Origin of the sequence: Pseudomonas sp. ME-P-057 (assembly GCF_030208975.1) — a bacterium.
Taxonomy (GTDB): domain Bacteria; phylum Pseudomonadota; class Gammaproteobacteria; order Pseudomonadales; family Pseudomonadaceae; genus Aquipseudomonas; species Aquipseudomonas lutea.
This window is the reverse complement of record NZ_JARVSX010000021.1, coordinates 229,457-287,127: the sequence shown is the minus strand read 5'-3', so window position 1 is coordinate 287,127 and position 57,671 is coordinate 229,457. Positions and strand designations below refer to the sequence as shown.

Below are 57,671 nucleotides of genomic sequence, written 5' to 3'. Positions count from 1 at the left end.
TCGGCGGCCATGGCTACCGGTTGGCAGAGTCTGGCGTTCCTGCGCAGCTTACTGGGCATCACTGAAGCGGCAGGGTTTCCGGCGGCTATCAAGGCGACCACCGAGTGGTTCCCGGCCAAAGAGCGTTCGGTCGCCATTGGCTGGTTCAACATCGGCTCATCGATTGGGGCGTTGCTGGCCCCTCCTCTTGTGGTCTGGGCCATCCTGCACAGCGGCTGGCAGATCGCATTCATCATTGTTGGCGGCTTGGGGCTGCTGTGGAGCGCCGGTTGGCTGTTCTTCTACAAGCACCCGCGCAATCAGCGTCTGCTGGGCGATGAAGAGCGCGACTACATCCTTGCCGGTCAGGAATCGCACCTCAAGGACGCGCCGACCAAAAAAGCCAGTTGGAAGAAGATCGTAGGTACTCGCAATTTTTATGCGATCGCTTCGGCCCGCATGCTTTCCGAGCCGGCCTGGCAGACGTTCAATGCCTGGATTCCGCTTTACCTGATGACCGAACGCCACATGAACATCAAGGAAATCGCGATGTTTGCCTGGCTGCCCTTCCTCGCTGCCGACATCGGCTGCGTGCTGGGCGGATACCTGAGCCCGTTCTTCTACAAGCACTTCAATGTGTCGCTGCTGACGTCGCGCAAAATGGTGATGGTGCTGGGCTCGCTGTGCATGATCGGCCCCGGCTGCATCGGTCTGGTCGACAGCCCCTATGTCGCCATTGCGCTGCTGTGCGCCGGCGGTTTCGCGCATCAGACCCTGTCGGGCGCCCTGTATGCGATCACCTCGGACTCCTTCGGCAAGAACGAAGTAGGCACCGCGACCGGTCTGGGCGGCATGTTCGGGTTTCTCGGCGCGGCCTTGTTTACGCTGGTGCTGGGCATCATGGTCACCAAGGTCGGCTACAGCCCGCTGTTTGTGGCACTTGCAGCATTCGACCTGATCGCGGCCGTGATCATCTGGTTCGTGGCCAAGCCGTTGCTGACCGGCACGCCGACCGAGCAATCCGGCGACGCGCCAACAGCGTCGGCTGAGGTCGTTCCGGCCGCCTGACCATTGGATGTCGGGCCGGTGAAAGTCGGCCCGACATGACATCGGCATGTTGCACAGCGTACTGGCCCTGACTAGTCTGGAGGGCCAGGCCGATTAGAGGAATGTCCATGTCTGCGCCCAGCATGACTTTGTACTACAACGCCGCTTCGCCCTTCGCACGCAAAGTGCTGGTTCTGCTCCGCGAGACAAGCCAGGTAGACCGAATCACGCTCAAGGCCGTTGCGCTCACGCCTGTCAGCCCCGATGCCGAAGTTTGCGCCAACAACCCGAGCGGGAAGATTCCGGCGCTGCGTCTGGCTGACGACAACGTGATCCATGACAGCCGCGTGATCCTGGAATACCTCGATCAACAGCATGTCGGTAACCCGCTCATCCCCAAAGAAGGCTCGGCCCGCTGGCGCCGGCTGACGCTTGCATCACTGGCCGATGCGGTGACTGACGCCGCGCTGCTGATTCGGTATGAGACGTTTCTGCGCCCTGCGGAGAAGCACTGGACTGAATGGCTGGATGGGCAACGGGAGAAGATAGCTCGCTCCCTCGCCTATTTTGAGAATGAGGCCGTGACAGAGCTGAGCTCGTACTTTGACGTGGCGGCCATTAGCGTGGCCTGTGCTTTGGGTTACCTGGACTTCCGCCAACCCGACCTGGGCTGGCGCAGCACCTACCCGCGGCTGGCGAGTTGGTATTACGAGGTGAGCCAGCGGCCTTCCATGGTGACGACTCAGCCTACCGTGTAGCAACGCTGGGCGGTGGCTTTCCCGAACGCGGAGGTCAGCCCGCACAGGCAGCGCTGATCCATCATGTTCGCCACCAAGCCGGCTCCTACGGATTCATTGCAGCCGTGGCATCTACGGATGGCCGGTTCCTGCGGATTCATTGCAGCCGTGGCATCTGCGGAGGGCCGGCTCCTGCGGATTCATTGCGGCCGTGGCATCTACGGATGGCCGGCTCCTGCGGATTCATCGCAGCCGTGGCATCTGCGCAGGGCCGGCTCCTGCGGATTCATTGCAGCCGTGGTATCTGCACACAACGAAGGATAATCGCAGGAGGGAGCTCGCTCATTCAGCGCTTATCAGCAGTCTGGCTTGTCTGCGGTGTAGCGGCGTGCCGGGTTCACCGCAGCGCCGAATTCGCGCAGGGCCTTGGCGCCAATCAACAACGGATAATTGAAGTGGCTGCGGTCGACGAGATTGACCTCGACCGTGCGCTTCACGTTGCCCAGACACAGCTCAAGATCAACGACCGGGCGTTTGGTGGGATCGGCGGGTTCTTCGTCATCGTCGCCTTCAGAACGGCCCTTGATCCGGCTGATGCGCGAAACCTTGTGCTCGTACACCTTGCCATCGGCGTCTTTGGTCGCCAGACGGAAGCGCACCCAGTCGTCGCCATCGCGCTTGAACAGTTCGATGTCTTTGGCCGACAGCGAAGCGGTCAACGCGCCGGTGTCCATTTTGGCCTTGAACGTCTCGCCGATTTCCGAGACCTCGATGTATTCGTAACGGCCGTACAGCGTCGGTTCGGCAGCCATGACAGGCAATGCCAACACAGACAGAAGCGCCAGAAGGGATTTCACGTCACAGATTCCTCTTAATGGATAGGCACGGGCGTATGCCCGGTTTAGACCGCAACTCTGCCGTTGGTTCGCGCCAGGGCAGCGGTACCGAATGCCTGTCGGTCAGTTGCAAGGCTAGCGTGCATGACGTGAAACATTCGTCAGTGTTGCCTGGGTTTTGCGCCGCCGGCCCAGCCTGCTTATCATTGCGCGCCACCCTGTCCACCGCGAGTGCCTTATGCGTCACCTGCTCACCGGAACCGCCGTCACGCTGCTGCTTTTGCTCAATACGTTGGTGCTGATCGGACCGCTGACGGTGTTTGCGCTGCTCAAACTGGTGTTTCAGAGCGAGATGCGCGACCGCTGCTCGGCGGCAGTGATGTGGATCGCCGAAACATGGTGTGAGATCAACAAACTGATTTTCCAGCGCTGCCTGCCGACCCAGTGGGAAATCCGCGGCGACGAGGGACTGCGCGGAGACACTTCTTATCTGGTCATCGGCAACCACCAATCGTGGGTCGACATTCCGGCGCTGGTGCAGGCGCTGAATCGCCGCACGCCCTTTTTCAAATTCTTCCTCAAAAAAGAGCTGGTCTGGGTGCCCTTCCTGGGACTGGCATGGTGGGCGCTGGACTACCCCTTCATGAAGCGCTACAGCAAAGCGTTTCTGGCGAAGCATCCCGAGCTCAAGGGCAAGGATCTGGACATCACCCGGGAGGCGTGCGAGCTGTTCAAGCGCCAGCCGGTGACGGTGGTGAATTATCTGGAGGGCACCCGTTTTACCCCAGCCAAGAAAACCGGGCAGGCCTCGCCCTACCAGTACTTACTCAAGCCCAAGGCAGGCGGCGTTGCGTTTGTGCTGGCGGCGATGGGTGAGCAACTGGATGCGGTGCTTGATGTCACGGTTGTCTATCCGAGCGCACGTATTCCTGGATTTTGGGACTTGATCTCGGGGCAGGTCCCGCGCGTGATCGTCGATATCAAGACCCGTGAACTGGACCCTGAGCTGTGGCAGGGGGATTACGAAAATGATCCGATTTTCCGTATTTACGTGCAGGAATGGGTCAACCGGCTGTGGCTGGAGAAAGACGCACGGATCGCCGAGTTACGGCGCGAGCGCCTCACTGCAGACACAGAGCAAGCACGCGGCGACTAGATCACTTGGCACCCCAAACGCCACTCAGTGCCTGCAGCGCTGACCCGCCCGCGCCCTGCTGACCAAGGTATTGCAGGATCACCGGCACAAACTGACTCACCATGCTGCTGTTCATGCCCAGCGCGCTGAAGGCCTTGTTGACGTCACCCATGCTCTGCACGTTGCCAAGGGCGCTGTCGAGGGCGGAGTTGCTGCTGCCAGATTTACCCAATAACCCGCCCAAATTGCCAAGGCTGCCCAGCGCCGAGTTGCCGGCCAACTGGTCAAGGCCCGGTACCGACTTGCTCAACTGGGAATAGTCATTGCCGGCCAGTTTGTTCTTCGCCAGCCCCAACAAGGCACCTGTACCGCCAACAGCCTGCTCAGGCGTCACGTTCAGCTGCGTGCCCAGCGTATTCAGCAGCCCGGCGGCCTCAGGGGCTGCGGTTGCCTTTTGTTGACCGCCGGTGGCGTTGGCCACCGCATTGGCCGCCTCATTCAGATTGAAAGCGAAGACGGGTGTTGCTGCCAATGCCATCAGGCTCGCCAGCGCGACACCGCGTACGTGTTTAAGTGAAACATTCATCGCAACAACCTCATGTGTCAGGAGACCGGCCATGGCCGGGTGAACACGCGTTGGACCGCCTCTCCAAGGGAAGTTCCACCTGGACGGGTACCACCGGGCGCTCGGGCGCTGCGGTTTGTAACCGGTCGCAGCGAGCCGCGCCTGCAACCATTCGAGCCTTTCCTGGGGCCTCATGGCTGGCTGACGTAAAACAATCGCTGCGGCTCGAAGGTCCGCGCCAGGCGCTGATTGGCAGCTGTCGAGCCCGCCTGCAAGAGCCGATGGCGCATGAACGCCTTATCAAAATGCTCACCGTTGTGAAGCTTCTCGCGCAGGCTGATCAGCCGAGTGGCGCCTTGACGGTCATCGGTACGATAAAGCGGTTCGTTGAAGAGGCGCACGCTAGAAACCGGGTGGCCGTTCTCAGTCAGCAGATTAACCTGAGTAATGATCGCGAAACCGGAAAGCCACGGTGACCAGAGCCGGGAGACGTCCCCCGCAAAACATTCACCCAGAGTGAAGTCAGCCTCACAATCGGCAAGCTCACGATAGGTTGGCGCAATCCGCACGTGTTGCCGGTATGCGGCACGATAGGCGGCTTGGCATAGCGGCGGCGCAACCCCGGCCCACGCACACGCGTCAGGGTTTTCGTAAAACACTTCCGTCAATGCCCACCCCGGCGAAACGGGCTCGAGCTGAGCGCTGGAGAGGATCGTTGGCAGCATGATCAGCGGTGCGCCGACAAACAAATGGAGGGACGTTCTGAGCAACCGGATACGCATGCATGACCCACGGCCTGAAAAAACGGGCCGGACAAATAGCACGGGTAAGAGGTGGCTGAAACAAGCAGGAACCGATTTCAAAGGGTACTCGGGCAGTTTCAGAAACGCCCTACATCTGTCGGATCAGAGCCCTACGCCGGGCATAAAAAAGCGACCCGAAGGTCGCCTTTTGTCAGCATCAGAAGATCAAGCCGCGCTGAACAACTTGTGCGGGTCGATGACGAATTTCTTCGGCACGCCGGCATCGAACTCGCCGTAACCACGAGGCGCGTCGTCGAGGCTGATGACCTCCACGCCCACCACATCGGCGATGTTGATGCGGTCCCACATGATCGCCTGCATCAATTGGCGGTTGTACTTCATGACTGGCGTCTGGCCAGTGTGGAAGCTGTGGGATTTCGCCCAGCCCAGACCGAAACGAATGCTCAGCGCGCCGACTTTGGCAGCGGCATCGACCGCGCCCGGGTCTTCGGTCACGTAAAGCCCAGGGATGCCGATCTTGCCGGCCACACGAACCACGCCCATCAGCGAATTAAGTACTGTGGCCGGTGCCTCGGCCTTGGCGCCCGCATGGCCATGGCCGCGCGCTTCAAACCCCACCGCATCGACGGCGCAGTCCACTTCAGGCTCGCCCAACAGGTCGGCGATCTGCTCGTGCAGCGGCGTGTCCCTGGACAGGTCGGCAATCTCGAAACCTTGTGCCTTGGCATGGGCCAGGCGCACCGGATTAACGTCGCCGACGATGACCACTGCGGCGCCGAGCAAGCGTGCCGATGCAGCAGCGGCAAGGCCCACCGGACCGGCGCCAGCGATGTACACCGAGCTGCCCGGACCCACACCGGCAGTGACTGCACCGTGATACCCCGTCGGGAGGATGTCCGACAGGCAAGTCAGGTCGCGGATCTTCGACATCGCCTTGTCGCGATCAGGCAGCTTGAGCAGGTTGAAGTCGGCGTAAGGCACCAACACGTACTCGGCCTGGCCGCCGGTCCAGTCGCCCATGTCGACGTAACCGTAAGCACCGCCGGCACGGGCCGGGTTGACCGTCAGGCAGACGCCGGTGTGTTGCTCTTTGCACGAGCGGCAACGGCCGCAGGCAACGTTGAACGGCACGGACACCAGGTCGCCGATCTGCAGGTTTTCGACGTCACTGCCGCGCTCAATCACTTCACCGGTGATTTCGTGTCCTAGAACCAGGCCGACCTGAGCCGTCGTCCGGCCACGCACCATGTGCTGATCGGAACCACAAATGTTGGTGGAAACCACGCGCAAGATCACCCCGTGCTCGATCTTCTTGCCGCGCGGGTCCTGCATCTTCGGATAGTCGATCTTCTGTACTTCGACCTTGCCTGAGCCGAGATACACCACACCACGATTACCAGACATACATGTCACCTCTTTATTTGTTGTTGTAGAAGAGAGTGGATCGGGTTTCGAGCGGCAAGCTACAAGCCGCAAGAAGTGTGCACGCCGCCTTTTCTTGCGGCTTGAAGCTTGAAGCTTGCAACTACCCCCTACAGTACGACCGTCCTGTTGGCATTGAGAAACACGCGTCGCTCGATGTGATATCCCACCGCACGCGCCAGGGTCAGGCCTTCAATGTCGCGGCCCTTGGCGATCAGGTCTTCGGGATAGTGACTGTGGTCCACGGCTTCGACGCCCTGGGCGATGATCGGGCCTTCGTCTAGGTCGTTGTTGATGTAATGCGCTGTCGCGCCGACCAGTTTCACGCCCTTGTTGTAGGCCTGATGGTAAGGCTTGGCACCTTTGAAGCCCGGGAGCAGCGAGTGGTGGATGTTGATTGCCTTGCCATCCAGCTTGCGGCACAACTCCGGCGACAGCACCTGCATGTAGCGGGCGAGCACCACCAGCTCGGCGCCGGTGTCTTCAATGACCTTCATCACCCTGGCTTCCTGCGCCGGTTTGTCGTTGGGGTCCAGAGGGAAATGGTAGTAGGGAATGTCGTGCCAGCGCGCCAGCGGTTCGAGGTCCGGATGATTGGAGATGACCGCGACGACGTCCATGGACAGCTGATTGATGCGCTGGCGGTAGAGCAGGTCATTGAGGCAGTGATCGGCCTTGGAGACCATGATCACCACTTTGGGGCGATAGTTGGGGGGAGTGAGTTCGAAGATCATGCCAAACGACTCGCCACGCTCGGCCAGGCCTGCACGGAATGACGCTTCGTCGAACCCGTCTGGCTGACGAAACTCGACCCGTATGAAGAAACGGCTGGACAGCCGGTCATCGAACGAATGGTGCTCGGTGACGTAGCAGCCCTGCTCGAACAGATAACGCGTCACCGCATCCACCGTGCCTAGCACGCTGGGGCAGTCGGCAGTCAAAATCCATGTGTCGGGGGCGCGGCTCATAGGTATTCCTTTGATCGTTCCCACGCTCGGCGTGGGAATGCAGTTCAGGACGCTCCGCGTCTCTCACCAAGTGACGCGGAGCGTCAGGGGTGGCGTTCCCACGCCGAGCGTGGGAACGATCAGTACTTAGCGAGCAAGCTCGCTCCCACAGGTCGTGGGGAAACCCGGAGTCAGGCAGCGATGCTCAAACCGTATTCGGCGCTCGCGTCCTGCAGCCACATCCACCAGTAATCGGCGAAGCTGCGGCGGATAACGAGTTCCCAGGTTTCCTCGCCGGTTCGGCGAATCACCAGTTGCGATTTGGCAAACACGGTGCCGATGGCTTTGCCCACCGGGAAGTTGTTCGGGTGCACGTCGTAGCTGGTGGATTTCATCAGCACTTCACGAACGTTGGGCCCGGTCAGCTCAAGCAACGATTGACCGCCGCTGACGTTCACAACGGCGATGTGCAAACCGGCGAGCGCGTCACGCAGCTTCTGCTCCGCGGCAAGCTCTTCGCCGGTCGGTACGATCAGCAGCCACTCATCAGGGCCCAGCCATTGAATCGAGCTGTCGCCACTGGTTACCAGCGCGAGCGCACCCGGCAGCTCCATGCCCAATGCTTTGTGCACGCCCGCAGCGAACGCCGGATCATGGCCATTGCCACGCAGGGTGAGGTGGCCGAGCAGTTTTTTCTCGCGCAGCACCACGCCCGGATTGCTGCGACCTTTGCCAATCAAGCTCTGAAGGTCAGCATGAAACAGAGGCGATTCGGCTTTGACATCGGTCGCTGGACGCTGCTGGTAAACGTTGGCTGTGGTCATAGAGCACCTGTGTTGAATTCTGTTGTTTCAGTCATCGCGGACCGCGTTCCGGGTCGGGCATGAAGCGCAGCCTGTAGGAACCGGCTTGCTGGCGAACCGATCAGACGGCGGGGGTGTTCAGCAATACCCCGCTCGCCCGTCCCGTTATTCAACGTTCTGCTGCTCGCCCTTCGGATCGAAGAACACCGAGGACACGATTTCGGCCTCGATCACCGAGCCATCCGCCAACGGTGCGAACACCCGCTCACCCATGCGCTTGAGCCCGCCCTTCACCACACCCATGGCGAACGAATAACCCAGCGAGTTCGCTGCATAGCTGGATGTCACGTGCCCCACCATCTTCATCGGAATCGACTGCTTGGGGTCGAACACCAACTGCGCGCCTTCCGGCAGCCATTTATTCGGGTCAACCGGCTTGAGTCCGACCAGCTGCTTGCGATCTTCACGCACACAGTCCTCACGGTTCATGCCACGCTGGCCGATCCATGAAAACGGTTTGGTACGGCCGACGCACCAGCCCATGTTCAAGTCATCCGGCGTCATCGAGCCGTCAGTGTCCTGGCCGACGATGATGAAACCCTTCTCGGCACGCAGTACGTGCATGGTCTCGGTGCCGTAAGGCGTGAGGTTGTACGCTTTGCCCGCTTCCGCGATTTTCTCGAGAACACCCATGGCGTAGTCAGCCTGGATGTTTACTTCGTAGGAAAGCTCACCGGTAAAGGAAATCCGGAACACCCGAGCCGGCACGCCGCCCACCAGACCTTCTTTCCAGGTCATGAACGGGAACGCTTCACGGCCCAGGTCGATGTCGGTCACTTCGCTGAGCAGCTTGCGGCTGTTGGGACCCGACAGCGTCAGGGTCGCGTAGTGATCGGTGACGGAGGTGAAGTACACCTTCAGGTCCGGCCATTCGGTCTGCTGGTAAATCTCCAGCCACTGCAGCACGCGAGCAGCGCCGCCGGTTGTGGTGGTCATGATGAAATGGTTGTCGGCGATGCACGCGGTCACGCCATCGTCGAAGACCATGCCGTCTTCCTTGCACATCAGGCCGTAACGCGCTTTGCCCACGTCCAGCTTGGTCCAGGCGTTGGTGTAGATGCGGTTCAAAAATTCCCGCGCATCCGGACCTTGAATGTCGATCTTGCCCAGCGTCGAGGCATCCAGCAGGCCCACGCTGTCGCGGACGGCTTTGCACTCGCGGCGCACGGCAGCGTGGATATCTTCGCCAGCTTTGGGGAAGTACCAGGGACGCTTCCACTGACCGACGTCTTCGAACTCAGCGCCGTTTTTCACGTGCCAGGCATGCAGCGCGGTGAAGCGCACCGGCTCGAAAATGTGCCCGCAATGCCGTCCGGCAATGGCGCCAAACGTGACCGGCGTGTAATTCGGGCGGAACATGGTGGTGCCCATTTCCGGTATTGAAACGTTCAGCGAGCGGGCTGCAATCGCCAGGCCGTTGACGTTGCCCAGCTTGCCCTGATCGGTACCAAAGCCCAGCGCGGTGTAGCGTTTGACGTGCTCGACCGATTCGAAACCTTCGCGCGTTGCCAATTCGATGGCTGCGGCGGTGACGTCGTTCTGCAGGTCGACAAACTGTTTCGGCGCACGCGCGGTGCCCTTCTCGTGCGGCACTTGAAACAACGCCAGGGTCGGTTCCTCAACGCGGCTCAGCGCCTTTGGCAACACGCCTTCAACGGGTTGGAAACCGGCCTCGCTGGCCGCGCGAACGCCGCCCTCGAAACCGTCGGCCAACGAATCGCCCAGTGCATAGACGCCGTTTACACCTCCCACGCACACCCGTTTTTGCGGCGCCTCCCCCGGTACGAAACCGAGAATGTCTTCGCGCCAGACCGGCTTGCCGCCCAAATGCGAGGCCAGGTGGACGATCGGGCTGTAGCCTCCAGAGCTTGCGACAAGATCGCAATCCAGCCATTCGCCAGGACTGGCAACCTTGTGGGCTTTGATGTCGATTGCCGCCACGCGGGCGCCGCTGACGCGTTTGTTGCCGCGGGCTTCGACCACAGCGCTGCCGGTAAGAATACGGATGCCTTTGGCGCGGGCCTCCTCAACCAGCGCGCCACGCGGGTTATGACGCGCGTCGGCGACAGCTACCACCTGAAGGCCGGCGTCGAGCCAGTCCAGCGCCACGCGGTAGGCGTAATCATTGTTGGTCGACAGGACCAGTTTCTTCCCGGGCGCCACGCCATAGCGGCGCACATAGGTGGAGACGGCCCCCGCCAGCATGTTGCCCGGCACGTCGTTGTTGCCATAAACCAAAGGACGCTCATGGGTGCCGGTCGCAAGGACCACACGCTTGGCGCGAACACGGTGCATGCGCTGACGCACCTGGCCAATCGGGGCGCGGTCGCCGAGATGATCGGTCAGCCGCTCGTGAATGGTCAGGAAATTATGGTCGTGGTAACCGTTGACGGTCGCACGCGGCAGCAAGGTGACATTGGCCAGCCCTTCCAACTCGGCAACCACCGTCGCCACCCATTCCGCCGCCGGTTTGCCGTCCAGACTTTCACGGCTGTCCAAAAGACTGCCGCCGAACTCTTCCTGCTCATCCGCCACGATGACACGCGCGCCACTGCGCCCTGCCGCCAGTGCAGCCGCGAGGCCAGCAGGGCCCGCGCCGACCACCAGGACGTCGCAGTGCTGGTTGAAGTTGTCGTAGGTGTCCGGATCCAGCTCAGTCGGCGAGCGCCCGAGGCCCGCCGCTTTACGAATGTACTTCTCGTAGGTCATCCAGAACGACTGGGGGTACATGAAGGTTTTGTAGTAGAAACCCGGCGGCATCAGCTTGCCGCCGACCTTGCCGAGAATGCCCATCATGTCGGTGTTGACGCTCGGCCAGCCATTGGTGCTGGTGGCGACAAGGCCCGCGTACAACGCCTGTTGCGTGGCGCGCACGTTGGGGATCTGAGTGGCTTCGGTTGCGCCGATTTGCAGCACGGCATTCGGTTCTTCGGAACCTGCCGCGAAGATGCCCCGAGGGCGAGAGTATTTGAAGCTGCGGCCAATGATGTCGACGCCGTTGGCGAGCAAGGCCGCCGCCAGCGTGTCACCTTCGAAACCCTGGTAGCTCTGACCGTTGAAATTAAAATTCAGGGCCTTGCTGCGATCAATGCGGCCACCATTGGGCAGGCGATTGGACTGGCTCATGCCTGATCCCCCTTTCTGATCGCAGGAGATGGGTTAACGAACTGCGGCTGCACGCCGATTCGGTAGGTTTCGAGAATCTCGTAGGTCACGGTGTCTCGCGTGGTGTTGAAGTACTGCCGGCAGCCCGCCGCGTGAATCCACAACTCATGGTGCAGACCGCGTGGGTTGTCGCGAAAGAACATGTAGTCACCCCACTCCTCGTCAGTGCAGGCAGCCGGGTCCAGCGGACGCGCGATGTGAGCCTGACCGGAGACGTGGAATTCCTCTTCGGAGCGCAGTTCGCCACAGTGAGGACAGAAGATATGCAGCATGGGAAAAGTCCTCTGTTAGTGGGCTACGGCCGCAGCGCCGTGTTCATCGATCAATGCGCCGTTGTGGAACCGGTCGATTGAGAAAGGTTTGGCCAGCGGGTGCATTTCGCCCTTGGCCAGGCTTGCCGCAAACACGTTGCCTGAGCCCGGCGTCGCCTTGAAGCCACCGGTGCCCCAGCCGCAGTTGAAGAACATGTTTGCCACAGGCGTTTTGGAGATGATCGGGCAGGCGTCCGGCGTGGTGTCGACGATGCCGCCCCATTGACGGTTCATGCGCACCCGCGACAGCACCGGAAACATTTCGACGATGGCCTGAATGGTGTGCTCAATCACGGGATAGGAACCGCGCTGACCGTAGCCGAGCCAGCTGTCGATACCCGCACCGATCACCAGGTCGCCCTTGTCGGACTGGCTGATGTAGCCGTGTACGGCGTTGGACATGATCACGCTGTCGATAATGGGCTTGATCGGCTCGGACACCAGTGCTTGCAGCGGGTGGGATTCCACCGGCAGGCGGAAGCCGGCGAGCTTGGCCATGTGGCCGGAGTTGCCGGCAGTGACTACACCCACGCGCTTAGCGCCGATGAAGCCCTTGTTGGTTTCAACGCCAATGCACACGCCGTTTTCCTTGCGGAAGCCGGTCACTTCGGTCTGCTGAATCAAATCCACGCCCAACGCATCGGCGGCGCGAGCAAAGCCCCAGGCCACGGCGTCGTGACGCGCGACACCGCCACGGCGTTGAACCGTGGCGCCAATGATCGGGTAACGGGTGTTTTTCGAGCAGTCGAGGTACGGAATCTCGTCGGCCACCTGCTGGCTGTTGAGCAACTCGCCATCTACGCCGTTGAGGCGGTTGGCGCTGACGCGGCGCTCGGAGTCACGCATGTCCTGCAGGGTGTGGCACAGGTTGTAAACGCCGCGCTGGGAAAACATGACGTTGTAGTTGAGGTCCTGAGACAGGCCTTCCCACAACTTCATCGCGTGCTCGTAAAGATGCGCGGACTCGTCCCACAAGTAGTTGGACCGCACGATGGTCGTGTTACGTGCCGTGTTGCCACCGCCCAGCCAGCCTTTTTCGACCACGGCCACGTTGGTGATGCCGTGTTCTTTGGCCAGGTAATAGGCCGTCGCCAGACCGTGGCCGCCGCCGCCCACAATGACCACGTCATAAACTTTTTTGGGGGTCGGCGTGCGCCACATGCGCTGCCAGTTTTCGTGATGGCTGAGGGAGTGTTTGAAGAGGCCGAAGCCCGAGTAATGCTGCATGGTGCGACTCCTGACTCAGCGGTAAACCGGGAAATCGGCGCACAGCGCGGCGACTTGGTCGGCAACGTTGGCCTCGACATCGGCGTCACCGAGGTTGTCGAGGATGTCGCAGATCCAGCCTGCCAGCGTGATGCATTGAGTAACTTTGAAGCCGCGGGTGGTCACCGCCGGAGTGCCGATGCGCAGCCCCGAGGTCACGAACGGCGATTGCGGATCGTTTGGTACGGCATTTTTGTTGACGGTAATGTGCGCGCGGCCCAGCGCTGCGTCCGCATCCTTGCCAGTCAGGCCCTGACGAATCAGGCTGACCAAAAACAGGTGGTTATCCGTCCCGCCCGAGACCACGTCGTAGCCGCGATCAATAAATACCTGCGCCATCGCCTGAGCGTTGTCGATGACCTGCTGTTGATAAGCTTTGAAACCGGGCTCCATGGCTTCTTTGAAGCACACCGCCTTGCCGGCGATCACGTGCATCAGCGGGCCACCCTGAGCGCCCGGGAACACGGCGGAATTGAGCTTCTTCTCGATCTCTTCGTTGGCCTTGGCCAGGATCAGGCCGCCACGTGGGCCACGCAGGGTTTTGTGAGTGGTGGTGGTCACTACGTCGGCGTATGGCAGCGGGTTCGGGTACAAGCCCGCGGCGACCAGACCGGCCACGTGGGCCATATCGACGAACAGCAGCGCGCCCACTTTGTCGGCGATCTGACGAAAGCGTGGAAAGTCCAGAGTCTTGGAGTAGGCCGAGAACCCGGCGACGATCATCTTCGGTTTGTGCTCAACGGCGAGTCGCTCGACTTCGTCATAGTCGATCAGCCCGGTGGCGACGTCGATGCCGTACTGCACGGCGTTGTACAGCTTGCCCGACGAAGACACCTTGGCACCGTGGGTCAAGTGGCCGCCATGGGCCAGGCTCATGCCGAGCAAGGTATCGCCGGCCTGCAGCAGCGCCAGATAAACCGCGCTGTTGGCCGACGACCCGGAGTGCGGTTGAACGTTGGCATAATCGGCGCCGAACAGCAGCTTGGCGCGATCGATCGCCAGCTGTTCAACCTTGTCGACATGCTCGCAGCCGCCGTAGTAACGCTTGCCGGGATAGCCCTCGGCATACTTGTTGGTCAGGCCGCTGCCTTGCGCCTGCATGACGCGCTTGCTGGTGTAGTTTTCGGAGGCGATCAGCTCGATATGGTCTTCCTGACGTTGCTCCTCGGCATTCATCGCCGCCAACAGTGCATCGTCATAACCTTGAATCTGGTCTTGCTTGCTGAACATCGCGGTTCTCCCAGCGGCGGCGCGGCGCCTGAATGATCGACAGGGCTTTGAACTGCCCTTTGAACCGATGGTAGGGCTGACGCAGACAGCCCAGATGCCTGCGCACGCCACGCAATGGTGCGTTTACGACATGGTGCACAGCGGATGTCATATCGGCGTGCCGCTAGCTTAACAACGGGGGCCAAGCCGAAGAGTTCTGCGGCGGAAGATCGGTCGGCTGTGCCTGGCGGAGGCTGTGAAGTTAATGTCTGATCAGACAAGTATCATGGGCAAGTCCCATCCGCCGTAGCACCTCAAGTGCGCCACTATCAAGTAGTTACACTTGAGCACATATTTACCAGCCGCACGCAAAGGCAATAGATCAGCGAAAACACAGCTTTCATATTAGCGTCCGCTATAAGCCATGAGCTGAAGCAGCAGTTATCCCGCGTTATTAGAAACATGTGAGCATGTCTACTGTCACTTGTGACAGTAGACGGTTGTGTTCTAGAGGGATAACGTTCATCGGGCATCGAAGCTAAATAAGCTTCGCCTGCCCTTAATGAATCATTACGAGCTGAGGGAAATAGCCATGACAGTCGATACAGCGCAAGCAAACATTGAGACGATCGAGAGCAAAGAACTCCCAGAAGCAGAGGTTTATTATCATCTGATGCCAGGTGACTATGGTTTTTATGCAGAGCTACCTTATCCCAGTCCTGGTTGGAAGGTGGTGGACAGAGTATGGAGTATCAATAGAACTACCGGGACTGCTAAAGCACTTGTTCGCTTGACCCCAGCAACTATTCCCGCTCCTCCTCCTCCTCCTAAATGATGCCCCGGGTGTACGACCATGAGTTAGTTATAATTCGCAACGTCTACTTGCTCTCAAACTACCTCATTGTCTTAGCAACTTTCGCCTAAGCTTCAGTCAGGCCATACCTCCCCTTACATGGGGAGGTATCAATCGCCATCCTCGAATTAAATAACCTTGGCGGACAACAACCCATCCGCCCTGAACATCCCGCGAATACCCCGCACGGCCTGACGAATCCGGTCCTGATTCTCGATGAGCGCAAAGCGCACGTGGTCGTCGCCGTATTCACCAAAACCGACACCGGGCGACACGCAGACTTTGGCTTCGGCCAGCAGCTTTTTGGCGAATTCCAGCGACCCCAGGTGCGCGTAAGCCTCGGGAATCTTGGCCCAGACATACATCGACGCTTTCGGGTTTTCGACCATCCAGCCCAGTTCGTGCAGACCTTTCACCAACACGTTACGGCGTTGGCGATACTGCTCGGCGATGTCGAGCACGCACTGTTGATCACCTTCCAGCGCAGCGATGGCGGCGACTTGCAGCGGCGTGAACGTGCCGTAGTCGTGGTAGCTCTTGATCCGCGCCAGCGCGTTGACCAGTTCGGGGTTGCCGACCATGAAGCCGATGCGCCAGCCCGCCATGTTGTAGCTCTTGGACAGGGTGAAAAACTCCACCGCGATGTCCTTGGCGCCGGGCACCTGCATGATCGACGGGGCTTTCCAGCCGTCATAGACGATGTCAGCGTAAGCCAGGTCGTGCACCACCAGCACGTCGTACTGCTTGGCGAGGGCAACGACGCGCTCGAAGAAGTCCAGCTCGACGCACTGAGCGGTCGGGTTGGACGGGAAACCCAGAATCATCATTTTCGGCTTGGGGATTGAGCCGCGAATGGCTTTCTCCAGCTCGGCGAAGAAGTCCACGCCCGGCACCAGCGGCACGGAGCGCACCTGGGCGCCGGCGATGACGGCACCGTAGATGTGAATCGGGTAACTGGGGTTCGGCACCAGAACAGTGTCGCCCTGATCCAGCGTGGCGAGCATCAGATGCGCCAGGCCCTCTTTGGAGCCGATGGTGACGATGGCTTCGTCTTCGGGGTCGATGTCGACGTCGTAACGTTTCTTGTACCAGCTGGAAATCGCCCGACGCAGACGCGGAATGCCACGCGAAGTCGAGTAGCCGTGAGTGTCTTCACGTTGGGCGACGGTGACCAGTTTCTCGACGATGTGCGGTGGCGTTGCCCCATCGGGGTTGCCCATGCTCAGGTCGATGATGTCCTCACCACGACGACGCGCAGCCATTTTCAGCTCGGCGGTGATGTTGAACACGTAAGGGGGGAGTCGATCGATGCGCGCAAAGCGGCGCGGCGAACCTTGGTCTGCCATGGAAACCTCTGAAGACGTAAGCGCCCGGAACCGTCCGAGCGACGCTGGCCACTGCGGTGGCCTGAGGCGGAAGATAAGGGCGGCGGCGGCGGTTTGTCTACATGGATCTAGCGGCACGCCACGAATTCCGGATTCGCCACGAATCCTGTAGGAGCGCGCTTGCCCGCGATGCGTCAGATCAGGTAAATCAAGGGTGACCGAGACCCTGCGTTCGCGGGCAAGCGCGCTCCTACAAGGGACTGCGTCACGCGAGGACCTGCCGCAGTCCAAACAGCGCCAAAAAATGCACCGGATAAATCGCGTACGCCCACCGCCGCATCGCCCACACACCGAATTCCAGGCGCCAGCGCAGAATCGCTAACCCCAACAGCGGCGCCATTAGACAGGCCACCAGCGCGCCAATGGAAATCGGATCGCCCCACAGCATGCCGTCGATAATCTTCGACCATTCGTTGCTCAATAAACAGTCGATACCCGGCACTATCGCGAGCCATATGGAAGTGCGCAGCACGAGCACAAACGCCAGAGGCAGCAAAACCCCATACATGCCGAACATCAACTGCGGCCCAAACAGAACACCAATCGCCAAGGCAGCGATACCCAGCACCCTCGCCGGCCAGGAGCTGCTCAAGCCGCCCTGCGCGACCAGCAAACCCAACGCCAGCGTCGGCAGCACGTTGAGGGTGGTGACCTCCCCGGCCATGTAAATCCTGTAGGGCAGCTCCGCGACAACAGCAAACACCGCCAGCCATGTCAGGTATTTCCATTTCACCGAAGGCTCGACCTCACGCCGACCACTGCGCACGACATTTACCGCAATCGCCAGGCAAAACCACGGGAACGCCAGGCGGCCCGGGACGTACAGCCAGTCAGCATCCCAGCCGACATAGCGCAGGTGATCCATCACCATGCTCAGCATTGCCAGCCACTTGAGCAGGTCCAGCGCGCGATCTCGCTCAGGTGCGGTTGCGGTTTTCAGTTCGGTCATGTTCCCTCGTTGTCTGGCTGAAATTTCTGACGCAAGAATGCATGACCAAACCGCTCAATCTTGGTTACAGTCGCAGCCTTCGATTACAGGGAAGCGGCCATGTCAGACCAAAGCCAGCAGTTTGCCAGCGACAACTATTCGGGAATTTGCCCGGAAGCGTGGGCGGCCATGGAGCAAGCCAACCACGGCCACCAGCGTGCCTACGGCGACGACCAGTGGACAGCGCGCGCGGCCGATCAATTCCGTCAGTTGTTCGAAACCGACTGCGAGGTGTTTTTTGCCTTCAACGGCACGGCGGCCAATTCCCTGGCCTTGTCATCGCTCTGTCAGAGCTACCACAGCGTCATCTGCTCCGAAACGGCTCACGTCGAAACGGACGAGTGCGGGGCACCCGAATTCTTCTCCAATGGCTCGAAACTGCTGACGGCGCGCAGCGAGAACGGCAAGTTGACGCCCGCCTCGATCCGGGAAGTCGCGCTCAAGCGCGCCGATATCCACTATCCGAAACCGCGCGTTGTCACGCTGACCCAGGCCACGGAAGTGGGCAGCATTTACTTGCCGGAAGAACTAAAAGCTATCAGTGACACCTGCAAAGAGCTGGGGCTGAACCTGCACATGGACGGTGCCCGTTTCGCCAATGCGTGCGCATTTCTCGGCTGCTCGCCAGCCGAGCTGACCTGGAAAGCCGGCGTCGATGTGTTGTGCTTTGGCGGGACCAAAAACGGCATGGCGGTGGGTGAGGCGATTCTGTTCTTCAACCACAAGCTCGCCGAAGACTTTGACTACCGCTGCAAGCAGGCCGGCCAACTCGCCTCGAAGATGCGATTCCTGTCTGCGCCGTGGGTAGGTTTGCTGGAAAACGACGCCTGGCTCAAACATGCACGCCACGCCAACAGCTGCGCTCAACTGCTGGCTGAGCTGGTGAGGGGTATTCCCGGCGTGGAATTGATGTTCCCGGTGCAGGCCAACGGCGTTTTCCTGCAATTGTCCGAAGCGGCCATTGCCGCGCTAACGGCGAGAGGCTGGCGGTTTTACACCTTCATCGGCAGCGGCGGCGCTCGTTTCATGTGCTCGTGGGACACAGAAGAATCCCGCGTGCGGGAGCTGGCAGCGGATATCCGGTTGGTAATGGGGAGCTGAGTCTGTCTGGGGAGTGCAGCCATTGTAGGAGCGCGCTTGCCCGCGAAAAATTGGACGACCACCGGGGATGTGGTCGACTGAACCGGCTATTCGCGGGCAAGCGCGCTCCTACACGTTGGAACTTGGATTCGACAGCAGGGCCGCGTTCACTCCCACACAGACGGCGTTTGCTGCGCGACAGAGCGGCGTTTAGACAAGGCAAGTCGCCCTCGGATGATGCCTGTCGGCAGATCCTGCCTTAATCCTCACCCGGCGCGGGGAATATGAATCAGCCCTGCGCAATCACCTTTTCAATCACCTCAACCGTCGCGCTGACCTTGTCTTCATAACGGCTCAGTGCCTGGGCATGCTGCTGCTTGAGTTCGATCTGCCTGGAACACAGGTTCAACGCAGCCAGAACCAGAAGTCGATCGCCGATCAGCGTCGGGTAGCTGCGTTTGGTTTCGAACAACGCCGATTTGAGCATGGCGACCGCGTCCATCAAGGTCTGCTCCTGGCCGGCAGGTGCCTTGATCGTGTAGTCGTTGCCAAGGATGGAAATAACCTTGGCGCCGTCCTGGTCAGTGATCATGCGTCAACCGCACTGACGCTGGTAGCGCGTTCAACCAGCGCTTGAATACGCGCCGCCGTTGCGCCCTGCTTCTCTTCCTGTTCCATCAAACTCAACTGAAGACTATCGTTGTCATCCCTGGCTTGCTTCAACGCATCGTTGAGCTGCGCGTTCGTGTTCTGCAGTTCCTGATTGTGCTGTACCAGGTCACTGACGAGCTTTTCCAACTGGCTTAGGGATGCTTCCAACATTTTGATATCTCAGGCAAATTTCAAAGGGCGCGTACGATAAAGAAAAGTCACTTTAGCTACCAGTGAAATCAGGGCAATTACGCCGCTACACCGACCAACAAGCACTTCTACTGCTTCTATTCCGCAAAACGCATAACGGCCCTGATTGACTGCGTTTTTGCGATCTTGTTCCGGCTGTTCGTCAGATCAATGGTTGCGACATAAGCGCACAGCGAAGACAGGCGGCTTCAAGTCCCGATGGGGGCGTCCGATAACCCGTGCATCTCTGTCGCTTTTTCTCTTTCGCCTCGCATGGATCGCGGCCTTCCTGGAACCGTAATGTCCCTACGTAATTTGAATATCGCGCCCCGCGCCTTCTTGGGCTTTTCCGTCATTGGTCTGTTGATGCTGATTCTGGGCGTCTTCGCTTTGTCGCAGATGAACAAGATCAACAACGCCAATGAAGTCATGGCCACCAACAGCATGCCGAGCATCAAGGCGCTGGATAAGCTGACCGAAGGCAGCATTCGCCTGCGAGTGCTCTCCTATCGCCTGATGCTCAACCGCGAACCTGAAACGCTGCAGAAGACCACCGAGCTGCTGGCCATGCGCAACAAGCAGATCGACGACGCCCGTGCGATTTACGTCAAGCTGATCTCTGCGCCGGAAGAACAGTCTGCCTACGATCAGTACGTGCAGCTGCTCAATGACTACCGCCAGCTAGAAAGCCGCATGAAGTCCTTGAGCCAGGCCAACGACATGACTGAACTGACCCGCCTGCTCAGTGCCGATCTGCAGATCAATTCGGACCAGATGAACGTGGCGCTCGGCAAGCTGGTGGAGATGAATACCCAGCAGCTCAATCAGGCCAGTGCAGATGCCAGCAAGCAGTACTCATCGGCATTCACCATGGTCGTCACGCTGCTGATCATTGCTACCGTGCTGACGCTGCTGTTCGCCTGGTTGCTGACCAAGAGCATCACCCAGCCCATCGATTCTGCGCTGAAGGCGGCCGAGGACATTGCCGAAGGCGACCTGACGCGCACCATTACGGTGGACGGTACCGACGAAGCGGGCCGCTTGCTGGCGGCCATGCTGAAGATGCAGTCCAAGCTGCGGGACACCCTGCAGCGAATTTCCGGTTCGGCGACTCAGCTGGCTTCTGCCGCCGAAGAGCTGAACGCCGTCACCGACGAAAGCGCGCGGGGCCTTTCCCAGCAGAACAACGAAATCGAACAGGCGGCCACCGCCGTCAACCAGATGACCAGCGCCGTGGAAGAAGTCGCGCGCAACGCGGTCAGCACTTCGGAAGCGTCGAAAAACGCCACCACGTCCGCCAGCGATGGCCGCGACCTGGTACAGGAAACCGTCAGCGCGATCGAGCGCATGAGCAACGATGTGCAAAGCACGTCCACGCTGATCGGCAACCTGGCAGACGAGTCCCGTGACATCGGCAAAGTGCTGGATGTCATTCGCGGCCTGGCCGACCAGACCAACCTGCTCGCCCTTAACGCCGCCATCGAAGCCGCCCGCGCCGGTGAGGCTGGCCGTGGTTTTGCTGTGGTCGCCGACGAAGTCCGGGCCCTCGCCCATCGCACTCAGCAGTCGACCAGCGAAATCGAACGCATGATCGGCAGCATCCAGGGCGGTACCGAGCAAGCCGTGAATTCCATGCGCAGCAGCACCGAACGCGCCGAATCCACGTTGAACATCGCCAAAGGCGCTGGCCTTGCGCTGGACACCATTAACAGCGCAGTCGTGGAAATCAACGAACGGAATCTGGTGATCGCCAGTGCTGCCGAAGAGCAGGCGCAGGTCGCGCGCGAAGTGGACCGTAATCTGGTGAACATCCGCGACCTCTCGACTCAATCGGCGACCGGTGCCAATCAGACCAGCGCTGCAAGTAACGAGCTGTCGCGCCTGGCCGTGGACTTGAACGGGATGGTTGCGCGCTTCAAGGTGTAAGCAACCCGTCGATCACAGTGTAGGAGCGCGCTTGCCCGCGAAAAAAACAACGCGGTCTCTCAGGTAGACCGCGTCATTGTTCATCGCGGGCAAGCGCGCTCCTACACAGCTCGATCAATACTCAATCCGCACATCTCCCTTCGGCACGCTGCAGCAGGCCAGGATGTAGCCTTCATCGACGTCGTCGTCAGTAATCCCGCCGTTGTGTTCCATCTCGACCTCCCCGCTCAGCTTCATCACCTTGCAGGTGCCGCAGATACCCATGCCGCATGCCTTGGGAATCATCAGGCCGAGCTTGGCGGCTGCAGCGTGGACGGTTTCGCCTGGCGCGACGCGAATACTCTTGCCGGTGTCGGTGAATTCCACCTGATGCAGGTCAGCAACATCCACATCGGGCGCATCAGCCGCCTGCTCGGCCTGTTCGACTGCGTCGGCGCGAGCCTCCGGAGGCGTCGCGCCAAATGACTCTTCATGGTACTGGGCCATGTTGAAGCCGTTGGCTTCAAGCAACCTTTTGACGGCGCTCATGTAAGGCGTCGGCCCACAGCAGAACACCTCGCGCTCCATGAAATCCGGCGCCATCAGTTCAAGCATCTTCTGGTTCAGATAGCCCCGGTATCCTGCCCACGGCTCGCCCAACCCGTGCTTCTCACAGACGATGTGCAGCGAGAAGTTGTTGATGCGCGATGCCATCTGTTCCAGTTCGCGGTGGTAGATGATGTCTTTGGGCGAGCGCGAGCTGTGGACAAAGACCATGTCCACGTTGGCGTTGGTGTCGTAATACCAGCGCGCCATGGACATGACCGGCGTGATGCCGACGCCGCCGCTGAGGTAGAGGATTTTCGGATTCGGAAAGTCGATGGCATTGAACAGGCCCACCGGCCCGTGCACTGCCAGCTCCTGCCCTTCATGCAGCGTGTCGTGCAGCCAGTTTGAAACTTTGCCGCCAGGCACTCGCTTGATGGTGATCGAGAAACTGTACGGCACCGAGGGCGAACTGGAGATGGTGTACGAGCGCATGATCGGCACGCCGTCGATCTCCAGCTCCAGCGTCACAAACTGGCCGGGCTTGAAGAAGAACAGTATCGGCTGGTCAGCCATGAAGCAGAACGTGCGCACGTCCCAGGTTTCCTGGATCACTTTGACGACCCGCACCAGGTGCCGACCATTGGCCCACGTCTGGGTGTTGACCGGGCTCAGGAAACTCTGGGACATGCTCATTCTCCACGGCCGACGGTCGGCCTCTCATGGTGGCGATTCTGCGTAACGCAGGATCCGCCTATTTACCTATCAGCGACATTCACATACTTATGGCGACCAGCCCCGGTCTATAGGGGCTGCGCCGTCGGAAACTGATTCGGCCATGTCGCCCATGGACAAGATTCACGTCGCGCCCGGCTCCACACTCGCCATCAGTTCGTTACAGATTCTTTAGCTATCAGCGTGCACATCAGTCACCACCGCCGTTTCGCGCGCATGGTCACACACCCAACGTATCAGCCACATTCGTAGGCTGCGCAACGCGCGGCCTGAGGACTTGAAAGATGGACGTCACCGCAACTCTGAGCTTGGGCGATCCGCTGGAACCTGCGCGCAAGGCGACTGCCGAGATGCTGCAAACACGCGAGCGCACTTACTCGCTGCCGCAGCCTTTCTACAGCGATGAGCGGCTGTTTGAAATCGACATGCAGGAAATCTTTCAGAAAGAGTGGCTGATCGCAGGCATGACCTGTGAGGTGCCGGCCAAAGGCAATTTCCTCACGCTTCAAATCGGCAAGAACCCGATTCTGGTGGTGCGGGCACCGGACGGTTCGATCAACGCCTTCCATAACGTCTGCCGCCACCGTGGCTCGCGCCTGTGTACGAAGGAGAAAGGCAAGGTCGCCAAGCTCGTGTGCCCTTATCACCAATGGACGTACGAGCTCGACGGTCGCCTGCTGTATGCGGGAACCGAGATGGGCGCGGACTTCGACATGAAGCAGTTCGGCCTCAAGCCGGTGCACTGCAAGGTGGCGGGCGGTTACATCTTCATCAGCATGGCGAGCAACCCTCCCGCCATTGACGCGTTCCTGCAGACGCTGAATCACTACATGGAACCCTACGACATGGAGAACACCAAGGTGGCGGTGCAAACCACCCTGGTCGAAAAAGCCAACTGGAAGCTCGTTCTGGAAAACAACCGCGAGTGCTACCACTGCAACGCTTCGCACCCCGAGTTACTGAATACTTTGCTGGAGTGGGACGACGTTACCGACCCACGTGCCGACCAGGCCTTCAAGGACCACGTCGCTGCCTCTGCCGCAGCCTGGGAAGCCGAGAAGATCCCGTTTGCCCACGCAAGTTTTGGCTTGCGTAACCGTATCGTGCGCATGCCGCTGCTCAAAGGCACCGTATCGATGACGATGGACGGCAAGCCCGGCAGCAAGAAACTGATGGGGCGCATTCAGAACCCGGATCTGGGCTCGATGCGTATCCTGCACTTGCCGCATTCGTGGAACCACTGCATGGGTGATCACGTGATCGTATTCACCGTGTGGCCCGTCAGTGCGCAGGAAACCCTGGTCACCACCAAGTGGCTGGTGCACAAGGACGCTGTCGAGGGTGTGGATTACGACGTCGCTCGCCTGCGCGAAGTCTGGGACGCCACCAATGATCAGGACCGTCGGCTGGCCGAAGAAAACCAGCGCGGCATCAACTCTGTCGCGTATCAGCCAGGGCCGTATTCAAAAACCTATGAATTCGGGGTGGTTAACTTCATCGACTGGTACAGCGCCAAGCTGCTGGAGAACATGGGCGCCGAACCCGCTTCGTATTTGAAAGGCGTGGCGGTTAATCACGAATAAGGTTTCACTTGGCTTAGGCAGCACATCACTGCGGGCAACCGCGCCCCATAGGCATACGACCTGTAGGAGCGCGCTTGCCCGCGATGCTTTTTGTCCTGTGTATAAATTAGGGAGCACTGATACCGAACCATCGTAGATCGCGTATCGCCCGATAAAGCGCGGGTATCTGGTTAAGAAATGACCAGTCGGACCATCGGCCCGGTTTCAGTGGAGCTGCGAGGTACACGAACACGTTATCCACAGAACAACCAACAGCCTATGTGCGTAACTCTGCACTACCCTTGTGGAAAACTCGTTACATGACTGTTCTTGAGCGTAAAGGCTTAACCGCGGACCATTGCCCGCACGATTGATCATATTTTGATCATATGCCTGAAAACCTCTTGGAACGAGGCCTGTAAAGGATCACGAACATCTTATCCACATGTGCGCACACAGAGATTGTGGGTAAGAAAAATGCACGCCCGCTCAGCCCTGTGGAAAAACCTGCGGCGAATCAGGGAGATAGCTGATCAAATATTAGCCACGGCGCCAGAAGCACCGCAATTGATGGGCTACAGCAATGGCTGAACAGTTTATCCACAGGCGCATCAACAGCGATTGTGGGTAATACACGAATCCAGCAACCGAATCGGACGCGTCTGACATTCATACCCTTTCGAGAGCGGTAGACTGCCGCCCATCATCGATTCGGAGTGATCAGAAATGACAGTACCGGTACGTTTCTCTGAGCGGGTTGTCCTTCGGGCCAACGCTCAGCTGATACAACAACGCGGGCGACCCACCAGCCTTCCAAGGGAGCTGCTGGGTATCGTGACCTACAGACCCAGAACGGTTGGAGAGATCAAAAGCGCATTCGCCTGCGCCTACGCAAAAATGCAACGGACCTGATGACCATGTCCAAAGCAGGTCATCGAACAAGTCTTCGACGTAGCGATCATTGATTCGCCATCGGCGGAGCAAGCGGTAGAAAGCCGGCCGCCAGACCAATCGCTTCCAGCTGAAAAAGGCGCCACTTAGAGCGCCTTTTCCAATGCTGAAAAGCATTCAACGCACCACGCCCTCCTCCACCAGCAGTTTCAAAATAGCCGCCGCCCCTTCTTGCGCACTGACGCCCTTGAGTACCTGGCCGCCGCCTCCGTTCGCCTTGGCCGTCGCGGCCTTCATACGGTCGGCACCGCTTTTGGCCTTGATCACCTTCAGGCGCTTGGGTCTGGGCTTGGCTGGGCTGAGTTGGGCGCTTGTGGATATCTCGTCAATGACGACTTCAATGTCCTCCACATCGAGCAGACCGCGTTGCGCCGGACCGAATGCGCTCTGACGCGGCTTGGGTGCGGCGTTATCCACAGTGGCGAGCAAAGGCAATCGCACTTTCAATCGGCGGCGTTGACCACGGGGCAACGCCTGAAGCACCAGGGCGCTGCCATTGCTGATGCTTTCGACCTCGGCCAAACCGACAACCAACGGCCAGCCAAGTTTTTCGGCCAGCAGATAAGGGAGCATTCCAGAGCCCTCACCGGTTTCAGCCTGGCTGCCCGTCAGCACCAACTGCACCCCGGATTCGCGGATGTAGTCCGCGAGCCCAGGCAATGCGTCGGCACCTATTGGCTGCGAAAGCACATGAAGTTCGTCCAGGCCCATCCCCAAGTAACCGCGCAACGCTGGCTCATCGGCATCCCCTGCATGCAACACATGCAAGTTATCCCCAGCCAGTTGCAAGCCAAGCTCGACCGCGCGCGCATCCTGCTCGGCGCGTCTAGGTCGTCCGGAGGTGGGATGGGCGCCAACTGACACCAGGGTGATCACGTGCAACGCGCTTTTATCCACAGACCCATCGGTGTCAGGCCGCATCTCGTTTCGCCCCATTTCGGTAGTGCTCGACCGCTTCGATAAGCGCTTCGAGGATGGCAGAGCTCTCGCCGATGACCGACAAGTCAGCCCGCTTGATCATGTCGCAGGTCGGGTCAAGATTGACGGCCACAACTTTGTCGCAGGTACCGATACCCTGCAGATGCTGGATCGCTCCGGAGATACCGACCGCCACGTAAACGCGCGCGGTTACCCACGTGCCAGAGGCGCCGACCTGCCGATCCCGAGTCATGAAGCCATCATCCACCGCCACCCGGGATGCGCCTTCGGTCGCCCCCAGCGCAACAGCGGTTCGATGAAACAGCGACCAGTCCTTGACTCCGTTGCCGCCTGAGAAAATGAACTCCGCTTCCGACATGGGGATAAGTGCGGGATCAACCGCCACAGCCCCCAAATCCTCAATACGCGTCAGGCTACGCGGAACGGTTGTGGGTAACTCGACCGGCAGCGCTTCATGCCGCGTTTCGCTGACAGGCTCTGCACACTCGGCGGCTGCCAGGATCAGGCGCGACAGCGGACGCGACAAGTCTTCAGCGCCCGCCCCAGCAAGTCCAATGCACGTATCGCCCGACACCTGCCACACGCGGGTCGACGGGCGCTCACCCAGACTGGCCGCAAACCGCCGACCGAGTTCGCCTCCGCCATTTCGGCTGTCGGGCAACAGCCAGTGACGCGGGGCAAATTGGTTATCCACAGCTCGCAATCCCTGAATGCGTTGTTCGGGGGAATAACCGGCGAACTCGTTGCCTTGCATAACCAACAGCCGATCAACGCCGGCGATGTCGAAGGCACTCTCCTTGTGCTCGCCAAACACCACCGCCAGCACCGCGCCCTCGCCGCCCGCCATCTTGTGAGCCAGACCCAGCACGTCACGGTCGTGGCTGCTCAAGCGGCCGCCAACCATGTCAGGCACGACGGCAATGTAAGAGGACGGCTCGGTCACTCGATGCAGCGGTAGCTGCACTTCAACCGACACCGGACGTTTGGCCATGCCGCCCTGCTGGGCACCGCTTCGATCAATGCGCTTGATGCCGTTGGGTCCGACAAAGCCGGCGCCATGCACGTTCTTGCGCATTACGCCGTTAGGCCCCATCCAGCTGGCTTGTGTCGGTTGCATGGCGGCGTGCAGAGGATGCAGCCGGTTGCGTGCGATCCATTCGGCATGGGGGTCGCGGCGAATAATGTCGCTCATCAGTGCGCCTCCGCAGGTTCACGTCGAGCCGCTGCCGGTTTTGCAGGCGCGGGTTGATCAAGCAGTGCGTCAGCGACCAGTTCTGCGATGTCTTTGATCATCGGCCGAGGCTCGACCACGCCTTCAAGCATGGCGGTGCATTGTGGACAACCCACTGCAACCAGTTCTGCGCCGGTTTCGCGGATGTCTTCCATGCGCATGTCGGGGATGCGCTGCCTGCCGGGGATGTCAGTAATCGGCGCACCGCCACCGCCACCGCAGCAACGTGAACGAAAGCCCGACCGGACCATTTCCTTGACCTCAATGCCGAGCGCACGCAGTACGTCTCGCGGCGCCTGGTATTCACCGTTGTAACGTCCCAGATAGCAGGGGTCGTGGTAGGTCACACTGGAGCCTTTATGCTGGCCCAGGTTCAGCGCGCCGCCGCCAATCAGTTCGGCCATGTAGGTGCTGTGGTGCTGCACCAGGTAGTGACCGTCGAAGGCACCGTATTCATTTTTCAGAACGTGAAAACTGTGCGGGTCGCAGGTGACGATGCGTTTGAAATCGTACTGCGCCAGCGTCTTGATGTTGCGCCGGGCGAGCATCTGGAATGTTGCTTCATCGCCCAGACGACGCGCGACATCACCGCTGTCGCGCTCTTCGAGACCCAGCACGGCAAAGTCGACCCTGGCTGCTTTCAGCACTTTGACGAAGGCGCGCAGGGTGCGTTGATTGCGCATATCGAAGGCGCCGTCACCCACCCAGAACAGCACGTCGACGGTTTTTCTGTCGCTCATCACGTCTAGGTTCAGGTCAGCCGCCCAGTTCATGCGCCCACCCGGTGCGAAGCCGCCGGGGTTGTCCGTGGCGATCAGGTTTTCCAGCACCTCGGCGCCTTTATTGGGAGTGGCGCCTTTTTCCAGCGTGAGATACCGGCGCATGTCGACGATGGCGTCCACGTGCTCGATCATCATCGGGCACTCTTCTACGCAGGCGCGGCAGGTGGTGCAGGACCACAAGGTTTCCGCATCGACCAGCCCGTTGACGATCGGTTGATGCGGGTTGCCGCCGTGCTCGCCAATGGGCTTGCCCTTGCCGTCCAGCGACGGGTATGGGCTACCGGCGAAAGAGGCGTCGGTGCCGCCCGCCAGACCCACCACCATGTCCTGAATCAGCTTCTTCGGGTTCAGCGGCTGACCCGCAGCAAACGCTGGACAGGCCGCTTCGCACTTGCCGCATTGCACGCAGGCGTCGAAACCGAGCAGCTGGTTCCAGGTGAAGTCCTTGGGTTTTTCCACGCCCAGCGGTGCGGTCTTGTCAGTGAGATCCAGAGGCTTGAGCCCGGTCGAGCGACCGCCGCCGAAACGCTCGGGTCGACGGTGCCAGGCCAAATGCAACGCGCCGGCAAAGGCGTGCTTCATCGGCCCGCCCCACGTGATGCCGAGGAATAGCTCGCAAATGCCCCAGAGCACGCCGATGCCCAAGATGATTGCCAGCAGCCAGCCGCCAAAGTTGTCCGGAAGAATGCCCGCGACCGGCAAGGTAACAATGAAAAACGAGCCCGAGAACGCCAGCAAGCTTTTGGGCAGGCGCATCCACGGCCCTTTTGACAGGCGGCTTGGCGGCTGGCGGCGACGCAGATACATGAAGATTGCGCCCACAAACATCACAGCCGACATCAGCAAAAGCGCATAACCGAGGACACGGTTATGCAGGCCGAACCCGTGGACGAGAATCGCCAGTACGATCGACGCAACGGCGCCGCCTGCGGTGGCCACATGGGTGTTGGCGATGTACTTGTCGCGCGCGACAACGTGGTGAAGATCGACCATATAGCGCTTGGGCATCGCCAGCAGGCCGCCGAACAGGTCGACTTTCGCCGCACGCCCGTTGCGCCACATGGCCGCACGCCTGAAGGCGCCGAGGACGGCGAGACCCAAGGCAGCGAAGATCAGGACAGGAAGAAGGGTGTTGAGCATGATGGCTCCTACAGGTGTACCGAATCTTTCTTTGTAGGGGCGCGCTTGCCCGCGATTCAGGCAGTGCGGTTTCTCAGGCAGACCGCGTCATCGTTCATCGCGGGCAAGCGCGCTCCTACAGAATCACCATCAAAAATCTTTGCACAGCCGCAACGCGTCATAGATCGCCGCGTGGGTATTGCGCTGCGCCACGCAATCACCGATACGAAACAGCAGATACCCGTCTCCCGGCTGACTCAACGACGGCTGCGGCTGGATCGCAAAAAGGGCGTCGATGTCGATCTGGCCCTTGTTGCGCGAGCCTTCCTTCATCCCGTAATACAGCGCTTCATCCGGGCGCACGCCGTTCTCGATCACGACCTGGTCAACCACCCGCTCCTCTTTGGCACCGGTGTATTCGTTCTCCAGCACCGCCACTAGCTTGTCACCCTCGCGATAGACCTTTTCCAGCATCAAGTCGCCGGTCATGATCACTTCCTTGGGGTACATGCTGCGGTAGTAGGTCGGAAACGACGTACCGCCGATGGCGACCCCCGGCTTGATGTCGTCGGTAACGATCTCCACCTGGCTGCCCTTGTCGGCCAGGAAATCCGCCACCGACATGCCGGTGAATTCGCAGATGGTGTCGTAAACCAGCACGTTCTTGCCCGGCGCTACTTTGCCGTCCAGCACGTCCCAACTGCTGACGATCAGCCCTTCGGCCGCGCCCCAGTGCTCGTTCTGTTCCACGAATGGGTGGCCGCCCACTGCCAGCACCACGACGTCCGGACGCAAGTCCATGATGGTCGCGATGTCTGCCGCCGTGCCCAGTCGCAGATCAACCTTCAGCCGTGCCAACTCCAGTTGGTACCAGCGCGTGATGCCGGCAATCTGATCGCGCTGCGGTGCTTTCGAGGCGGTGGTGATCTGCCCGCCAATGGCTTCCTTTTTCTCGAACAGCGTCACGTCATGGCCGCGCTCGGCAGAGACACGTGCGGCTTCCATCCCCGCAGGTCCCGCACCCACGATCACCACCTTGCGTTTCACGCCCGTGGTTTTTTCGATGATGTGCGGCACACCCATGTATTCACGAGACGTGGCGGCGTTCTGGATGCACAGCACGTCCAGGCCCTGATATTGACGGTCGATGCAGTAGTTGGCACCGACGCACTGACGGATCTGATCGACCTGGCCCATTTTGATCTTGGTGATCAGGTGCGGGTCGGCGATGTGCGCGCGGGTCATGCCAACCATGTCGACGTAGCCGCCTTCGAGAATGCGCGTCGCCTGATTCGGGTCCTTGATGTTCTGCGCGTGCAAGACTGGCGCCTTGACCACTTCCTTGATGCCAGCAGCCAGGTGCAGAAACGGCTCCGGTGGATAACTCATGTTCGGGATAACGTTGGCGAGGGTGTTGTGCGTGTCGCAGCCCGAACCCACCACCCCAATGAAGTCGATCATCCCGGTCTGGTCGTAGTACCTGGCGATTTCCTTCATGTCTTCGTGGCTGAGGCCGTCCGGGTGAAACTCGTCGCCGCACAGGCGCAGGCCCACGCAAAAGTCGGGGCCGACTTCCTTGCGCACCGCCTTGATCACTTCCAGCCCGAAACGCATGCGGTTCTCGAAACTGCCGCCCCATTCATCGGTGCGCTTGTTGACCCGCGGGCTCCAGAACTGGTCGATCATGTGCTGGTGCACCGCCGACAGCTCGACGCCGTCCAGCCCACCGGCCTTGGCTCGTGCCGCGGCGCTGGCGTAGTTACCGATCACCCGCCAGATTTCCTCCGGCTCAATGGTTTTGCAGGTCGCGCGGTGTACCGGCTCACGAATCCCCGACGGCGACATCAATGTCGGCCAGTGATCGCCGTCCCAGCGGGAGCGCCGACCCATGTGGGTAATCTGGATCATGATCTTGGCGCCGTGCTTGTGCATGGCGTCGGCGAGGTTCTGGAAGTGCGGGATGATCTTGTCGGTCGCCAGGTTGACGGACTTCCACCACCCTTGCGGGCTGTCGATCGCGACGCTGGACGAGCCGCCGCAAATGGCCAGACCGATGCCGCCCTTGGCTTTCTCCTCGTAGTACTTCACGTAACGGTCTGTGGTCATGCCGCCGTCGGTGGCGTAGACCTCTGCGTGAGCGGTACTCAGTACGCGGTTGCGAATGGTGAGCTTGCCGATTTGAATCGGTTGAAACATCGCTTCGAAAGCCATGACGGAAACCTCGACTTACAACGGCTTGACGACAAACAGGCCGTCGTCGTGACCTTCTTCCGATCCGCTGTAGACCTGTTCGGCCACAGTACGAACGGCGCTGCCTTTGGCGGCAAGAATCTGATCCATCGCACCGGCAAACCAGCCGGTGAACATGTAATCGACCTTGCGCCCGACCTTGCCGTACACATAAACAAAGCAGGAGTGCTCCAACCTGATGCTGGCGGTGCCTTTGTCCAGGTCGATGTCTTGAATCTTGAACAGGCCCCACCCGCGCTGGGACAGGCGGTTCATGTAATGCTCGAACACCGCCACGCCTTCAATCCCGTGGCACTCGGCTTCCTTCTCGCACCAGTGCCAGGCGGATTTATAGCCGGCTTTGTAGAGGATCTCGGCGTAAGCATCGGCGCCCAGCACTTCTTCGATGCCCATGTGGTTATTGACGAAAAAATGGCGCGGCACGTACAGCATCGGCAGGGCGTCGGAGGTCCAGACGCCGGTCTCGCTGTCGACTTCGATGGGCAATTGCGGGGCGATCTTGGCCATGGAAACTTAACTCCGGAAAATTCGGTTGGATGTCTTCTGCCCGCAGGCAGAAGAGAAATTCAGTGCGCGATAGGTGCGATGAGGCTTATTCGCCCCAGACATCGCCCAGGATGCGAACCCAGTTTTCGCCCATGATCTTGCGCACCACGCGTTCGGAATGGCCGCGCTTGAGCAGGGTTTCGGTGAGGTTCGGGAATTCGCCGACGGTGCGGATGCCCAGCGGGTTGATGATCTTGCCGAAGTTGGTCAGACGACGGGCGTAGCCCTTGTCATGGGTCAGGTATTCAAAAAACTCCTGACCGTGACCCTGAGTGAAGTCGGTGCCAATGCCGATAGCGTCTTCGCCAACAATGTTCATCACGTATTCAATGGCTTCGGCGTAATCGTCGATGGTCGAATCGATACCCTTGGCCAGGAACGGCGCGAACATGGTCACGCCGACAAACCCGCCGTGGTCGGCGATGAATTTCAGCTCGGCGTCGGATTTGTTGCGCGGGTGCTCTTTAAGGCCTGAAGGCAGGCAGTGAGAGTAGGTGACAGGCTTCTTCGATTCGAGAATGACTTCCTCGGAGGTCTTGGAGCCTACGTGGGAAAGGTCGCACATGACGCCGACGCGGTTCATTTCCGCGACGATTTCACGGCCGAAACCCGACAGCCCGCCGTCACGCTCGTAGCAGCCCGTGCCCACCAGATTCTGGGTGTTGTAGCACATCTGCACGATGCCCACGCCCAGCTGTTTGAAGATCTCGACGTAGCCGATCTGGTCCTCGTAAGCATGGGCATTCTGGAAGCCGAACAGGATGCCGGTCTTGCCCAGCTCCTTGGCCTTGCGGATGTCGGCGGTGTTACGCACCTGGATCACCAAGTCACTGTTCTCACGAATCAGCTTCTGGCTGGAGGCGATGCTGTTGACGGTCTGCTGGAAACCTTCCCACACCGACACCGTACAGTTGGCCATGGTCAGGCCGCCTTTGCGCATGTCCTCGAACAGCTCACGGTTCCATTTGGCAATGATCAGCCCGTCAATGACGATGCTGTCGGCGTGTAATTCGGCTGGGCTCATCAGGCGGTCCCCTGGGGTTCTTTAATGGCCGGAAGGTCTGCCGGCGCTTTGGGGTCAGCATATGCCTGAGGGTCGGAGGAGCCGGGTGCAAAAACGACAGGGGAATTGCCGAAAGCGTCAAGAAACGACAAAGGCGGAGCGTGGTCTTTTGATCACCTTATTTGATACCTGTTCTTTGCCCCGCGCTTGGGCGAGAATCCATTTCATCTCTGACTCGGAAAGTCCCAATGAAAACCATTTTTCTGGCTCTGGCTTTATTCGCGACAGGCGCACATGCAGCGGCAAACCCGGACGCTACCCCGTGTGACGGTGTGGACGAGGACAAGCAGACGCTTGAGTGCTCGGTTTACAGCCGCGACTCGGCGGAAAAGTTGTTGAAAGAGAATTTCCAGAACGTGCTCGCCCGGGTAGACGTTCAGTTCGGCGCCAACAAGGTGCAAGCGAAGGAATTCACCGACAAGCTGGCCGTCGCCCAGGAAGCCTGGAAAAAATTGCGTGATGCCGACTGCGCCGTCGAGGTGTTCCCCGCCAAGCCAGGCACCAAGGAATTCAACATCGGCCAGAATGACTGCCTGGCCCGGACCAGCGACGAGCGTTCCGAGTATCTGGACAGCATCGCGCAGTCTGAATAAGCGTTGAATGCGCTACCCTGACGCCCTTCTCGAGCACAAGGTATGCACATGAACATCTGCGGCGTAGAAATCAAAGGCAGCGAGGCCATCTTCGCTGTCGCCACTCGCGCATCCGGCGCGCTTGAACACCTTCCGTTACCGACCAAAAAGATCGCCCTCGAAGACGATGACGAGGCGCCCAACGTGAAGGCGTTCGCCGCCCAGGTTGCCGCTTTCGTGCGCGATAACGGCATCACTCATGTCGCGATCAAAAAGCGCAGCAAGAAAGGCGAGTTTGCCGGCGGCCCGACCACGTTCAAGATTGAGACCATCTTCCAGTTGCTGGAAGACTGCGACGTCGTGCTTCTGTCACCGCAAACCATCAATGCGCAAATGAAAAAGCACAACTTTGAACTGCCGACAGCGCTGAACAAGTATCAGCACGAGGCGTACAAGGCGGCGTGTTCGGCGTTGATGAAAGCCAGGTAGAAAGGTCTGCACCCAATCGCTTGCTCGGTGGTGGACCGGGGTAAAACCAACTGTAGGACCGGCTTTAGCCGGGAAGGCGTCAGGCGCCACCACCTTAAACTGAGGGTGCTCAACCGGACCTATTCCCGGCTGAAGCCGGTCCTACTGAACGAGCCGGAGCCTGAAGAAGAAGCCGGAAGCAGCACGCCGCGCCATTTATACCGAATTATAGTCGCGACCATAATTCACAATAATTGAGCATCAAACAGCCTTCACCTCACGCGTGCGCCCGCGGTCCTCCCTCGGGCACACCACAAACCTTGCCCGGTAGCTGCGAGTGAAATACGAGGGTGACTCAAACCCGCACGCGATACTGACCTCCAGCACGCTCATGTCGCTCTGCCGCAGCAGCTGCCTGGCCTTTTCCAGCCGCAGCCCAAGGTAGAAGTTGCTTGGCGTATCGTTGAGGTGCAGGCGAAACAGCCGTTCCAGCTGGCGACGGGTTACCTGAATCCCTTCCGCCAGCGCCAAGGTGCTCAGCGGCGGCTCAGTGTGCTGCTCCATGACGCCGATCACCTGAACCAGTTTCTTGTTATTGATGCCGTAACGCGTCGCGATCTGCATGCGCTGGTGGTCTTTGCGCTGACGAATGCGGCCGAGCACGAACTGCTCGGAGACCTTGATCGCCATGTCCGGCCCGTGCGCTTGCCCGATCAAGTCGAGCATCATGTCGATCGAAGCAGTGCCGCCCGCCGAGGTGATGCGGCGCCGGTCGATTTCGAACAGCTCTTGGGTGGCTTGCAGTCGGGGAAATGTCTCTTTGAATGCGTCCAGCGCTTCCCAGTGCAGGGTGAGTCGATAGCCTTCCAGCAAACCCGCCTGGGCGAGGACAAAACTGCCGGTGTCGATCGCACCCAGGACCACCCCTTCCAGATCGATCCGACGCAGCCAGTGCTCCAGCGTCGGCGTGTAGGACTTGAGCGGATCAACGCTGCCCATGACCCATAACGTCGCGCCCCTCTTCAAAGGCTCCAGCGCCGCATCAGCGTTGACCGACATGCCGTTACTGGCGATTACCGGACCGCCGTCACTGCTCAGAATGTGCCAGCGAAACAGCTCTCCGCCGAACCGATTGGCCACGCGCAGTGGCTCCAGCGCCGAGACGAAGCCCATCATCGAGAAGCCGGGCATGAGCAGGAAGTAGAAGTCCTGAGACATTGTCGTGAGATTCCTTGAGAGCAACATGACATACACCGGTTCCACAACGCGGGCAACCGCACAGGTCGCTGCTGTGCAAGACCTTGTCGCCGCTGTGCGTTTTGGCGCGTCTGGCCCTGCGTAGCTTTGCACCTCAAAAGCGAGCCGCAATGCTCGCCTCACTGTCCGGCCTGCAAGGAACCCCCCAGCCATGAATCACGACGTCATCATCACGTGCGCACTGACCGGTGCCGGCGACACGACCGGCAAAAGCCACTTGGTCCCGATCACGCCCAAGCAGATCGCCGCAGCGGCGGTCGAGGCAGCGAAGGCCGGGGCAACGGTTGTGCATTGTCACGTGCGTGATCCAGCGACCGGCAAGTTCAGCCGTGACGTCGAGCTGTACCGTGAAACCATGGACCGCATCCGTGAGGCCGACATCGACATCATCGTCAACCTCACGGCAGGCATGGGCGGCGATCTGGAAATCGGACCAGGCGAGCGTCCCACCGACTTCGGCCCCGGGACTGATCTGGTAGGGCCATTGACCCGGCTTGCGCACGTTGAAGCGCTGCTGCCGGAGATCTGCACGCTGGACTGCGGCACCCTCAATTTCGGCGACGGCGACACGATCTATGTCTCCACACCCGCACAGCTACGCGCCGGCGCCAGGCGAATCCAGGAGCTTGGGGTGAAAGCCGAGCTGGAGATTTTCGACACGGGCCATCTCTGGTTCGCCAAACAAATGATGAAAGAAGGCTTGCTGGACAACCCGCTGTTTCAGCTGTGCCTGGGCATTCCGTGGGGCGCACCCGCAGATACCACCACGATGAAGGCCATGGTCGATAACTTGCCAGCCGATGCGGTGTGGGCCGCTTTCGGCATTGGCCGCATGCAAATGCCGATGGCCGCCCAGGCAGTACTGCTGGGCGGCAACGTGCGGGTCGGCCTGGAGGACAACATCTGGCTTGATAAAGGTGTACTTGCCAGCAACGGCGCACTGGTTGAGCGCGCCAGCGAGATCCTCAGCCGCCTGGGTGCCCGGGTTCTGACTCCTGCCGAAGGCCGCGTGAAGATGGGGCTGAAGAAGCGATTTTGATCCCCATACAAATCCCGCACGGGCTTCGACACTTTTCGAGTAACCAATATGACCTTCATCACTACCATCAAAACCTTCGCAGCCTTGGGCAGCGGTGTCATTGGCAGCGGTTGGGTGGCGCGCGCGCTGGCTCATGGCCTGGATGTCGTGGCCTGGGACCCGGCGCCGGGAGCAGAAGCGGCCCTGCGCAAACGCGTCGCCAGCGCCTGGCCTGCGCTTGAGCAAAAGGGCCTGGCTGCAGGCGCATCGCAAGAACGGCTGCGTTTCGTTGACTCCATTGAGGAATGCGTTCGCGACGCCGACTTCATCCAGGAGAGCGCCCCGGAACGCCTTGAGTTGAAGCTCGACCTGCACAGCAGAATCAGCGCCGCCGCCAAGCCTGACGCGATCATCGGCTCCAGCACGTCCGGGCTGTTGCCGTCAGAGTTCTACGAAAGCGCCACTCACCCGGAACGCTGCGTGGTGGGGCACCCGTTCAACCCGGTTTACCTGCTGCCGCTGGTGGAAGTCGTCGGCGGCAAGAACACTGCACCCGAAGCGGTGCAGGCAGCGATCGAGGTCTATGAGTCTCTGGGCATGCGTCCGCTGCACGTGCGCAAAGAGGTCCCCGGCTTCATCGCGGATCGCTTGCTCGAAGCGCTGTGGCGCGAGGCGTTGCATCTGGTCAATGACGGCGTGGCAACGACGGGCGAAATCGATGACGCGATTCGCTTCGGAGCGGGCCTGCGGTGGTCGTTCATGGGCACGTTCCTGACGTACACGCTGGCGGGCGGCGACGCGGGCATGCGTCATTTCATGGCCCAGTTCGGTCCGGCGCTGCAATTACCCTGGACCTACCTGCCCGCACCGGAGCTGACTGCGAAGCTGATCGACGACGTGGTTGACGGCACCTCGGCTCAGTTGGGCAACCACAGCATCGCAGCGCTGGAACGCTATCGTGATGACTGTCTGCTGGCAGTGCTGGAAGCGGTGAAAACCACCAAGGCCAGGCATGGGATGGCATTTGAGGATTGACTGAAGCGTTGTATCGCCTCAACCGGCCTTATCGCGGGCAAGCGCGCTCCTACAAATGGTCGGGAAATGCGAATTTTTCCGTTCCCCAACCTGTAGGAGCGCGCTTGCCCGCGAATCGGACATTTATCTCACCCAAATCCAGACCTGGAACGCCATGCCTGAGCTCATCACTTACCAAACCCCGGTTCTCGCCGATTGGGTCGACTACAACGGCCACCTGCGGGACGCCTTCTACTTGCTGATCTTCAGTTACGCCACCGACGGTTTCATGGAGCGCATCGGCCTCGCCAGCGATGATCGTGATGCAAGCGGTCACTCGCTGTTCACGCTGGAGACGCACATCAATTACTTGCACGAGATAAAACTCGGCGAGGACGTGCAAGTGCGCACGCAAATCCTCGGACACGACCGCAAACGGGTGCAGCTTTATCACGCTCTGTTCAGAGCCGGATCTGATGAAGCGCTGGCGGCCAGTGAGCAAATGCTGCTGCACGTGGATTTGGCCGCAGGGCCGAAGTCGGCGCCGTTTGGCGACCAGTCTCTGGAAGCAATGCGAGAGCTGGTCCAGGCTCAGCATGACCAACCGGCACCAGCGTTTGTTGGACGGGTCATCGGGCTGCCCAAGTAAGCCTCGTCTGTAACGACCCGATTTTCAGCCAAAAAAAAGCCCGCATCGCTGCGGGCTTTTTCATTACAGTCAATTGATCAGAAAACGATCAATTCACTTTGGCGTTCAGTTCGCCTTTGGCATAACGCTCGAACATCTTCTCCAGAGAGATCGGTTTGATCTTGGAGGCGTTGCCAGCAGTGCCAAACGCTTCATAACGGGCGATGCACACGTCGCGCATGGCCGACACGGTTTTCGCCAGGTATTTACGCGGGTCGAACTCGCTCGGGTTTTTCGCCATGAACTCGCGAATGGCGCCGGTGGAGGCCAGACGCAGGTCGGTGTCGATGTTGACCTTGCGCACGCCGTGCTTGATGCCTTCAACGATCTCTTCGACCGGCACGCCGTAGGTTTCTTTGATGTCGCCGCCGAACTCGTTGATGATCTTCAGCCATTCCTGTGGAACGGAAGAAGAGCCGTGCATCACCAGGTGGGTGTTCGGAATGCGTTTGTGGATCTCTTTGATACGTTCGATTGCCAGGATGTCGCCAGTAGGCGGCTTGGTGAACTTGTAAGCGCCGTGGCTGGTACCGATGGCGATGGCCAAAGCATCGACCTGGGTTTTCTTGACGAAATCGGCCGCTTCTTCAGGATCGGTCAGCATCTGGCTGTGATCCAGCATGCCTTCTGCACCCACGCCGTCTTCTTCACCGGCCATGCCGGTTTCCAGCGAGCCCAGAACACCCAGCTCACCCTCGACCGAAACACCGCAGGCGTGAGCCATTGCGACGGTTTCCTGAGTGACGCGAACGTTGTACTCGTAATCTGCCGGGCTCTTGCCGTCTTCTCGCAGCGAGCCGTCCATCATCACCGAACTGAAGCCCAACTGGATCGAGCGCTGGCAGATGGCAGGGCTGGTGCCGTGGTCCTGGTGCATGACCACCGGAATGTGCGGAAACTCTTCGATCGCCGCAAGGATCAAGTGGCGCAGGAACGGAGCGCCTGCGTATTTGCGCGCGCCGGCCGAGGCCTGAACGATCACCGGAGAATCGGTCTTGTCGGCCGCTTCCATAATGGCGCGCATTTGTTCCAGGTTGTTCACGTTGAATGCAGGTACGCCGTAGCCGAATTCGGCTGCGTGGTCCAACATCTGGCGCATGCTGATAAGTGCCATTGTCTGTCTCTCTCCCGGTGGGGTCGTTAATCGTGCGTGCCGTAATGGCGGCTATTCAAATTATAGGGGCGGATTTCTCGAATGCCGCCCGGTACTGCCTCGACTGAATTGCTCTGGCGTTTATTGCGCCTTGCAACCACGGCCGATCAAATCGTTGGTAGCGTCCCAGTACACCAGGCCTTCGCTGCCTTTGTTGTCGAACGCCAGTACGCCGTTGCTGTAGAGCGCGCCGGAAGCTCCGGGCGCTGCCTGTAGCCGGAATACCTGCTCGCTCTGATTGAGGCGAACATCAACCTCTTTCTGCGCGGCGTCGACGTATTTCCAGTAAATCTCGGCCTTGCTGTCGCAGACCCAATGGGTCCAGGGCGTTGCCGGCTCTGGAGCCTTCATCATGCTGGCGCAACCGCTCAGCGCCGTCAGTGCGGCAAGGGCTATCAAGCCTTTCATTACGACTCCTGATCCCCTGCCTGATGGATGTTGATCACGGCAGGGGCAATTCTGTTCCTGTATTCCGGCACACCGTCATCTGACAATCAGTGACAGGGGACTGGCCCAACGGCTGGCATGAAGTCGTACTTTTCCCACACTTCAGGCCCGCCACGCTTGTACACGATCGGAACGGTCTCAGCCTGCCAGCCCGCCTGATAGCAGCTGACCTGAAGCAACCCCGGCGCCGCACCGGGCGTCGCTTCGGCTTCAGGCTTGCTCGCGCAGCCGACCAGCAAACCCGCCATGATCAACAGCGGTAACGGCTTGACCATTTCACTCCCCTTCACCTTGGCCGGTCAGGCCTTGGCGCGTTGTTCCAGCACTTCCACGGCAGGCAAGACCTTGCCCTCGACGAATTCGAGGAATGCGCCGCCGCCCGTAGAGATGTAGGAGATCTGATCGCCCACACCGTATTTATCAATGGCCGCCAGTGTGTCGCCGCCCCCCGCAATGGAGAACGCAGAGCTTTCAGCAATGGCCTTGGCCAGCGTCTTGGTGCCCTCACCGAATTGATCGAACTCGAAGACACCCACCGGGCCATTCCACAGAATGGTTTTGGAAGATTTCAGGAGTTCGGCGAATTGCGCAGCGGTCTGAGGACCGATGTCGAGGATCATGTCATCAGCAGCTACATCGGCGATCAGTTTGACAGTCGCCTCGGCATCGGCCGCGAACTGCTTGGCAACTACCACGTCCACCGGCAACGGCACGCTGACCTTGGCGGCGATGGCTTTGGCCGTTTCCAGCAGATCCGGTTCATACAAAGACTTTCCGACAGGGTGCCCTGCAGCCGCCAGGAACGTGTTGGCGATGCCGCCGCCGACAATCAGCTGGTTGCATTTTTCGCTGAGGCTGTTGAGTACGTCCAGCTTGGTAGAGACTTTCGAGCCTGCGACGATGGCAGCCATCGGCTGAGCGGGATTGCCAAGCGCCTTGCCCAGCGCGTCCAGTTCGGCTGCCAGTAGCGGGCCTGCAGCCGCCACTTTGGCAAACTTGGCTACGCCGTGGGTCGAACCTTCGGCACGGTGGGCTGTACCGAAAGCATCCATCACGAACACATCACACAGAGCGGCGTATTTCTGAGCCAGCTCGTCAGCGTTCTTTTTCTCGCCCTTGTTGAAGCGCACGTTCTCGAACAGCACGATCTCGCCCGGTTTGACGTCGACACCGTCCAGGTATTGCTCAACCAACGGCACTTCGCGGCCCAGCGCCTTGCTGAGGTACTCAGCGACAGGCTTGAGGCTGTTTTCAGCCGAAAACTCGCCTTCGGTTGGCCGACCCAGGTGTGAGCACACCATGACGGCGGCGCCCTTCTCCAGCGCCAGCTTGATGGTCGGCAGCGATGCAAGAATGCGTGCGTCGCTGGTGACCACACCGTCCTTGACCGGAACGTTGAGGTCTTCGCGGATCAGTACACGCTTACCTTGCAGATCGAGGTCGGTCATCTTCAACACGGTCATGAGGCGTTCCCTGTTTTTACTATTGTTTATGGATGGTGTGCAGGTAGTGATCAGCGACATCCAGCATGCGATTGGCAAAACCCCACTCGTTGTCGAACCAGGCCAGGACGCTTACCAGCCTTGGCCCGGAAACCCGAGTCTGACTGGCATCGATGATCGCCGAGTGAGGGTCGTGGTTGAAATCGCAACTGGCATGCGGCAATTCGGTATACGCCAGCAGCCCCTTGAGCGGGCCACGGGTGGCGGCCTCGCGCAGGATGCGGTTGATTTCCACGGCATCGGTATCACGTGCAACCTGCAGCGTGATGTCGAGGCACGAAACATTCACCGTCGGCACACGAACTGCTTTGGCCTGAATTCGGCCGGCAAGTTCCGGAAGCAACCGTTCGATACCGCGCGCCAGACCAGTGGACACCGGGATGATCGACTGAAACGCCGAACGGGTGCGGCGCAGGTCTTCATGGTGATAAGCGTCGATCACCGGCTGGTCGTTCATTGCCGAGTGAATGGTCGTAATGGTCACGTATTCGAGACCCAGCTCACGGTTCAGCAGATCGAGCAACGGAACACTGCAGTTGGTGGTGCACGATGCGGCGGAAACCAGGCGCTCATCGCCCGTCAGCTCTGCCTGGTTGATGCCGTAAACGATGGTCGCGTCCACGTCGGCTTCGCTGGCCATGGGTTGGGAGAACAACACCCTAGGGGCACGCGCTGATAGAAAGCGCTCGCCTTCGATGCGCGTGTTGTAGACACCAGAGCACTCCAGCACCAGATCGACACCGAGCGAGCCCCAGTCGATGCCCTCCGGCGTGGCGCTGCGGAAGACTTTGATGACGTGATCGTTGATATGCAGAAAATCGCCTTCGACCCGCACTTCGCCGGGGAACCGGCCATGCGTGGAGTCAAAGCGCGTGAGATATTCGAGGCTGGCCATGTCGGCCAGATCGTTGATTGCCACCACTTCAAAACCGGCCTTCGCACTCCGTTCGCACAGCGCGCGCAGCACGCAGCGGCCGATACGACCGTAACCATTTAGGGCGACTTTATAAGGGCGTGGCTGAGGCATGGGGTTCTCGCAGGCATTCATCAGAACCTGCAGGAGCGCGCTTGCCCGCGATCGAGGTCTGTCAGCCCAATGTCGGCCGTCTGACAGAATGCATTCGCGGGCAGGCGCGCTCCTGCAAGGGAGGAGCGCGTTGCTGTTTTAGTCTTCCAGCAGCTCTTCAGCCGTGGAGAGGACGTTTTCCAGCGTGAAGCCGAACTCTTCGAACAGCAGGTTGGCAGGTGCCGACTCGCCGAAGGTGGTCATGCCGATAACGCGACCTTCCAGGCCCACGTATTTGTACCAGTAGTCGGCATGAGCGGCTTCGATAGCGATACGCGCGCTGACTTCCAGTGGCAGAACCGACTGCTTGTACTCTGCGCTCTGGGTTTCGAAAACGCTGGTGCACGGCATGGAAACCACGCGCACGTTCTTGCCGTCTGCGGTCAGCTTGTCGAAGGCCTGAACAGCCAGACCGACTTCCGAGCCGGTGGCAATCAGGATCAGATCCGGTTCGCCATTGCAGTCGCGCAGCACGTAGCCACCGCGGTTGATGTTTTCCAGCTGCTCGGCATCACGCGCCTGATGTTGCAGGTTCTGGCGAGAGAAGATCAGTGCCGACGGGCCATCGTCGCGCTCAATGGCGTGTTTCCAGGCGATCGCAGACTCAACGGCATCAGCCGGGCGCCAGCAGTCGAGGTTCGGCGTGGTACGCAGGCTGGTCAATTGCTCGATTGGCTGGTGAGTCGGGCCGTCTTCGCCCAGACCGATCGAGTCGTGGGTGAATACATAGATGATGCGTTTCTTCATCAGTGAGGACATGCGCACCGCGTTACGGGCGTATTCCATAAAGATGAGGAAAGTGGCGCCGTACGGGACGAAACCGCCGTGCAGAGCGATACCGTTCATGATTGCGCCCATGCCGAACTCGCGAACGCCATAGTGCAGGTAGTTGCCGGTGGCGTCTTCGCCGGTGATGCTGCGGCAACCTTTCCAGATGGTCAGGTTGGAACCTGCCAGGTCAGCGGAGCCGCCGAGGAATTCAGGCAGCAGCGGACCGAAGGCGCTCAAGGCGTTCTGGCTGGCTTTACGGCTGGCGATGGTTTCGCCCTTGGCATTCACTTCAGCCACGTACGCGGCGGACTTTTCAGCGAAGTCAGCCGGCAGTTCACCGCTCATGCGGCGAATCAACTCGTTGGCTTCGGTAGGGAAGGCAGCCGAGTAGGCAGCGAAACGCTGATCCCATTCGGCTTCAACAGCCAGGCCTTTTTCCTTGCCGTTCCACTCGCTGTAGATGTCGGCCGGAATCTCGAAAGGGCCGTGGGTCCACTTCAACGCAGCGCGAGTCAGGGCGATTTCCTCAGTACCCAGCGGGGCACCGTGGCAGTCTTCCTTGCCCTGCTTGTTCGGCGAGCCAAAACCGATGGTGGTCTTGCAGCAGATCAGCGTCGGCTTGTCGCTCTTGTGAGCGGTGTCGATGGCGGTTTTGATTTCGTCGGCGTCATGGCCGTCGACATTGCGGATGACCAACCAGCCGTAGGATTCGAAGCGCTTTGGCGTGTCGTCGGTGAACCAGCCCTCGACTTCGCCGTCGATGGAGATGCCGTTGTCGTCGTAGAACGCAACCAGCTTGTTCAGGCGCAGCGTACCCGCCAGCGAAGCCACCTCGTGGGAGATGCCTTCCATCATGCAGCCGTCACCCATGAACACGTAGGTGTGGTGGTCGACGATGTTGTGGCCTGGACGGTTGAATTGTGCAGCGAGGGTTTTCTCGGCGACTGCAAAGCCGACGGCGTTGGCGAAACCCTGACCCAGTGGGCCAGTGGTGGTTTCAACGCCAGGGGTGTAGCCGTATTCGGGGTGACCCGGGGTGCGGCTGTGCAGCTGACGGAAGTTTTTCAGGTCGTCGATGGACAGGTCGTAACCGGTCAGGTGCAGCAACGAGTAGATCAGCATCGAGCCGTGACCGTTGGACAGGATGAAACGGTCACGGTCGGCGAACATCGGGTTGGCCGGGTTGTGCTTCAGATAATCGCGCCAAAGCACCTCAGCGATATCCGCCATGCCCATCGGGGCACCCGGGTGGCCGCTATTGGCCTTTTGCACGGCATCCATGCTGAGGGCACGAATGGCATTGGCTCGCTCACGACGGCTGGGCATCGCTGATCTCCTGGGGCAGATAAAAGTGGGACCGGAAAAAGGCGGCCATTTTCCCTCAGGCACCCTCCGGGGGCAATGACAGATCACGCGCCATCGGTTATTTCCTCGCGGACTGACGCGTTTTCGTACAACCCGCGCGAAGTGTGAGCTTAAACGGCAGAATCACGGCGCCGGACCGCCGCCACTGATCGAGCAATATCAAAACTTTTTGATATTGCCCTTGCGACCGGGCAGGTCGATAACTAGACTGCCTGCCTTATGAATCTACGCGTGCCTGCCATTAGCCATGATGAATGCGACGAGTTGGCTGCCTTGTGCAAAGCCGGCGGCGATCCGCTGCGGCTGAATGTCCTGCGCGCGCTGTCGAACGACTCCTTCGGCGTGCTGGAGCTGGCGCAGATTTTCGCCATCGGCCAGTCCGGTATGAGCCATCATTTGAAGGTGCTGGCACAGGCCGACCTGGTCGCGACGCGGCGTGAAGGCAATGCGATCTTTTACCGACGCGCCCTGCCCCACACCGAGCATACCGGCGGCAAGCTGCATGCGGCGATGCTGGAAGAAGCCGACAACTTGCGCCTGCCTGACGATGTCCGGATGCGCATCGGGCTGGTGCACCGTCAACGTGCGAATGCCAGTCAGGACTTTTTCGCCCGCACGGCAGAGAAATTTCGTGCCCAGCAGGACCTGATCGCAGGACTGCCGCAATACCGCGACAGCCTGCTGTCCTTGCTGGACAAACTGAGCTTTCCTGCCGGCGCCACCGCGATAGAAGTGGGCCCTGGCGATGGCGGTTTTCTGCCTGATCTGGCACGCCGCTTTCAGCAGGTTACGGGCCTGGACAACAGCCCGGAAATGCTCGATCTGGCGCGCAAGATCTGCACGCAAAAAGCGCTCGGTAATGTTGAGCTGAAACTGGCCGATGCATTGGCCCATGCTGAAATTTCCGGCGATTGTGTGGTCTTGAATATGGTGCTGCACCATTTCGCCGCGCCCGCCGAGGCACTTAAACAATTGGCCAACCTGTTGCAACCGGGCGGTAGCCTGCTGGTGACAGAGTTGTGCAGCCATGACCAGAGCTGGGCGAAGGAAGCCTGTGGCGATCTCTGGTTGGGCTTCGAACAGGAAGATCTGGCCCGTTGGGCCATCGCTGCGGGGCTGGTCCCCGGGGAAAGCCTGTACATAGGCTTACGTAATGGTTTCCAGATTCAGGTCCGCCATTTTCAGCGACCGGCTGGCGACACTCACCATCGGTAATAATCAGGAAAACCGTCGAGATGAGCGAATACTCCCTTTTCACCTCCGAGTCCGTGTCCGAAGGACATCCGGATAAAATCGCCGACCAGATTTCCGATGCGGTGCTGGACGCCATCATTGCTCAGGACAAGCAGGCTCGAGTTGCCGTGGAAACCCTGGTCAAGACCGGTGTGGCCATCGTCGCCGGCGAAGTCACCACCAGCGCATGGGTTGATCTGGAGCAGATCGTTCGTGACGTGATCTGCGAGATCGGCTACACCAGCTCCGACGTCGGCTTCGACGGCGCGACCTGCAGCGTGATGAACATCATCGGCAAGCAGTCTCCTGACATCAACCAGGGTGTTGACCGCGCAAAACCTGAAGATCAGGGCGCTGGCGACCAAGGCCTGATGTTCGGCTATGCCAGCAACGAAACCGCCGAGCTGATGCCTGCGCCAATCGCGTTCTCGCACCAACTGGTTCACCGTCAGGCCGAAGCCCGCAAGTCCGGCTTGCTGCCTTGGCTGCGCCCGGATGCGAAATCCCAGGTCACTTGCCGCTATGAAAACGGCATCGTGGTGGGTATCGACGCAGTCGTTCTGTCGACTCAGCACAACCCTGAAGTCGCCTACAACGACCTGCGCGAAGGCGTGATGGAGCTGATCGTCAAGCACGTGCTGCCGGCCGAATTGCTGCACAAAGACACCCAGTTCCACATCAACCCGACCGGCCAGTTCATCATCGGCGGCCCGGTGGGCGACTGCGGCCTGACCGGTCGCAAGATCATCGTCGACAGCTACGGCGGCATGGCCCGTCACGGCGGCGGCGCGTTCTCCGGTAAAGACCCATCGAAGGTTGACCGCTCGGCAGCGTACGCTGGCCGTTACGTCGCCAAGAACATCGTTGCGGCCGGCCTGGCCGAGCGCTGCGAGATTCAGGTTTCCTACGCCATCGGCGTTGCCCAGCCTACGTCGATCTCGTTGAACACCTTCGGCACCGGCAAGATCAGCGACGACAAGATCGTCAAGCTGGTCCGCGAGCACTTCGACCTGCGCCCTTACGCGATCACCACCATGCTCGACCTGCTGCACCCGATGTATCAGGACACCGCAGCCTACGGCCACTTCGGCCGCACGCCGCAAACCAAGACCGTGGGCGACGACACCTTCACCACGTTCACTTGGGAAAAAACCGACCGCGCGGATGCGCTGCGCGCTGCTGCCGGTTTGTAATACCCGCCGTGTGCATCGCGCTTAGCGACGCCCGGTAATAAAAAAGCCCCTGACGATGGAAGTTGTCAGGGGCTTTTTGCATCCCGTTACTTAATATTATTTCAACCCACTGACATTTAAACCGTTTCGTGATGAGAGTTATCGCGAATCCGACTATCAAATCGTAACCAGCTCATTTTTCAAGGTTATTTATACAAGCCACCCAAATCTGAAATTTCGTCGCCACGTCCACTTAGTTCTACGCTGAACAATGGCTGCAAATACTTTGCAGTTCCTCGTAGCGTTATTAAGGAACTAAGATCATGGACGACACCACCACGTCAGCCGTCTACGCCAAACTGTTTCCCGAACAAGTCGCCGACAAATGCTCAGCCTATGCCCCGGAAGCCAACAACGGCCCCTTGGCCTATTTGCATGCGCTCTATCAGCAAGCGCTGAGCCTCGAAGCCTTGGGTAACAAGAAAACTCAGATACCGCTCGCCACCCGACGCCCCGACATTGGCGAGCGCGTGCTGGATGAAGCCAGTCTTGAAACCCAGATACCCGCGTTGACTCTGGTGATCGAGGCCATGACCCGCCAGGCGAAACTCCATGTAGGACAGAACAAAAACCTGGCTGAGCAAATCGCCACCGCGCAGTACCCCGTCCAGTTACCCTTCCATTACCCACTCAAAAATATCAACGCTGTGCTGAATGCTAAAAAATGCTCGCTTTTCAATCTGTTGCAACAAGCCGATTACAACTACCCGAACTTTGCATACGGAAACTTACGAACCGATCAACTCCGCACCATCATGCGCAAAGCCACAGGGTTTAGTCCCACGTTACAAGCCTTGCTCCTGGATGAGACTCCCAGCACGAGCGCCAACTTCCTTCTACAGCGCTACGGCGTGACCGGCGCTGCGAAAGACGCGCTGGAGCAATTGAGCAATGTCGAAGGTCTGGCTCGGCAAACCGGGTTGAAATCCGAAGACATTCTCGAGTTGCTCGCCACCTCCGGGGTCGCCGACGAAGGCCAAGAGGCATTTACTACCGTTAAACAGTCAAGTTCGTATACGCCTGCCGGAAAAGCCAGCGTGCCGATGGCAGGCCATATCTTCGGTGCGGCATTTGTCAATAACGCCACAGCCCCCGCGCTTTCGCTGCAAGACACCATGAGCGGAGCGGGTATAGCGCTGCGGATCAAAGGCGCCAATGCGGACCACTTTGGCCGCATTCATAAAATCATCCACCTGCAACACGCGCTGCAGTTGCCCTACGCCGAGGTTGATCTTCTGGTCATGGCCGCGTTGCGCGCAGAAGGCCAAATCAAAGATTTCCACATGACCGAAAACACCCTTAAAGCGTTGGGGGTATTCCTGCACCTGCGTAACGAATATCAAATCAGCGCCGAGCAATTCGCGGCGCTGATTCACGAGGTGTCACCTTACGCAGTGGGTGACAATGAGCCGTTTCTCGACCGCGTTCTCGATGGCCCGGGGGCTGGCAGACTGGCAGATATCGATGCGCCACTGGTGCTCGACGGAAGAGCATTTGAGCTGCCCGAGCAGGTCAGCGTCGAGAACGCTGCGCCCAATGCCGTCATCGCTGAACTCTGCCGTGCATTCGCGCTTGAAGAGAATGTTGCACATGTGTATTTGGCTCAGCTTACACAGACGTTGGGGCTGAAGAAGCCAACACTGACGCTGGAGCTTTTTTCGGCGTTATACCGTCTTACCCGATTGCCCCGACTTCTGCGCTTGGGCATGAATGAAGGCGCCAGCCTCATTGCACTGTTAAACGCCGCTAATCCATTGGTCATGGCCCAACTGGCGCGTAAACCGTCCATTGCCAGCGATGATAACCAACCCGATATTCTCGACGTGTTGGTTGGTCTTGCGAATCTGGAAGCCTGGTTGCGTAAGCATCGATTAACCCCGACCGCACTATTGGGTTGGCTGACGCCTTACCCCAGCCACGTAAGCGCAGAACTCCTGCCATACTTCCGTCTCGATGCGCACATTCATCGTACCGTTCTGGATGCTATCCCACGTATCAAATCGTCACTGGTGACTGAATCGCAGCTCGCACAGGCCGCTGGCGCTGGCGTCGCGACTGCATCGGGGTCATGGCTGGACATGCTTTCCGCGTATGTCGACAGCACAGGCCTGATCAAGCCCTTGGCGCTCAAATCATCCGAGACCCTTGCCAGCAACTTGACCGATGCGCTGAAGGGCAAAGTTGCAAGCAGCACCGGACTGCTCATACCCGCAGATGACCGAGCCAATACCGCTGCCAATATCGCCAGCAACTTTGAGTCTTTAATTCAAAACGCGGCAATCGCGCAGGATGATGTAGTGAAGCACATCATCGGCTCAGCATTCGGCAAGTCTGCCGCAGGCCTGGGCCTGACGCCGGATCATGCTGCGCCCTTGTTACGCTGGGTGAACGTTTCACGCCTTGAGGTGCTTGCCGGCATTCTCGCAGCAGAACCCAAAAACGCGTTGAACGATGCCGATATTGCGGTCCAAGACCTTGATACCGCGCTATGGAGCAATCTCGCCCGCCGTGCTCAAGTGATAAAGCATTTTAAATTCAGCGCGGCAGGTTTGACTGCGCTATTGGATAAGCCGGACTGGTTCGCGCTTGAAAAGGGCACCCTGGAGAAAAAAGAGACATCGCAAGTACTGCCAGTCCTGAATCTCGATCTGTGCTATCAAATCGGGCACTACAACGACTGGGTGCTTAAGTGTGAACAAAACGGTTTTGAAGAAAAAGACGCACTCGGCTTTTTCGGCAATATCCCGACAAATGAAGAGCCTCAAGCAATTATCGCCTCGGCCCAGCGACTCGGAAAACTAATGGGCTGGCCTCAAGGCGAAACGTTGTCACTGATGTCAGCGTTCAAGAAAATCAAAACGCAAGCACCTCCGGCACCTTCAGTTAGACCTGTCGTCACATTCGATGATTTTGTGAAACTTCTTACAATCCCGGAAAAGAGACACTTAAACAGCTGGGAAAAGATGCCCCGAGGTATACCAGGCTATTTACTTGCCCTGTACATGTTCCAGCACCGAACTAGCAGCTCTGGTGTAACAGGCGACAATGAACGTAGCATCTATGACAAATTCACGCAATTCATGATCGACAACCCGGCTCCGCTAAAGGTGTCTGCAAGTCAGTTCACGCCGCTCACCAAACCTGACGAGTGGGCAGAAATGGTGAAGTACGAGAAAAACCCAACACGCATGACGCTTGAAATATATGACCCTGAATCAAACCCAGAAAAAATTGATGCCGCGCCTGAAGTCGCAAACTACATGGCAGGCACCATCAGTGATGTTGACTACGCATTGCGGTCACAGAGACTGTGCAGCGTGACAAACTTATCGTTCCGCTCAGTATTAGACCTTTATTGGCTTGATAAAGAATCTACATTTGACGAATATCGGAATAGCTCGCAATTGTTAATGGGGGCGTGCAGTGAGGACGAGGCGAGCCTCGTCCAGTCGCGTGTGCAAGAGGAATGGCGTGATGCGCTCGCCGGCTATCTACTCGGTTATTGGGCTACTTCCACGGACGTGACCCAAGATTACATCCACTCGATCGACGAACTGTCCAGCTATTTTCTGACTGATGTTCTTGTCAGCTCCACCCCCCATACCAGCCTAGCCATACAACACACTGCCAGTCTCCAGCATTACCTGCATAAATTATTTGCACGCCTCGAACCGGGGTACATGAACGCAACCATTCCTGGAGATGTCTCAACAGCGTGGCGCGAATACCTATGCGAATTCGGATTGTGGAAAATCTGGAAAACTCAGATCAATCACCCGGAGAACTTAATTTACTACGCTAACCGACCCAATAAAACTGTGGCATTTCAGGCGCTGGAAGTGGAACTGAATCAAGGCAAGCTTGATTCAGAACTGTTGCAAACGGCGATCACCAGCTATCTGACGAAGTTTGAGCAAACCAGTAATTTGCAAATCGTGAGCGGTTATCTGGACGGTACCGACCCTAAAAACGACACCTATCACTTTATTGGCAAAACCAACTCGTCCCCGGCGGAGTACTACTGGCGCTCGGTAGACATGGGGCTGCGCGATGACCAAGAGCGCCTGAGTCCGCTGGCCTGGACGGAATGGGAAAAGATAGCCGTAGCGCCCACCGGGCAGATCACCCAAAGCAGCTACACCGCGACAGGCGTTGATAACACTGGCGCAGTTGGTGGAAATAGCGCAGTGGCTAAAGGTGATGAAAAAGTCACAAAACATACCTGCGACACGATCCGCCCGGTCATGATCGAAGGCCGCCCATATGTGTTCTGGGTTGAGCGCGGCGTTACAGGGCTGCCCAGCTCCGATGCGAAAAACCAGACGCCTACCAAATTCAAGAAGCTGAGCGTTCAGTACATCTTCAAACAAAGTGATGGTTTTTGGTCTACGCCTAACGAGTTGTTGAGCCTGGACGGGAGCAAAGATGGAAAGCGTCTGGAGGATATGGTTGAGGATGATTCGAGCAACGCAACCTCCAAACCGAAAATCCCGAATCCTTATCTCAAAGACGACACCTACGAACCGGGGCTTATTGCGCTCGTAAATGTGGAAGGAGAACGAGCGAAAGATCCGTGGTTGACCGTGATGCTGTACAACTGCGCTCAAGATCCCAAATCTGGTCCGAAGCTGGGGGCATACAATAGAGATTACTTCATTCAATCAAGAGACCTGTTGCTCATCGACTTAAAAACGCTAGACGACAACAAGCTGGATAAAATTAGCGCAACGATATACAACTCATACAACGACATCGCGAAAATCCAACACCCCTACAATGGTGATACTTTTGATATCTCATTCAAACACTCTATCGAGGACACGCTAAGCTATGACCTAGACAAATATGATGAATCGGCATACTCATCCCCGCACGTGAAGAATGAATATGACCAAGTCGACATGCTAACCCACATCAAAAAACTCAAAACATTAGCACTTAGGCCTGGCGCGAAGTTGCCGAGTGACATACCTCCACTGTTGGTAAAAACCCCTTTCTGGTACAGGAGTGAAAGCGACGGGGACAATAAAGACTGGTACTCCAAAACGGCGGCAGACTTTAGCTCCTCTTACGGTACAAAGGTGAGCTTTCTGGAATACAAAGCCGACGACACCTATGTAGTAACGAACAATGGAGAAACTTACGCCTTTCTAAATATAGGTAAGGTTGCGTCAATTGAGCCAACGATGAGTGCCGACAAAGAAAAAACAATTGTCTTAAGGTATAAATACCTGCGGTCGATTTACAAAAAATCAAACATGATTATCGAATCAATCTCTATTAAGGGGTATTTAACAGTGGTCAACGCCTCGGTTAGCGTCCACGGCTCCGCGAACAATATACAGATGGGTAGTCATGCCCCCTGTACATTGTCAGTTAATATGACGGAGAGCACTGGCTCTTCTTTCGGTTATTCGATCTCAGGAATTGAATATCGGGATCTAAAGCGCGGGGCAATCACCATCAGAGATCGATCCCATTTACTTGATCCAAGTTTTAGGCTTTTAGTATACGTGACCGGCGCGGATCATTTTTCATTCAGCATTGCCGCATCTTTTCCAATAAGCAATATTCGGGTGAAGCCAGACGCAACCGCAGACATCAAACTAAGAACTTACGCAAAAGCGCCCAACCAAACGTCGCTTACTAAACTATCGGAACAAACCGTAGCTGCCGATGGCAGATCCTTAATTAGTGACAGTTACACTTGGACTGAAGAGGGCCTATACACCTTTGGGCTGTGCGAGGCCGGCGATCCCGGGAATAATGTTTTTGTTACTTACGATGTGCGCAGTAGCAAGAAGGATGAAAATTGGGATATTTCCATCAAACGCAACGCGCAACAGGCCCAATATCTCGACCTGAGTACCGTTACTGACCAAGGGCCAAAATTTCCCACCAACGTTATTCGCCTCAACACGCTGTTCGGCAAGCAACTTGTTTCCCGCGCAGCACGTAGCGTGGAACGAGCGTTGGAGTGGGACGCGCAGGAGATCAAAGAACCCACAATCGATTACAACCTCCCAACCCCGTCGGTGGATTTTCACGGCGCCAATGGCATTTACTTCCGAGAGCTATTCCTGCATGTGCCGAATCTTGTTGCAACGCGCTTGAGCGAACAACAGCAATTCGATGAGGCAGAACGTTGGTTCACCGAGTATCTGTTCGATCCCTTCCGTACTCATCCGGACGAAAAAGAACGCCCACCTTTTTGGAACACGCGTCCATTGGCTGAAGTGGGTAGCGGCACCTCAGAGTTGCAAAAAGTGGTCGACCCGACGACCAGAGCCTTCATTTTGTCGCGCTTCAACCGGCAAGCGGTATTCCTGTCGATGGTGGAAAACTGGCAGCGCCAGGGTGACCATTTTTATCGGCAGCTTACGCCCAGCACGCTCAACCACGCCTGGCTGAGCTATCAAAAGGCCTTGAAACTTATCGGCCCGTTGCCAGAGCGCGAGGCTGTGTCACGTTGGGCCCCAATCGCTCTGGCCAGCGTCAGGAGTGACGCATTCCGGGCGCCTATGAATGAGCGCGTCACTGAAGCGCGGAAAATAATCGAGCATCGGCTGTTCAATCTCCGTCACGGCCTGACCCTGGACGGCAAGCTGCTACCGATCATGGATTGGCGTGACGAAGGTGCCGATCCGTTCGGGTTCGGGCAGCGGGGTATCGGGCACATCATCAGAAGCTACAACAGTGACCGGATGCAGATCCCAGCTTATCGCTTTCGGCAGTTGATTCCGATGGCCCGGGCGGCCGTGCAGCAACTTCAGGACATGGGACGGCATTACATGAAACTGATGGAGGACGAGTTCAACACGACGCTCTCCGTCTTGCTAAAGCAACAGGAAATCAGAATTTCGGATTTCACCCTTCGGCTTAAGCAAGAGGGGATCAATTCGGTCATGGCGAATAGAAAAACGTTGCTACTAGGCAAGCAGGCAGCGGTCTTCAGAAAAGATTACTACACCAACTTGATCGAGGTCGGCCGGTCCCCAAGGGAGGAAGCTGCAACAGGGCTGCAGTGGATGGCGGTCATTCTTGAGCACTATGCAGTGCCGCCAATGCTCCTGGCCAGTGCAATAAAGGCCGCGGCGCCGACCATATACGGTCTGGCAGTCGGCGGAAATGAGCCGTCTAAAACCGTTGACTCGCTCTCTGAGTTGTCCAAAATGGGTGCTCAAGCCTCCGAGTACCTTGCGGGTCACCTGCTTGTCGAGGCGGGCTACGAACGCAGGGCTAACGAATGGAAGTTTAATCTTAGGCAGGCGGAATTCGACATCCAATCCATCGACTTGGAGCTTAGCGAAAGCAATATCGAACTCAACGCCGCCACCATCTCTCTGGACGAGGCCCATGCCAACCGCAAAAACCTCGAACAAGCCTACGTTGCCATGACCACCGGCTTCACCATCATCCCGATCTACAACTGGCTCGTTGCCCGTCAGGAGTTGTTGTACGCCCCGGCCTACGACGCCGTGTTATCGCTGTGCTTGAGCGCAGAGGCAGCCTGGCGTTATGAGATCGGTGACTACAAGCGCCCCGCGTTCGTTAAAACCAGTGCATGGATTGACAGCTACAAGGGCATGCTCGCAGGCGAATCGCTGCTGGTCGATTTGCAGGAAATGGAAAATGCCTATCTACAGAGCAATGAGCGGCGCTTAACAATCAAGAAGACAGTCACTATCTGGGACGCCACTGCTGATAAAGGCTCTGAAAAGCTTAAGGCTGTGAACAGCACGCCACTCACCTATGACATCAAGTCAGTTGACTTCGACAAAAACTATCCCGGCCACTACCTGCGGCAGCTCAAACATGTGTCGGTTTCGTTTGTGATGGCGTCCGATGCTGGCGACGCCATGAAAGAGGTTAGCGCGATTCTGACTCAAACCGACAGTACGACGCTGTTGGAGCCTGTAGCAGAGGGGTTGGAGTATTTTTACCCGGCAGCCACAGATAAACCCGTTAAGCCACCCTTCAGCGTCAAGCGTAATCAGCGAGCCCAGCAGCAGATTGCCCTGTCGTCACTGGCCGCCGATGACGGATTGGGTTTTGGGCCGGGGGATTGGGTGTATGAGCTGATGTTTCATGATGGCCGGTATTTGCCGTTCGAAGGCACCGGCGCTATATCGCGCTGGCAACTGAGCTTTCCTGACGAGTCGTTCGTCAAATCGTTGTTCAACGGCGATAAGGCGCTCGTTAAAAGCATCCAGCTTCATCTGGTCTACACCGCGGTAGATGGCGGCAAGCACTTCACTGACCAAGTGAAAGTATTACTGGCCAAGCAGTAATTGCAATACGCAGCGCGGCTGCGGGTTACGGTCTTTCGTAGCCCGCGACGCTTATCCTCAAGCCAGCATCTGTTTTCGTGCGCAAGTCATTAGGCCCACCGCTTTATCACTTCGCCACATTGATCAATGCACGCCAGCACACACGCTGCGAACACCAGCCCAGGGCCGACCATGGTCGCTGGAGAAAAATTCGGTAACCAACCCGCCCTGCGACCAGCACTCCACAACCGCTAGCCTTCCTTGTTCCCCCCAAGCAAGGACGCTCCGATGCTGATTTTCCTCCGCCTGCTGGCCTGCGCCATTTTCGCCCTTTACTCGGTTAGCGCCACCGCCCAATCCTGCCCCGACTGGCCGCCCGCAAAAGCCCGAAGCGAGATCCTTGCACTGCAAAACCAGCTGGCCCAATGGGACGACAGTTACCACCGCCAAGGCGTCTCGCTGGTTGCAGACGAGCTTTACGATCAGTCCGTTCAGCGCCTCACCAAACTGCGCAAATGTTTGGCCGAAACCTCCATATCGACCTTAAACCCCCTACAAACAGCTCGCGGCCCGGTCGCACACCCCATCCCTCACACCGGCCTTACCAAACTGCCAAACGAAGCAGACGTTCATTCCTGGCTTGAGGGCCGAAGCGACGTCTGGATTCAGCCCAAGGTGGACGGTGTGGCCGTCACGTTGGTCTATGCAGACGGCAAGCTGGTCAGCGTGATCAGCCGGGGCGATGGGGTTTCGGGGCAGGACTGGACCGGACATGCGCTGCAAATCGAAGCGATCCCTTGCCATCTCCCTTGGGAAAAGGATGTGGTGCTGCAGGGTGAGCTGTACTGGCGGCTGACAAACCATGTACAGGCCGACGCAGGCAGTCTGAACGCACGCAGCAAGGTGGCGGGCTTGCTGGCACGGCATGCCATTAGCGCGGAAGAAGGCGCGCAGGTAGGCCTGTTCGTGTGGGACTGGCCGGAAGGTCCTTTGGACATGAACGAGCGGCTGGCAGGGCTCACGGCCATGGGTTTCGAGGACAGTGCGCGCTTCAGCGAGCCGCTGGAGGGCTTCACTCAGGCGAAGAACTGGCGAGAGCACTGGTACCGTTCGGCGTTGCCGTTTGCCACCGATGGCGTGGTCATGCGCCAGGGCGAGCGGCCTTCCGCCGAACATTGGCAGGCAAAGGCGCCCTACTGGATTGCCGCCTGGAAATACCCGTTCGCCAAGGCACTGGCTGAGGTGCGCAAGGTTCAGTTCAACATCGGACGCAGTGGCAAGATCACTCCCGTGCTGGAGATTGAGCCCGTGCGCCTGGATGACCGCAATATTGCGCGAATCAGCGTTGGCTCACTGAAGCGCTGGCAGAACATGGATATCAGGCCCGGTGATCAGGTGGCACTCAGCCTCGCAGGCCTGACGATTCCGCGACTGGATGGCGTGGTGTCGCGTAGCGTTGAGCGGGTACCTCTGAATGTTCCGCAGCCCGGGCAATATCACTCACTCAGCTGCTGGCAGCCGGTCGATGGCTGCGAAGGCCAGTTCCGCGAGCGGCTGAAATGGCTGAGCGGCAAGAAGGGGTTAGCGCTTAGCGGTGTAGGACAGGGCACTTGGGACAAGTTGATACAGGCGGGGCAATTGAACGGTTTATTGGACTGGATGAACCTCGACAGTGCACAGCTTGCTAACATTCCGGGGCTGGGAGAGCGCAGCAGCGCTAAACTGCTGGCAAGTTTTCAGGCCGCCCGTGAAAAGCCATTTGCTGTCTGGCTCAAAGCCATCGGATTGCCGCCCGCTACGGGTGTTGATCTGGGTGAGTCCTGGGCGCCGCTCGCCTCGCGAAGCATCGTGGAATGGCAGGCTGAACCCAGCATTGGTTCGGGACGTGCGAAGCAATTACACGCGTTCTTTCAAGACCCGCAGGTGCAAGCGTTAACCAGGCAATTGCGGGGCAAAGGCATCAACGGTTTTTAGTGTTCAGGGCCGCACGATTGTGTAGAGCGTGCGGCCATGTGTATTCGAGGAGTATCCATGAAATTTCTGTCATCCCTTTTCGCAATCGCCGCGTGTGGGCTTCTGGCGGCGTCTGTATTCGCCGCGGAGCAAGCACCGCAACTGTCCGGCTGCGCCGCCAAGCGCCAGGACATCACCACTCAGATCGAAAACGCCAAGGCCGCCGGTAACGCCGGTCAGCAGGCCGGGCTGGAAAAAGCACTTAGTGAAATGAACGCCAATTGCACTGACGCTGACCTGCTCAAACAGCAGGAACAGAAAGTCCTGGACGCCAAACGCGAAGTCAGCCGCCGCCAGGCCGACCTGAACAAGGCCATGAGCAAGGGCGATCCCGAAAAAATCGACAAACGCAAAGACAAGCTCGCCGAGTCCCGCAAAGAATTGCAGGACGAGCAAGAGAAGCTTGAGAAAGTGCAGCCCGACGAGGATGACGACTGAGGTTGTCTGCAGCCCTTCATCCTTTTCTGCCGGAGTGACCGGGCTCTCTCGCGGCTAGATCTGAGGTGTCAGCGCTACGGTTGAGCGATCAAACTGAAACGCCAAACAGTGCGATCACCAACCCGAGGCCGATCGCCCATGCC

General features: G+C 58.8%; 46 protein-coding genes and 1 pseudogene (2 of these 47 running past the window's edge). 18 read left to right on the top strand and 29 right to left on the bottom strand.

Annotation, left to right across the window (positions count from 1 at the left end; all coding sequences use genetic code 11):
- Together QRN48_RS12450 and QRN48_RS12445 are read left to right on the top strand one after the other, a co-directional pair.
- Nucleotides 1-1,047 carry the 3' portion of an MFS transporter gene (locus QRN48_RS12450; RefSeq protein ID WP_037019031.1) on the top strand. 267 nt of this gene lie to the left of the window's left edge, so only the last 1,047 of its 1,314 coding nucleotides appear in the window; its start codon lies off the left edge, out of view; it ends in the stop codon at nucleotides 1,045-1,047.
- A gap of 107 nt (nucleotides 1,048-1,154) precedes the next feature.
- Entirely contained in the window at nucleotides 1,155-1,784 is a 630-nt protein-coding gene (locus tag QRN48_RS12445) for a glutathione S-transferase family protein (protein ID WP_285350858.1), read from the top strand.
- Between the two features lie 335 nt (nucleotides 1,785-2,119).
- Here the strand turns inward: QRN48_RS12445 and rloA2 are convergent, their stop codons facing one another.
- Nucleotides 2,120-2,620 (bottom strand): retropepsin-like aspartic peptidase RloA2, encoded by a 501-nt coding sequence (gene rloA2 / locus QRN48_RS12440; RefSeq protein ID WP_037019026.1) that lies wholly within the window; start codon nucleotides 2,618-2,620, stop codon nucleotides 2,120-2,122.
- A gap of 217 nt (nucleotides 2,621-2,837) precedes the next feature.
- On the opposite strand from rloA2, the gene yihG reads away from it, so the two are divergent.
- On the top strand, nucleotides 2,838-3,755 hold the full coding sequence (yihG, locus tag QRN48_RS12435; RefSeq protein WP_037019024.1) for a 1-acylglycerol-3-phosphate O-acyltransferase, YihG family: 918 nt from the start codon (nucleotides 2,838-2,840) through the stop codon (nucleotides 3,753-3,755).
- Between the two features lies 1 nt (nucleotide 3,756).
- Here yihG and QRN48_RS12430 read toward each other — a convergent pair whose 3' ends face one another.
- From QRN48_RS12430 to glyA, 9 genes are all read right to left on the bottom strand, one after another.
- On the bottom strand, nucleotides 3,757-4,320 hold the full coding sequence (locus QRN48_RS12430) for a DUF2780 domain-containing protein (protein WP_037019022.1): 564 nt from the start codon (nucleotides 4,318-4,320) through the stop codon (nucleotides 3,757-3,759).
- A 170-nt stretch (nucleotides 4,321-4,490) separates the two neighbouring features.
- Nucleotides 4,491-5,162, bottom strand: coding sequence for a DUF1190 domain-containing protein (locus tag QRN48_RS12425; RefSeq protein ID WP_285350856.1), 672 nt, complete (start codon nucleotides 5,160-5,162; stop codon nucleotides 4,491-4,493).
- A gap of 105 nt (nucleotides 5,163-5,267) precedes the next feature.
- Nucleotides 5,268-6,467 carry a formaldehyde dehydrogenase, glutathione-independent gene (fdhA, locus tag QRN48_RS12420; protein ID WP_191944591.1) on the bottom strand — a complete coding sequence of 400 codons (1,200 nt, stop codon included), beginning with the start codon at nucleotides 6,465-6,467 and terminating at the stop codon, nucleotides 5,268-5,270.
- 128 nt (nucleotides 6,468-6,595) lie between these two features.
- A complete protein-coding gene (gene purU, locus QRN48_RS12415; protein ID WP_191944592.1) occupies nucleotides 6,596-7,453 on the bottom strand; it encodes a formyltetrahydrofolate deformylase in 858 nt (285 codons plus the stop codon).
- Between the two features lie 170 nt (nucleotides 7,454-7,623).
- Nucleotides 7,624-8,256: a sarcosine oxidase subunit gamma gene (locus QRN48_RS12410; RefSeq protein ID WP_191944593.1), complete on the bottom strand. Its 633-nt coding sequence runs from the start codon at nucleotides 8,254-8,256 to the stop codon at nucleotides 7,624-7,626.
- A 144-nt stretch (nucleotides 8,257-8,400) separates the two neighbouring features.
- The gene (locus tag QRN48_RS12405; RefSeq protein WP_285350853.1) at nucleotides 8,401-11,421 is read right to left on the bottom strand and encodes a sarcosine oxidase subunit alpha; all 3,021 of its coding nucleotides are present in this window, start codon (nucleotides 11,419-11,421) and stop codon (nucleotides 8,401-8,403) included.
- Nucleotides 11,418-11,732 (bottom strand): sarcosine oxidase subunit delta, encoded by a 315-nt coding sequence (locus tag QRN48_RS12400; RefSeq protein ID WP_037019009.1) that lies wholly within the window; start codon nucleotides 11,730-11,732, stop codon nucleotides 11,418-11,420. Before QRN48_RS12400 ends, QRN48_RS12405 begins: the two co-directional genes overlap by 4 nt.
- A gap of 15 nt (nucleotides 11,733-11,747) precedes the next feature.
- Entirely contained in the window at nucleotides 11,748-12,998 is a 1,251-nt protein-coding gene (locus QRN48_RS12395; RefSeq protein ID WP_037019006.1) for a sarcosine oxidase subunit beta family protein, read from the bottom strand.
- A gap of 15 nt (nucleotides 12,999-13,013) precedes the next feature.
- The gene (glyA, locus tag QRN48_RS12390; RefSeq protein ID WP_037019004.1) at nucleotides 13,014-14,267 is read right to left on the bottom strand and encodes a serine hydroxymethyltransferase; all 1,254 of its coding nucleotides are present in this window, start codon (nucleotides 14,265-14,267) and stop codon (nucleotides 13,014-13,016) included.
- A 571-nt stretch (nucleotides 14,268-14,838) separates the two neighbouring features.
- Between glyA and QRN48_RS12385 the strand changes: the two genes are divergently transcribed.
- The gene (locus QRN48_RS12385) at nucleotides 14,839-15,081 is read left to right on the top strand and encodes a hypothetical protein (protein WP_285350852.1); all 243 of its coding nucleotides are present in this window, start codon (nucleotides 14,839-14,841) and stop codon (nucleotides 15,079-15,081) included.
- Nucleotides 15,082-15,227: 146 nt separating this feature from the next.
- Here QRN48_RS12385 and alaC read toward each other — a convergent pair whose 3' ends face one another.
- Both alaC and QRN48_RS12375 read right to left on the bottom strand, forming a co-directional pair.
- A complete protein-coding gene (gene alaC, locus QRN48_RS12380; protein ID WP_285350850.1) occupies nucleotides 15,228-16,445 on the bottom strand; it encodes an alanine transaminase in 1,218 nt (405 codons plus the stop codon).
- A 244-nt stretch (nucleotides 16,446-16,689) separates the two neighbouring features.
- Nucleotides 16,690-17,433, bottom strand: coding sequence for a TraX family protein (locus QRN48_RS12375; RefSeq protein WP_285350848.1), 744 nt, complete (start codon nucleotides 17,431-17,433; stop codon nucleotides 16,690-16,692).
- A gap of 99 nt (nucleotides 17,434-17,532) precedes the next feature.
- On the opposite strand from QRN48_RS12375, the gene QRN48_RS12370 reads away from it, so the two are divergent.
- Nucleotides 17,533-18,573: a threonine aldolase family protein gene (locus QRN48_RS12370; RefSeq protein WP_285350847.1), complete on the top strand. Its 1,041-nt coding sequence runs from the start codon at nucleotides 17,533-17,535 to the stop codon at nucleotides 18,571-18,573.
- Nucleotides 18,574-18,841: 268 nt separating this feature from the next.
- On the opposite strand, the gene QRN48_RS12365 is transcribed toward QRN48_RS12370, so the two are convergent.
- Together QRN48_RS12365 and QRN48_RS12360 are read right to left on the bottom strand one after the other, a co-directional pair.
- Nucleotides 18,842-19,144 (bottom strand): cell division protein ZapA, encoded by a 303-nt coding sequence (locus tag QRN48_RS12365; protein ID WP_037018997.1) that lies wholly within the window; start codon nucleotides 19,142-19,144, stop codon nucleotides 18,842-18,844.
- Nucleotides 19,141-19,374: a hypothetical protein gene (locus tag QRN48_RS12360; protein ID WP_285350845.1), complete on the bottom strand. Its 234-nt coding sequence runs from the start codon at nucleotides 19,372-19,374 to the stop codon at nucleotides 19,141-19,143. The genes QRN48_RS12365 and QRN48_RS12360 overlap by 4 nt, the downstream gene beginning before the upstream one ends.
- Before the next feature lie 237 nt (nucleotides 19,375-19,611).
- Here QRN48_RS12360 and QRN48_RS25395 point away from each other — a divergent pair.
- Nucleotides 19,612-20,463: pseudogene (locus QRN48_RS25395) on the top strand (MCP four helix bundle domain-containing protein); the annotation flags it as partial.
- The gene (locus QRN48_RS25390; RefSeq protein WP_414705595.1) at nucleotides 20,446-21,318 is read left to right on the top strand and encodes a methyl-accepting chemotaxis protein; all 873 of its coding nucleotides are present in this window, start codon (nucleotides 20,446-20,448) and stop codon (nucleotides 21,316-21,318) included. The pseudogene QRN48_RS25395 and the gene QRN48_RS25390, both read left to right, overlap by 18 nt.
- 114 nt (nucleotides 21,319-21,432) lie before the next feature.
- Here the strand turns inward: QRN48_RS25390 and gbcB are convergent, their stop codons facing one another.
- On the bottom strand, nucleotides 21,433-22,533 hold the full coding sequence (gene gbcB, locus QRN48_RS12350) for a glycine betaine monooxygenase reductase subunit (protein ID WP_037018991.1): 1,101 nt from the start codon (nucleotides 22,531-22,533) through the stop codon (nucleotides 21,433-21,435).
- 329 nt (nucleotides 22,534-22,862) lie between these two features.
- On the opposite strand from gbcB, the gene gbca reads away from it, so the two are divergent.
- The gene (gene gbca / locus QRN48_RS12345) at nucleotides 22,863-24,161 is read left to right on the top strand and encodes a glycine betaine monooxygenase oxygenase subunit (RefSeq protein ID WP_037018989.1); all 1,299 of its coding nucleotides are present in this window, start codon (nucleotides 22,863-22,865) and stop codon (nucleotides 24,159-24,161) included.
- Between the two features lie 1,047 nt (nucleotides 24,162-25,208).
- Here gbca and etfB read toward each other — a convergent pair.
- The 6 genes from etfB to QRN48_RS12315 all read right to left on the bottom strand — a co-directional run bounded on the left by etfB (nucleotide 25,209) and on the right by QRN48_RS12315 (nucleotide 32,982).
- Nucleotides 25,209-26,012, bottom strand: a complete 804-nt coding sequence (gene etfB, locus QRN48_RS12340) for an electron transfer flavoprotein subunit beta (protein ID WP_191944599.1) — start codon at nucleotides 26,010-26,012, stop codon at nucleotides 25,209-25,211.
- The gene (gene etfA, locus QRN48_RS12335) at nucleotides 26,002-27,222 is read right to left on the bottom strand and encodes an electron transfer flavoprotein subunit alpha (protein ID WP_191944600.1); all 1,221 of its coding nucleotides are present in this window, start codon (nucleotides 27,220-27,222) and stop codon (nucleotides 26,002-26,004) included. Before etfA ends, etfB begins: the two co-directional genes overlap by 11 nt.
- Nucleotides 27,222-29,183 carry a dimethylglycine demethylation protein DgcB gene (gene dgcB / locus QRN48_RS12330; protein ID WP_191944601.1) on the bottom strand — a complete coding sequence of 654 codons (1,962 nt, stop codon included), beginning with the start codon at nucleotides 29,181-29,183 and terminating at the stop codon, nucleotides 27,222-27,224. Before dgcB ends, etfA begins: the two co-directional genes overlap by 1 nt.
- 129 nt (nucleotides 29,184-29,312) lie before the next feature.
- Nucleotides 29,313-31,373 (bottom strand): dimethylglycine demethylation protein DgcA, encoded by a 2,061-nt coding sequence (dgcA, locus tag QRN48_RS12325; RefSeq protein WP_191944602.1) that lies wholly within the window; start codon nucleotides 31,371-31,373, stop codon nucleotides 29,313-29,315.
- A 15-nt stretch (nucleotides 31,374-31,388) separates the two neighbouring features.
- Entirely contained in the window at nucleotides 31,389-31,919 is a 531-nt protein-coding gene (locus QRN48_RS12320; protein WP_191944603.1) for a DUF5943 domain-containing protein, read from the bottom strand.
- An 85-nt stretch (nucleotides 31,920-32,004) separates the two neighbouring features.
- The gene (locus tag QRN48_RS12315) at nucleotides 32,005-32,982 is read right to left on the bottom strand and encodes a dipeptidase (RefSeq protein ID WP_074886739.1); all 978 of its coding nucleotides are present in this window, start codon (nucleotides 32,980-32,982) and stop codon (nucleotides 32,005-32,007) included.
- 227 nt (nucleotides 32,983-33,209) lie between these two features.
- On the opposite strand from QRN48_RS12315, the gene QRN48_RS12310 reads away from it, so the two are divergent.
- Both QRN48_RS12310 and QRN48_RS12305 read left to right on the top strand, forming a co-directional pair.
- A complete protein-coding gene (locus tag QRN48_RS12310) occupies nucleotides 33,210-33,614 on the top strand; it encodes a lysozyme inhibitor LprI family protein (RefSeq protein WP_285350838.1) in 405 nt (134 codons plus the stop codon).
- Between the two features lie 48 nt (nucleotides 33,615-33,662).
- Complete coding sequence (locus QRN48_RS12305) at nucleotides 33,663-34,082, top strand: DUF3010 family protein (RefSeq protein WP_285350881.1); 420 nt, start codon at nucleotides 33,663-33,665, stop codon at nucleotides 34,080-34,082.
- 240 nt (nucleotides 34,083-34,322) lie between these two features.
- Here QRN48_RS12305 and QRN48_RS12300 read toward each other — a convergent pair whose 3' ends face one another.
- The gene (locus QRN48_RS12300; RefSeq protein WP_037018975.1) at nucleotides 34,323-35,279 is read right to left on the bottom strand and encodes a GlxA family transcriptional regulator; all 957 of its coding nucleotides are present in this window, start codon (nucleotides 35,277-35,279) and stop codon (nucleotides 34,323-34,325) included.
- A 190-nt stretch (nucleotides 35,280-35,469) separates the two neighbouring features.
- Between QRN48_RS12300 and cdhC the strand changes: the two genes are divergently transcribed.
- From cdhC to QRN48_RS12285, 3 genes are all read left to right on the top strand, one after another.
- Nucleotides 35,470-36,357, top strand: coding sequence for a 3-dehydrocarnitine:acetyl-CoA trimethylamine transferase CdhC (gene cdhC, locus QRN48_RS12295; RefSeq protein ID WP_285350837.1), 888 nt, complete (start codon nucleotides 35,470-35,472; stop codon nucleotides 36,355-36,357).
- Nucleotides 36,358-36,405: 48 nt separating this feature from the next.
- Nucleotides 36,406-37,371 (top strand): L-carnitine dehydrogenase, encoded by a 966-nt coding sequence (locus tag QRN48_RS12290; RefSeq protein ID WP_285350835.1) that lies wholly within the window; start codon nucleotides 36,406-36,408, stop codon nucleotides 37,369-37,371.
- A gap of 154 nt (nucleotides 37,372-37,525) precedes the next feature.
- The gene (locus tag QRN48_RS12285; protein ID WP_285350833.1) at nucleotides 37,526-37,999 is read left to right on the top strand and encodes a thioesterase family protein; all 474 of its coding nucleotides are present in this window, start codon (nucleotides 37,526-37,528) and stop codon (nucleotides 37,997-37,999) included.
- An 88-nt stretch (nucleotides 38,000-38,087) separates the two neighbouring features.
- Here QRN48_RS12285 and fba read toward each other — a convergent pair whose 3' ends face one another.
- From fba to tkt, 6 genes are all read right to left on the bottom strand, one after another.
- On the bottom strand, nucleotides 38,088-39,152 hold the full coding sequence (gene fba, locus QRN48_RS12280) for a class II fructose-bisphosphate aldolase (protein ID WP_037018967.1): 1,065 nt from the start codon (nucleotides 39,150-39,152) through the stop codon (nucleotides 38,088-38,090).
- Between the two features lie 120 nt (nucleotides 39,153-39,272).
- Nucleotides 39,273-39,599 (bottom strand): MliC family protein, encoded by a 327-nt coding sequence (locus QRN48_RS12275; protein WP_191944609.1) that lies wholly within the window; start codon nucleotides 39,597-39,599, stop codon nucleotides 39,273-39,275.
- A gap of 86 nt (nucleotides 39,600-39,685) precedes the next feature.
- The gene (locus tag QRN48_RS12270; protein WP_191944610.1) at nucleotides 39,686-39,913 is read right to left on the bottom strand and encodes a hypothetical protein; all 228 of its coding nucleotides are present in this window, start codon (nucleotides 39,911-39,913) and stop codon (nucleotides 39,686-39,688) included.
- A gap of 24 nt (nucleotides 39,914-39,937) precedes the next feature.
- Nucleotides 39,938-41,101 carry a phosphoglycerate kinase gene (locus QRN48_RS12265; RefSeq protein WP_037018964.1) on the bottom strand — a complete coding sequence of 388 codons (1,164 nt, stop codon included), beginning with the start codon at nucleotides 41,099-41,101 and terminating at the stop codon, nucleotides 39,938-39,940.
- A 19-nt stretch (nucleotides 41,102-41,120) separates the two neighbouring features.
- On the bottom strand, nucleotides 41,121-42,167 hold the full coding sequence (epd, locus tag QRN48_RS12260) for an erythrose-4-phosphate dehydrogenase (protein ID WP_285350829.1): 1,047 nt from the start codon (nucleotides 42,165-42,167) through the stop codon (nucleotides 41,121-41,123).
- Nucleotides 42,168-42,305: 138 nt separating this feature from the next.
- Nucleotides 42,306-44,303, bottom strand: a complete 1,998-nt coding sequence (tkt, locus tag QRN48_RS12255; RefSeq protein WP_037018962.1) for a transketolase — start codon at nucleotides 44,301-44,303, stop codon at nucleotides 42,306-42,308.
- Between the two features lie 258 nt (nucleotides 44,304-44,561).
- Here tkt and QRN48_RS12250 point away from each other — a divergent pair, with 258 nt between their 5' ends.
- From QRN48_RS12250 to QRN48_RS12230, 5 genes are all read left to right on the top strand, one after another.
- Entirely contained in the window at nucleotides 44,562-45,557 is a 996-nt protein-coding gene (locus tag QRN48_RS12250) for an ArsR/SmtB family transcription factor (RefSeq protein WP_285350827.1), read from the top strand.
- A 20-nt stretch (nucleotides 45,558-45,577) separates the two neighbouring features.
- Nucleotides 45,578-46,768 carry a methionine adenosyltransferase gene (metK, locus tag QRN48_RS12245; RefSeq protein WP_037018958.1) on the top strand — a complete coding sequence of 397 codons (1,191 nt, stop codon included), beginning with the start codon at nucleotides 45,578-45,580 and terminating at the stop codon, nucleotides 46,766-46,768.
- A gap of 302 nt (nucleotides 46,769-47,070) precedes the next feature.
- A complete protein-coding gene (locus QRN48_RS12240; RefSeq protein ID WP_285350826.1) occupies nucleotides 47,071-55,098 on the top strand; it encodes a Tc toxin subunit A-related protein in 8,028 nt (2,675 codons plus the stop codon).
- A 267-nt stretch (nucleotides 55,099-55,365) separates the two neighbouring features.
- On the top strand, nucleotides 55,366-57,051 hold the full coding sequence (gene ligB, locus QRN48_RS12235) for an NAD-dependent DNA ligase LigB (RefSeq protein ID WP_285350824.1): 1,686 nt from the start codon (nucleotides 55,366-55,368) through the stop codon (nucleotides 57,049-57,051).
- A 57-nt stretch (nucleotides 57,052-57,108) separates the two neighbouring features.
- On the top strand, nucleotides 57,109-57,528 hold the full coding sequence (locus QRN48_RS12230; protein ID WP_191944615.1) for a DUF1090 domain-containing protein: 420 nt from the start codon (nucleotides 57,109-57,111) through the stop codon (nucleotides 57,526-57,528).
- 88 nt (nucleotides 57,529-57,616) lie between these two features.
- On the opposite strand, the gene QRN48_RS12225 is transcribed toward QRN48_RS12230, so the two are convergent.
- On the bottom strand, nucleotides 57,617-57,671 hold the end of the coding sequence (locus tag QRN48_RS12225) for an MAPEG family protein (protein WP_037018950.1). The gene runs 332 nt beyond the window's last position; the window shows 55 of its 387 coding nt (coding positions 333-387); the start codon falls outside the window, past its right edge — the gene reads right to left on this strand; its stop codon occupies nucleotides 57,617-57,619.

What these genes read in the sequence shown, in the direction of transcription:
- QRN48_RS25390 (WP_414705595.1), top strand. Translation starts at nt 20,446, where the DNA reads ATGCTGAAGATGCAGTCCAAGCTGCGGGACACCCTGCAGCGAATTTCC.
- QRN48_RS12230 (WP_191944615.1), top strand. Translation starts at nt 57,109, where the DNA reads ATGAAATTTCTGTCATCCCTTTTCGCAATCGCCGCGTGTGGGCTTCTG.
- QRN48_RS12270 (WP_191944610.1), bottom strand. Translation starts at nt 39,913, where the DNA reads ATGGTCAAGCCGTTACCGCTGTTGATCATGGCGGGTTTGCTGGTCGGC.
- QRN48_RS12385 (WP_285350852.1), top strand. Translation starts at nt 14,839, where the DNA reads ATGACAGTCGATACAGCGCAAGCAAACATTGAGACGATCGAGAGCAAA.
- QRN48_RS12275 (WP_191944609.1), bottom strand. Translation starts at nt 39,599, where the DNA reads ATGAAAGGCTTGATAGCCCTTGCCGCACTGACGGCGCTGAGCGGTTGC.
- glyA (WP_037019004.1), bottom strand. Translation starts at nt 14,267, where the DNA reads ATGTTCAGCAAGCAAGACCAGATTCAAGGTTATGACGATGCACTGTTG.
- fdhA (WP_191944591.1), bottom strand. Translation starts at nt 6,467, where the DNA reads ATGTCTGGTAATCGTGGTGTGGTGTATCTCGGCTCAGGCAAGGTCGAA.
- QRN48_RS12250 (WP_285350827.1), top strand. Translation starts at nt 44,562, where the DNA reads ATGAATCTACGCGTGCCTGCCATTAGCCATGATGAATGCGACGAGTTG.
- QRN48_RS12315 (WP_074886739.1), bottom strand. Translation starts at nt 32,982, where the DNA reads ATGAGCCCAGCCGAATTACACGCCGACAGCATCGTCATTGACGGGCTG.
- cdhC (WP_285350837.1), top strand. Translation starts at nt 35,470, where the DNA reads ATGAATCACGACGTCATCATCACGTGCGCACTGACCGGTGCCGGCGAC.
- QRN48_RS12430 (WP_037019022.1), bottom strand. Translation starts at nt 4,320, where the DNA reads ATGAATGTTTCACTTAAACACGTACGCGGTGTCGCGCTGGCGAGCCTG.
- alaC (WP_285350850.1), bottom strand. Translation starts at nt 16,445, where the DNA reads ATGGCAGACCAAGGTTCGCCGCGCCGCTTTGCGCGCATCGATCGACTC.
- etfB (WP_191944599.1), bottom strand. Translation starts at nt 26,012, where the DNA reads ATGCGGCCTGACACCGATGGGTCTGTGGATAAAAGCGCGTTGCACGTG.
- QRN48_RS12320 (WP_191944603.1), bottom strand. Translation starts at nt 31,919, where the DNA reads ATGGCCAAGATCGCCCCGCAATTGCCCATCGAAGTCGACAGCGAGACC.
- ligB (WP_285350824.1), top strand. Translation starts at nt 55,366, where the DNA reads ATGCTGATTTTCCTCCGCCTGCTGGCCTGCGCCATTTTCGCCCTTTAC.
- QRN48_RS12395 (WP_037019006.1), bottom strand. Translation starts at nt 12,998, where the DNA reads ATGCAGCATTACTCGGGCTTCGGCCTCTTCAAACACTCCCTCAGCCAT.
- QRN48_RS12285 (WP_285350833.1), top strand. Translation starts at nt 37,526, where the DNA reads ATGCCTGAGCTCATCACTTACCAAACCCCGGTTCTCGCCGATTGGGTC.
- epd (WP_285350829.1), bottom strand. Translation starts at nt 42,167, where the DNA reads ATGCCTCAGCCACGCCCTTATAAAGTCGCCCTAAATGGTTACGGTCGT.
- gbca (WP_037018989.1), top strand. Translation starts at nt 22,863, where the DNA reads ATGGACGTCACCGCAACTCTGAGCTTGGGCGATCCGCTGGAACCTGCG.
- QRN48_RS12290 (WP_285350835.1), top strand. Translation starts at nt 36,406, where the DNA reads ATGACCTTCATCACTACCATCAAAACCTTCGCAGCCTTGGGCAGCGGT.
- purU (WP_191944592.1), bottom strand. Translation starts at nt 7,453, where the DNA reads ATGAGCCGCGCCCCCGACACATGGATTTTGACTGCCGACTGCCCCAGC.
- QRN48_RS12445 (WP_285350858.1), top strand. Translation starts at nt 1,155, where the DNA reads ATGTCTGCGCCCAGCATGACTTTGTACTACAACGCCGCTTCGCCCTTC.
- QRN48_RS12360 (WP_285350845.1), bottom strand. Translation starts at nt 19,374, where the DNA reads ATGTTGGAAGCATCCCTAAGCCAGTTGGAAAAGCTCGTCAGTGACCTG.
- yihG (WP_037019024.1), top strand. Translation starts at nt 2,838, where the DNA reads ATGCGTCACCTGCTCACCGGAACCGCCGTCACGCTGCTGCTTTTGCTC.
- tkt (WP_037018962.1), bottom strand. Translation starts at nt 44,303, where the DNA reads ATGCCCAGCCGTCGTGAGCGAGCCAATGCCATTCGTGCCCTCAGCATG.
- QRN48_RS12365 (WP_037018997.1), bottom strand. Translation starts at nt 19,144, where the DNA reads ATGATCACTGACCAGGACGGCGCCAAGGTTATTTCCATCCTTGGCAAC.
- QRN48_RS12265 (WP_037018964.1), bottom strand. Translation starts at nt 41,101, where the DNA reads ATGACCGTGTTGAAGATGACCGACCTCGATCTGCAAGGTAAGCGTGTA.
- QRN48_RS12305 (WP_285350881.1), top strand. Translation starts at nt 33,663, where the DNA reads ATGAACATCTGCGGCGTAGAAATCAAAGGCAGCGAGGCCATCTTCGCT.
- fba (WP_037018967.1), bottom strand. Translation starts at nt 39,152, where the DNA reads ATGGCACTTATCAGCATGCGCCAGATGTTGGACCACGCAGCCGAATTC.
- dgcB (WP_191944601.1), bottom strand. Translation starts at nt 29,183, where the DNA reads ATGCTCAACACCCTTCTTCCTGTCCTGATCTTCGCTGCCTTGGGTCTC.
- dgcA (WP_191944602.1), bottom strand. Translation starts at nt 31,373, where the DNA reads ATGGCTTTCGAAGCGATGTTTCAACCGATTCAAATCGGCAAGCTCACC.
- QRN48_RS12410 (WP_191944593.1), bottom strand. Translation starts at nt 8,256, where the DNA reads ATGACCACAGCCAACGTTTACCAGCAGCGTCCAGCGACCGATGTCAAA.
- QRN48_RS12310 (WP_285350838.1), top strand. Translation starts at nt 33,210, where the DNA reads ATGAAAACCATTTTTCTGGCTCTGGCTTTATTCGCGACAGGCGCACAT.
- QRN48_RS12400 (WP_037019009.1), bottom strand. Translation starts at nt 11,732, where the DNA reads ATGCTGCATATCTTCTGTCCTCACTGTGGCGAACTGCGCTCCGAAGAG.
- metK (WP_037018958.1), top strand. Translation starts at nt 45,578, where the DNA reads ATGAGCGAATACTCCCTTTTCACCTCCGAGTCCGTGTCCGAAGGACAT.
- QRN48_RS12375 (WP_285350848.1), bottom strand. Translation starts at nt 17,433, where the DNA reads ATGACCGAACTGAAAACCGCAACCGCACCTGAGCGAGATCGCGCGCTG.
- gbcB (WP_037018991.1), bottom strand. Translation starts at nt 22,533, where the DNA reads ATGTCCCAGAGTTTCCTGAGCCCGGTCAACACCCAGACGTGGGCCAAT.
- QRN48_RS12370 (WP_285350847.1), top strand. Translation starts at nt 17,533, where the DNA reads ATGTCAGACCAAAGCCAGCAGTTTGCCAGCGACAACTATTCGGGAATT.
- QRN48_RS12405 (WP_285350853.1), bottom strand. Translation starts at nt 11,421, where the DNA reads ATGAGCCAGTCCAATCGCCTGCCCAATGGTGGCCGCATTGATCGCAGC.
- QRN48_RS12300 (WP_037018975.1), bottom strand. Translation starts at nt 35,279, where the DNA reads ATGTCTCAGGACTTCTACTTCCTGCTCATGCCCGGCTTCTCGATGATG.
- QRN48_RS12240 (WP_285350826.1), top strand. Translation starts at nt 47,071, where the DNA reads ATGGACGACACCACCACGTCAGCCGTCTACGCCAAACTGTTTCCCGAA.
- etfA (WP_191944600.1), bottom strand. Translation starts at nt 27,222, where the DNA reads ATGAGCGACATTATTCGCCGCGACCCCCATGCCGAATGGATCGCACGC.